The sequence below is a fragment of the Gordonia rhizosphera NBRC 16068 genome (assembly GCF_000298195.1).
GTDB lineage: Bacteria > Actinomycetota > Actinomycetes > Mycobacteriales > Mycobacteriaceae > Gordonia > Gordonia rhizosphera.
In genome coordinates this window covers 1-57671 of record NZ_BAHC01000191.1, presented here as the reverse complement: position 1 = coordinate 57671, position 57671 = coordinate 1, and the positions used below count along the sequence as shown (strand labels likewise).

The following is a 57671-nucleotide window of genomic DNA, read 5'->3' as shown; positions in this document are numbered from 1 at the left end:
CCCGAACCGCGCGACCATCGACGCCGGTAACGTCCGGTCCGCCGGCACGGCCGCGGCGCCGATGAGCGGGGTGGTCGTGGTGACGCACCGACCCGCGCGCAGACCACTCGCGGCGATCGCGGCGTCGACGGCGTCCTCCGCCATCCGCCGGTACGTGGTGAGCTTCCCGCCGATCACCCCGACCAGCGTGCCGTCGGAGACGTGCACCCGGTGTCGCCGGGACACGTCGGCGAGGTCGGCGGTGCCCGCGCCCCGGCCCCCGCTCCGGCCGACGTGTCGTCCGGAGTCGATGAGCGGGCGCAGCCCGGCGAAGCTCCCGATGACGTCGGCACGCGTCACCGGCTGTTCGAGGGCCCGGTTGATCGCCCCGATCAGGAAGTCGATCTCGGCGTCGTCGGGTTCCGGGACGTCGGGGATCGGGCCCGGGGCATCCACATCCGTCAGACCCACATAGACCCGGTCGAGCTGTTCGGGCAGGGCAAACACGAACCGCGACACCGACCCCGCGACCGGCACCGTCAGCGCACCGGTCGGGTGGCCGAACGTGGCCGCGTCGAAGACCAGGTGGGTGCCGCGGCTCGGCCGCACCCGAAGACTCGGATCGAGGTCGCCGGCCCACACGCCGGTCGCATTGACGACGGCACGCGCGGTCACATCGAAACTCTCACCGGTGCGGGTGTCGGTCAGTCGCGCACCGGTTCCGGTGACCTGCTCGGCGCGGGTATAGGTGGCGATCGTCGCGCCGAATGCGGCGGCAGTGCGGGCGACTGCGACGACGAGCCGCGCATCGTCGACGAGTTGCCCATCGGTGCCGACGATGCTGCCGCGCAGACCGGTCCGCCGGACCGCCGGACACAGCTCGAGCGTGTCGTCGACGCCCAACCGGACCGGTGGAGCCAGCACCGTCGACGAGGTGCCGGCGGTGCGTCGCAGCAGGTCACCCGCCCGCAGGCCGGCCCGCACCATCGTCGACGACACGCGGGCCCCGTGGTCGGGGATCACCTGCGGTACGGGCCGGATCAGGTGCGGCGCGATGACGGTCATCAGGTGATGGCGTTCCACCGCGCTCTCGCGGGCGATCGCGAGATGCCCGCCGACGAGGTAGCGCAGCCCGCCGTGCACGAGTTTGCTGCTCCATCGCGACGTGCCGAACGCCAGATCGTGGGCTTCAACGAGCGCCACCCGCAGACCTCGGGTGGCGGCGTCGAGCGCCACGCCGGCCCCGGTGATCCCGCCCCCGACGACGAGCACGTCGATCGGATCGTCGGGGTCGGCGAGTCGCGTCAGTGCGTCGCGCCGGCTGCGGGCGTCGAGGGCGACCATCAGGATGCCGGCGGCAGGGTGTCGGGTGGTCGCAGGTACGACGTGAGCGCCTGATGCAGTTCGATGCTCCACTCGTCGCCGAGGATCGATTCGACGAGTGCACGTGACTGCACGGCCGCCTGAGCGATGAGCAGCACCATCGACGCCATCTTCTTCGGATCGCCGTCGCGGACCTCGCCACGGTCCTGACCGCGGGCCACGATGTCGGTGAGAATGTCCAGGACGCCGAGCTGGCTGGTCCCGAGCCGGTCGAACACGTACGGCATCATGAACTCGCGCTGCTCCCGCCAGAGGGCGGCGACGAGTTCGTCATCGCGCAGCGCCGCGGCCACCCGTACCACCTGATCCATCGCCGCATCCAGATCCGCGGTCCGCAGCGGCGTGGTCTCGGTGACCGCGGCGACGATGCCCAACACCTCGCGCGTCAGCAGGGTACGAATGATCTGCGCCATGTCCGGGAAGCGCCGGTAGACGGTGGGCCGGCTGACGCCGGCCTCACGCGCGACCTCGGCGAGGGTCACCTTGCGGCCGCCGTTGCGCAGCAGGCACCGACGAGCCGCGTCGAGCACCTGGTCACCCACATCTTCTTTACAGATTGGCATGGTGTGTAACACTGTAGACCATGCATTCCGATCCGCAGCGCTGCCATCGGGGTTGCCACGTCACCGTGCTGGCAAACCCGCACTCACGGCACGGTGCGGGTCTCGCGATCGCGCACCGCGCGGTCGACGAGTTCGCCGCACAGGGCTGCGACGTCGAACTGATCATCGGTCAGGACGCCGCCGAGGCGAGTGATCTGGCCGGGAAAGCCGCCCGCGGTGACACCGATGCGCTCGTCGTCGTCGGGGGTGACGGGACGCTGCGCCTCGCGCTCGAAGCGTCGTTCGGCACCGGCAAACCGCTCGGCATCATCCCCGCGGGCACCGGCAACGACGTGGCCCGCAACCTCGGTATCCCCCTCGACGATGTGCCGGCTGCGGTCGCGGTGATCGTCGCCGGTCACACCCGCACGATCGATCTGGGCCGCGTGACCTTCCCTGATGGGAGATCGGCGCTGTTCTCCACGGTCGCGGCGACCGGCTTCGACGCGTCGGTGACCGCGCGCGCGAACGAGATGTCGTGGCCCAACGGGCAGGCCCGCTACACGCTCGCCGCCGCGGCCGAGCTGATCGGACTGAAATCCCGGCACTACGAGGTCCGGGTCGACGACGAAAAGGTCGACGGCGACCTCGTGTTCGCCGCCATCGGGAACACCAAATCCTACGGCGGTGGCATGCAGATCACGCCGGGGGCGTCGATGACCGACGGTCTCATCGATCTGACGATGGCCGCCCGCGCGCCGCATTTCGCCCGGATGACCGTGGCGATGGTCTTCCCCAAGGTCTTCTCGGGACGCCATGTCACTCACCCGACCGTGAGCACGATGCGGGGACGCGAAATCGAGCTGTACAGCGATCCGACCGCCCTGGTGTCCATCGACGGCGACCTGGTCGGTGAGCTGCCCGCGGTGTTCGAAGCGGTGCCGCACGCGGCGAAGGTCTTCGCGCCGGTCTCCCCGCCGCGCTGACGCATGAGGCGGATCAATCCTCGGCGGTCTCGATGGACATCACGTGGACCCCTGGCGCTGCTCGACGACCGCGGCCACCGCCGCCCTTCCGATGTCCTCGACAGTCAACTCGACCCAGGGCCCGAAACCCTGAGCGCTGGCAAGGGTGGTACGTCGGTGGCGCTGGTATGACTGCTCATGCACGCCAGAAGAGCTTTCGAGTTGACCTAGATGCCGCGTCCATCCATCGATCGCCACCGACCAGAGACGACGGTGTTCGGCGGCGACGCCGAGACCCCCGCGTTACGGGCAGTTCGGTTGTGAAGGAAGCCCGGTGAAGCGGTCGGCGAGCCATTGCACCGCCTGACCGGAGAAGATGCCCCCGGCCAGGTGGCCGACAATGCCTGCCTGGGGCAGCAACGGCGGGGTGTCGATGTTGGCGTAGGTCACGTTCGCGCCCTTGGCGCACCAACCGGCGGCAAGCTCACGAGTGGCACGCGCCGGCACCACATCGTCATTGGTGTTCTGCATGATCAGCACCGGGTCGGCCGGCGCTACTCTCCCCAGGACGAAGCCGTCCAACACCCTGCTCGTGACGGGATCGGCTTGCAGAGTGTCCATGATGGATTGCCCGGTGATAGTGAAGTCCCTGGTGTTGCGAAACCCCCAGTGCAGCACAACCCCGGAAAGGCACTGGTCGGCGGTGGCGTGCAGGAAGTCGACGCCGGCCGGGTTGAGCATGCCGGTGATCCGGGGCGCGAGCTCGGGATGGCTGGCCAGGAGTCCGTTGAGGAAAAACCCGGTCAGCCCGGCCAGCGACTTGCCGTCGACGTTCTGCAACGCAACCGCAGGGTTGCCGACGGGCGCCCCGGCCACAGTGCCCTGGACGGCGAGGTCGGGTGCGTAGCCGGCGGCAAGTTCGGCGGCCGCCGCGGCGGCGCCGCCGCCCTGGGAGTATCCCCAGATCCCGATCGGTGCGTGCGGGGCGGTGACACCGAGGCGGATCGCGGCGCGAGCCGCGTCGAGCACCGCGTGTGCTTCAGGCACAGGCTGCAGGAATGTGTGTCCGTCCGGGGTACCCAGCCCCTGATAGTCGGTGACGACGACTGCGTAGCCCCGTGCGAGTACAGCGGCCAGGCTCAGTGCCTCTGCTTCCGTCACCGGTGTCGATGAACCGTCGAGGCTGACCCCCGAGGTCAACAATATCGAGGGCGCGCACGCGTCGCCCGCACCGTGAGTGCCGATGGCATAGCTGACCAGCGGCCGCGATCCCGGCCCGGACCACGGCGAGGTCGGCGTCAACACGATGCCGCTCGTGGCGATCGGAACATCGCGGGTGTCGGCGCTCTGATACAAGATCCTGGTCGCCGACACCGGCAGTGGCGTGCCCAATCCCGCCAGCAACCTCACCTGCTCCGACCGGATCAGGTCACCGTTGGCCCTGGTCGGCAGCGGGTTCGGCGCGACATAGAACGATCCCCCGGTCGCGACAGGCTCAGCGGTGGCCGGACCGAGACTGGCGAATACCACCGCCGCGGACACCAGTATGACCGCTGCGATCATCACATTTCGATACATCTGATCGCCTCTCACCAACCCCGACCAGACGCTGCTTGTGGGGATCGTACATCGCTCACCACCCGATCCGATCCGCTATCAACTTCGCGGGCATCTGCGGGGATACGCCGCCAACAGCTCCCGAATCCGCGGCTCGACCTCGTCCACGGCCGAGCCCCGCCGGTACCGCGGCTAACCGTCGAGGTGCAAACTGCACTACTACTACTACTACTACTCAGCCGCGCTGAGCCCACCATTCGCGCAGGGCCTCCTCGGCCTCCTCCGGCGACAACGGCCCGCGGTCCAGGCGCAGCTCTTTCAAATACCGCCACGCCTCCCCGACCACCGGCCCGGCCGGGATGCCCAGCAGCGCCATGATGGCGTTGCCGTCGAGGTCGGGCCGCACCCGGTTGAGGTCCTCGGCGGCCTGCAGCTCGGTGATGCGCTGTTCGAGGTGGTCGTAGTTCTCCTGCAGCCGCCGGGCCCGCCGCCGGTTGCGGGTGGTGCAGTCGGCGCGGACGAGTTTATGGAGCCGATCGAGCAACGGACCGGCGTCGGTCACGTAGCGCCGGACCGCCGAATCCGTCCACTGTCCGTCGCCGTAGCCGTGGAATCGCAGGTGCAGGAACACCAGCTGCGACACGTCGTCGACAACCGCCTTGGGATATTTCAGTGCGCGCATCCGCTTGCGAACCAGCTTCGCGCCGACCACTTCGTGATGGTGAAAACTGACGCCGCCGCCGGTTTCGTGGCGGCGGGTCGCGGGTTTACCGATGTCATGCAGCAGCGCGGCCCACCGCAGCACCAGATCCGGGTCGGACTCCTCGAGGTCCATCGCCTGCTGCAGCACCGTCAACGAATGCTGGTAGACGTCCTTGTGCTGATGGTGTTCGTCGATGGTGAGCTTCATCCCGGGCACCTCGGGAATGACCCGCTCGGCCAACCCGGACTCCACCATGAGTTCGACGGCCTCGACCGGATACTCGCCGAGCACTGTCTTGTCCAGCTCGACACGGATCCGCTCGGCGGTGATGCGGTCGATCTGCCCGGACATCTCACTGATCGCGTCGAACACGCGGGGCGCGACCCGAAATCCGAGCTGGGAGACGAATCGCACCGCCCGCAGCATGCGCAGCGGATCGTCGTGGAACGACTCCTGCGGCGTGGCCGGCGTGTCGATGACACCCGCGAGCAACGCGGTGATCCCATCGAGGGGGTCGCAGAACTCCGCGGGACCGTCGCGACCGATCCGCACCGCCATCGCGTTGATGGTGAAGTCGCGTCGGACCAGGTCGTCATCCAGTGAGTGGCCGTAAACGACCTCCGGGTTGCGTCCGACGCGGTCATAGGAGTCGGAGCGGAACGTGGTGATCTCCACGATGTGCTCACCCTTGCGGGCGCTGATCGTGCCGAAGTCGATACCCGTGTCCCACAGCGCGTCGGCCCAGTCGGCCAGCAGCGCCGCCACCTGTTCGGGGCGCGCGTCGGTGGTGAAGTCCAGATCGCCGGACAGCCGGCCGAGGACCGCGTCCCGCACCGACCCGCCGACCAGGTACAACTCGTGGCCGGCGTCGTCGAACGACTCCCCGAGGGGGACGAGGACATCGGACAGATCGCGCAGTGCCTTGGCCGCCGATGCCATCAGGCGCGTGCGGCGGTCGGGGTCGGTCACGGCATGTGAGCCTACCGCTGTCGTCGGTCACGACGACAATTCCTCCACCGATCGAAGCCCGAGACGGCGTCGCCGCACGATACCTATGCACATCCCCACGGCCCATCAAGGCAAACGGCAGGTGACCAACGGCTAGCATCGAGAGCGTGTCCGCCGATCCGTCCACCGACCCCACTGACGTCTCTCCCGACGTCGCGGCCGGTGGACGTGGCCCGTCGGAGGTGACGCGCGCCTCGCCGGAGCCCGCCGAGAAGCACCGGATCACGCCCGCCGATCTCGCCCGCAACGGCGCACACCGCGCCGCCCCGAGCGCTCCGACGCCGGAGGAATCCGCCGCGCCCACGCGACGCGGCCGCCGGGGTCGACGCCGCCGTGGGCGGATGCCGCCGAACCCTGCACAGTCGGGCGCCTCGGCCGCGCGGCTCGGTTCCGACAGCGATCCGCCCCCGCCACCCGAACGTCGGGATGTCCCGAAACCCGGGCCCCGCCCGATACGCATGGATCCCGAGCACGTCGCCATCGTCGAGGATGAGCCGCAGCCGACGCACACCCGGGTCTCGGCACCCAAGCCCTCCGATCTCGTCTCCGTGACCGCGAAGATCACCAAGACCGGCCTGACCCAGACGGTGAGCACCGAGAGCGCGGCGACGACCAAGGCCAAGAAGGGCCGTCGTGGGGCCAACCGCCCCGAACGGCCGCAGGAGCGTCTGCGTACGGTCCGGGAGACGTCGGCCGGTGGGTTGGTCATCTCCGATCTCGACCTGCCTGTCGAGGAACTCGTCGCCGCCCTCATCGGGCGGATGGATCGACGTGGCCGAATGATGTGGTCGCTGCCCAAGGGCCACATCGAGACCGGCGAGACCGCCGAGCAGACCGCGATCCGTGAGGTCGCCGAGGAAACCGGCATCCACGGCACCGTGGTGGCGCCGCTCGGCAAGATCGACTACTGGTTCGTCAGCGAGGGCCGCCGCATTCACAAGACCGTGCACCACTATCTGCTGCGTAGCGTCGGTGGCGAGCTGTCGGATGAGGACTACGAGGTCAGCGAGGTCGCCTGGGTGCCGCTGCAGGAGCTTCCCCGCAAGCTCACGTACTCTGACGAGCGGCGACTGGCCCGGATGGCCCGCGGCGTCATCGCCGATCTCGCCGCCGACCCGAACCGCCTGGCCCGATCCGAGGCCGAGAGCATTCGCACCGAACCGAACGCCTATGAGAGAGCCGCAGCCGCCCGCAACCAGCGCCGCAACGAACCGCCCGCACCCGCGCGGTCCCGTCGGCGTCGGCGCCGTCCGCGGCGCTCCTCGGGCGGCGATGCGTGACGGTCGGGCGGACCGACCCCAGACGTGCGTGAAAAAATCCGCCCGGACCTACGCCGCGTTGCTGGCCACCCTGCTGATCTGCCTGCTCACCGCGAGCCCTGCGGCAGCGGCTCCCGACGCCGTGGGTACCGCGGACGGATCGGTCCCCGACCGATTCCTCAGCATGACCATCGAGTCGCTGACCCCGTCGGTGGTCACCAGCGGCGGCGCCGGGGAAGTGACGGTGACCGGCGAGGTCCACAACGTCGGTGACCGGATGCTGCACGATCTCACCATCCGACTCGAGCGCGGCGACGCGGTCACCGACGCCGACGAACTGCGCAGCAGCCTGGCGGTTCTGCCCGAGCCGGTCAGCGTCGCGACCCCGTTCCGGGAGTTCGCCGCCGACCTCTCCCCCGGACAATCGGCGCCGTTCCGTGTCACCGCCCCGCTGTCGGGGACCGGTGGCCTCGGCATCCAGCGCACCGGCGTGTACCCCATGCAGGTCAACATCAACGGCCTGCCCGACTACGGCAATCTCGCCAAACTCGCGGAGTCGCGCACCCTGCTCCCGGTGTTGTCGCTGCCGCCCGACCGGGTCCGGGCCGGCGACTACGTGAACCCGAGCGCCGATGACGGCGCGGCCGGCAACACCCGGCTCGGTCCGGACGGGTCGGTCTCGGCCAACCTGTCCAGTCCCGCGGCCCTCACGTTGCTGTGGCCGCTGGCCGCACCACCGCAGCTCGCGGCCGGGGTCCTCGGCGGCAATACCGAGCCCATCCGGCTCGTCGGCGACGACCTCGCCCAATCCCTGGCCGCGGGGGGACGGCTGCACACACTGCTCGCGGCCGCCCGGTCCGTCGTCGGCGACACCACCGCCGACGATGCGTTGCCGTCGACCACCCCACCCGCGACAAGCGGCACCGGAGGATCGCCGGCGCCACCATCCGGCCCGGATTCAGCTGCCACCTCGACGGCGGAAGGCGATTCCGCTGCGTCGTCGTCACCGGCCCGCCAGCCGTCCCGCCTACAGCAGAGCATGTGCCTGGCCATCGACCCCGACCTGCTGGTGACGGTGCGCGCGATGTCCCTGGGGTACGAAGTGGCCTCGAACCCGTTCGATCCGACATCCGCGACCACCCCGGGTACCGGCCAGTCCGCCGCGCTGCAGTGGCTGACCGAGCTGCGTGAACTGGCCGCTCAGCTGTGCGTTGTCGCGCTGCCCTTCGCCCAGGCGGATCTGACGTCGCTGGCCCGTATCGACAATGTCGGCCTCACCACCGCCGCACTCGCCGCACCGGCCGACATCGTGGACGCGATCCTCGGTGTGCACAGCATCCGCGACATCGCCGTGCCGGCACTGGGCGCCGTCGACGACACCGGCGCCGGCGTCCTCACTGATGCAGCCGTCGGCACCGCGGTCACCTCGACGAACAGCGTCGCCGCCACCCGCACCGTCGCCGGCGGCGACTACCGCATCGGGACTGTCGGGGTGCAGACCACCGAGATGCCGATCACCGCCGCGCTGGCGGCGCTGGGCGAGGCGCCGACGACGCCCCCGCTGACACCGCCCGACCAGCAGGTCACCCTCGACGACGAGTCCGCACTGGCCCGCCGCCAGGCGGCGGTCGCCTCCCTCGCGTACCCGGCGATCGCCGCACCCGCACCGGCTGCGGCAGGCTCCTCGCCCGCACCACTGCCCACCGCGGGGCGCAGCGCCTTCATCGTCCCGCCCACCTATTGGGCGCCGTCCACCGACGACACGAACGCGCTGTTCAACACCGCCACCCTGCTGCTCGAATCGGGAGTCGCCGACCCCGCCCCCCTCGGTGACCTGGTGACACGCCTGCGCACCGCCGCCGAACCCGCGCGTCTCGTGGCACCGCCCGACGTGGCACCGCTACCGCAGCTCGCGCAGTCGGTCAGCGATCCGGTCGCCACCACGATCGGCCAGCAGGCCGACCTGTCCTATCAGCTGCAGGCCTCGCTCGTGCAGGCCGCCGACGTGGCCGCCACACCCGAGCGCTACATCGCGCCGCTGCGAGAGGATCTGCTCCGGGCCATCCGGACCCCGGACGAATCGTCGGCGGCCGTGCGCGCCGACCTCACCCAGCAGCGGGCCGACCGGATCGCGACCGTCGGATCGACCCTGCAACGCATGACCGACGCCGTCACCCTGCTCGACCCGGGTGGGCGTTACACGCTCGCCTCCGAACGCAGCCCGCTGCTACTCGTCGTCCGCAACGACCTGTCCCTTCCGATCCGGGTGCGGGTGTACGCGACCGCCCCCAACGATCTCGACGTCGGCGACATCGGGGTCTTCGAGATCCCGGCCCGCGGTACGAGGCAGATCCAGCTGCCCACCCGCGCCGGCACCTCCGAGGCGATGACCGTGACCCTCGGGTTGACCAGTTCCAGCGGCGTCCCCCTCGGTTCGCCGGTCCGGCTGTCGGTGCACTCGAATGCCTACGGCAAGTCGTTGTTCTGGATCACGATCGCGGCGGCGGTGGTACTGGTGCTGCTCACCGCGCGCCGTCTCTGGCATCGTTTCCGTGGTCAGCCCGACCCCGCCGACGTGGACAGGCCCGATCCGGACGAACACGACCGGCTGCTGGCCGGGGCCACCTACCAGCAACGCCGCCGTACCCTGCATCAGGAGATGCACGGCGAACACCACGACACCGCGCCACCGGCGCCCGACCACCCGCCGCGCCCGGCCACCGACGGCGGCGACCGAGACAGGACATGAGCAGTAAGGGACCACGCGAACCGCACCGCGCAGCGCCGCGCCGGATTTCGCCGGCCGAGGTACGCGAGCAGCAACGCGGCGACACCCTGACCGACGCCGGCGAGGCCGAGGGGTCGCCGACCGGTCTCGCCCGCGACTCCGACCGCAGCATCCTGCGCACCAGTGGTTCGATCGCGGTGGCGACCCTGACCAGCCGAATCACCGGGTTCATCCGCACCGTGTTGGTGCTGGCGATGCTCGGACCGGCGATCGCGTCGGCGTTCCAGGCCGCCTACGTGCTGCCGAACATGATCGCCGAGGTCGTCCTCGGCGCCGTGCTGACCGCGATCGTGATCCCGGTGCTGGTCCGCGCCGAGGCCGAGGACGACGACGGCGGGCGCGCGTTCATCAACCGCATCTTCACCCTGACGGTGGCGATGCTGGGCACCGCGACGATCATCGCCCTCATCGCGGCGCCGCTGCTCACCTTCCTCAACGTCGGCAACGGTGACGTCAACCGCGACCTGACCACGGCACTGGCCTATCTGCTGCTCCCCGAGATCCTCTTCTACGGGTTGTCGGCCCTGTTCATGGCGATCCTGAACATGAAGGGGTTCTTCAAACCCGGCGCCTGGGCGCCGGTGCTCAACAACATCGTGCAGATCGCGACGCTGTTGCTCTACGCCGCGATGCCGGGCGAGATCAGCCTCAATCCGGTCCGGATGACCGACCCGCAGCTGCTGGTGCTCGGCATCGGCACCACGCTGGGTGTCGTCGTGCAGGCGATGATCCTGGTCCCCTGGCTCAAGCGATCGGGCGTGCACCTGCGCCTGCAGTGGGGTATCGACGCCCGGCTGCGCCGCTTCGGCAATATGGCGCTCGCGATCGTGACCTACGTCGTGATCTTGCAGATCGGTCTGGTGATCACCTACCGCATCGCCGCGTCGGTGAGCGCCGCCGGTATCAGCGTCTACGCCACCCACTGGCAGCTGCTGCAGTTGCCCTACGGCGTGCTCGGCGTCACGATCCTGACCGCGATCATGCCCCGGCTGTCGCGCAACGCGGCCGCCGACGACGACAAGGCGGTCATCGACGACCTGTCGCTCGCGACGCGCCTGACGATGGTCGCGTTGGTCCCGACGGTCGCCTACATGACCTTCTTCGGTCCGGCGATCGGCGTCGCCGTGTTCGACTTCGGCAAGTTCGACGCCCACACCGCCTCACAGCTCGGTTCGGTGCTGGCGTGGGGCGCGTTCACCCTGATCCCCTACGCGATGACACTGGTCCAGCTGCGCGTGTTCTACGCACGGCAGGACGCGTGGACGCCCACGGTGATGGTGCTCGGCATCACCGTGGTCAAGGTGGCGTCGTCCTATCTCGGCCCGGTCCTGTTCTCCGATCCGGCGCTGGTGGTCCGCTGGCTCGCGCTGTCCAACGGGCTCGGCTATCTCGTCGGGGCCGTCGTCGGGCATTACCTGCTGCGTTCCCGGCTGCACAACGCGAAGCTGGTCGACGTCACCCGGACCACTGTGGTGACCATCGCCGTCTCGGTCGGCGTCGCGGCTGCGGTGTGGATCGTCTCCGAGTTGTCCGGATTGCACAATCTGCAAACCGGATTCGGCAAGATCGGGTCGCTGATCTACCTTCTCCTGACCGCCATGGTTGTGCTCTGCGTCACTTACGCCGGCCTGGCCGCGGCGAAGGTACCCGACGTGGTTTCGATCGCGATGACGCTGCGCCGCATGCTCGGTCGGTTCATCCCCGCCCTGGCCCCGCCCGCCGACACGGTCACAGATTCGGCACCGTCGATCACGGTTCCGTTTCCGCGGATCCCGACCGACGAATCGCTCCCGTATTCTGGTCAAGTACAAGTGCTCCGGCGGTTCGACCGGGGCACGGCCACATGGCAGTCGTACTCGATTCATACCGGGGGAGCCGCACCTACCTACGACGGTGGGCTGCGGGCTCAGCCACCCGGCGACATGCGATATCGCAGGAGAGGAGCTCGGCGCGTGAGTGAGAGTGACATGGGCCCCACTCAGGACACCGAGGTCATCCCCGACCGCACGATGAGCGACGGCGGCTCGGTCTCCGTCGACTCCCGCAAGGAGCCGCCTCGCGGCCCGCAGAGCGGCGGTAGTCACCCCGACGTGCCCCGCAGCACCCCGGCCGCACCCACACCCGCGCCGCGGTCACGCGGTCCGCGGCTGGTGCCCGGCGCAGCGGTGGCCGGCGGCCGGTACCGGTTGCTCGACCATCACGGCGGCACTCGGGGCCTGCAGTTCTGGCGGGCCCTCGACACCAACCTCGACCGCGAGGTCGCGCTGACCTTCGTCGACGCCGACCAGCTCGCCCCGCCGCTGCAGCGCGGTGAGTCGGTCAAGGCCTCCGACGAGGGCCCGCAGGCGGTCCTGTCCCGCACTCTGCGGCTGGGTCAGGTGTCGTCGTCGGGTATCGCGCGTGTCCTCGACGTGGTGCGTGGTTCGTCGGGCGGCATCGTGGTCTCCGAGTGGGTGCCCGGCTCGTCGCTGGCCGACGTCGCGCGCAGCGAACCCTCCCCCATCGGCGCGGCCCGCGCGGTCCGCGCACTCGCCGCAGCCGCTGAGATCACCCACCGGTCGGGCGGTGCGCTCTCGATCGACCATCCCGACCGGATCCGCATCAGTGCCGACGGCAACGCCGTGCTCGCCTTCCCCGGCACTCTCGCCGGCGACGACAAGTCCTCCGACGTGCGCGGCCTGGGAGCGGTGCTCTACGCGCTGCTGCTGGCCCGCTGGCCGCTCGACGGTGCGACCGGCTCGACGCTGGTCACCACCGACGACACCACCGAACCCGTCGGCGGTCTGCCGATCGCGGACCCCGGCGACGATGAGCAGCCGATCGAACCGCGCCTCGCCAAACCCGACATCCCGTTCGAGATCTCGGCCGTCGCCGCCCGCGCCCTCGACGGGCACCGCGGCATCCGCACCGCCGGGACCGTGCAGCACGTGCTCGACCAGGCCACCGTCATCGATCTCAACACCGACATGCTGCCGGTGGTGAAGACCGATGAGCCGCCGATCGCGATGGGATCGGCCGAAGAGCGGGCCAGGACCGGTCGGCGCAACCTGGCACTGCTGGTGGGTGCCGGACTGTTCACGCTGTTCGTCGTGTTCGCCGTCATCGTGTGGGCCACCAACCTGTTCGGTTCCAGCGGCGAGACCGGCAACATCGACTCGATCATCACCACCACCTCGGCTCCCCCGTCTGCGGCCCCGGGCCCCGCCCCTGCAGCCTCCGGGCCGATCGCGCTGACGGGCGTCACCCTCGTCGACTTCTCGGGCCAGCCGCCCGACAGCGCCGCGAACCTGTCCAACGTCATCAGCGGGGCCAACCCCGCCTGGAGCACGGACGTCTACCGCGGGTCCGCGCAGTTCGGTGGACTCAAGGACGGCCTCGGACTGATGTTCGACCTCGGTGGCGAGATGTCGGTGAAGACCGTGTCCGTCACGTCGCCCACCCCCGGCTTCGCCGTGTCGATCCGCACCTCTCCGACCGCGACACCGTCGTCGCTCGACCAGACTGTCGAGGTTGCCAACGGCACCGTGCAGCGGTCCACGACCATCGCCATCGATGACCCCGAGACCACCGGTTATCTCATGGTCTGGATCACGTCACTGCCGCAGACCGCCAACGGTTATCAGGCCCAGATCGGGCAGATCACCATGACCAGCTGACGCACCCGTCGACCGACCGGTGCACGCCGACCCTCCCCCGCCCCGCTGGTCGAGTGGCGTACCAACGGGAGCTTCCTCGCCTGCCGGGTACTAGCCGAGTGGCGTATCGGCCGGACCGAGCTTGTCCAGATCCAGACCACGTGGCCGGCGCCACTGCACCCACTCGTCGGACTGCGGTCCGGCAGGCGCCCACCCCGGCGGACCGAACACGTAACCCAACCGCGCGCGCAGACCCCTCGCCGCCCGGACGTCGCGCGCGATGTTGACGTACTCGTATGTCTGAAGTCGCCAGATGTTGTATGTATCAACAGGTTTGGTGAGTCCGTAGGTGGGCCGACGGGTCTCGGCCGCGAAGGTGCCGAACAGGCGGTCCCAGACGATGAAGGTCCCTCCGTAGTTGCGGTCCAGATAGTCGGCATCGCTGCCATGATGCACCCGATGATGGGACGGTGTGTTGAACACGAATTCGATTGGTGCCCAAAGCCTTTCGATGTGCTCGGTGTGAATCCAGAACTGGTAGATCAGGTTCAGTGAGTAGACGGCGAACACCAGGGCAGGCGGCACGCCGAGCAGGGGGAGCGGCAGCCACATCACGATTCCCGCACTGTTGTTCCACTTCTGGCGCAGCGCCGTGGTGAAATTGAAATACTCGCTGGAGTGGTGTGCCTGATGGGTGGCCCAGACCAGCCGCACCCGGTGCGCGATCCGGTGCTCCCAGTAGAAGAGGAAATCGAGGGCGACGAACGCGATCACCCAGGTGTACCAGGCGCCGGGGGACAGGTGCCAGGGTGCCAGGTACGCGAAGATCGCCGAATAGCCAAGCAGTGCAAGCAGTTTCCACCCGGCGCTGGTCATGATGGAGACCAGGCCCATCAGGACGCTCGTGCGGGAATCGCGAGCGTTGTACGCGCCGGGCGTCGTCGGCAGGGAGCGGTCGCGCTCCGATGGGCGGTCGCTCTCGACATGTTCGAGTCGCCACGCGGCGATCCACTCCAGCGCCACCATCGTGACGAAGAACGGGATGGCGAGCACGGTGGGTTCGCGCATCGCCTCGGGAAGGAAGTCGAACATGACCGGTCTCCTGTGACTCGTTCCCACCATCTGACACGAAAGAGAGTCAGATGCTGTTTCTGACACGGTAGCGTGTCAGATACAGTGTGTAAAGCATCCGTCCGCTCCCGACCAGCGAGGACCTCCTCCGATGACGACTACCGACGGCCGCCGTTACGCGGGAGCCGCCGCCGACGAGCGCCGCGATCGGCGTCGTGCCGAGTTCGTCACCGCCGGGCTCGAACTCTTCGGCTCCGAAGGATTCGCCAACGTGTCGATCAAACGGCTCTGCGACCACTCCGGGCTGACGCAGCGCTACTTCTACGAGTCGTTCGACGATCGGTCGGCGCTGCTCGCCGCCGTCTATGACGACTGTGTCGAGTTCGCCCGAACCGCGACGCTGCGCGCGGCCGCCGAGTTTGTCGCACCGGACGGGGGAGAGGGCGTACGGACGACCGATGTCCCGGAAGCCGCACGCGCCTCACTGGGCGCGTTCATCCACACGCTGGCCGCCAACCCGCACCGGGCACGCGTCATGCTCGTGGAGATGGTCGGGGTCAATGCCGACCTGGAACGGCAACGGTTGGCCGCGATCCATGGGTGGGCCGATCTGATCCTCACCGTTGTCCTGGGCGAGCAGGAGCCTCGACGTGGACAGCGCCTCGCGGCGATCGGGTTGGTCGGCGCCGTGACCCAGTTGCTGGTCGACTGGTACACCAGTACGTCCGGACACTTCGCGGCCGAGGACGAGTCGACCGCGGCCGACCTCTTCGAACTCGACGACATCCTCGACACCTGTGTCGAGCTGTTCGTCGCCGCGCACGGACCGTTGCTGACCTGACGCCGCCGTCCGGACGGATTCATCTGTCCGAACGACATCGCTTCTGTCCACAGCCTTTCCGACGCCGGGCAACCCTGTGCACAACCTGCGAATCCCTCCGTCGCGGGCCGCCGAGGTCTACTAGCCTTTTTCGCATGACCGGGGGCAACGTCGACACTCGCAGCGACGAGGACCTGCTGCGCGCCCACGTGCAGGGCGACCCGGATGCCTTCGCCGCGCTCATCACACGCCACCACACCTATCTGTGGTCACTGGCCTGTCGGACCAGCGGAAACCCCGACGACGCCGCCGACGCGCTGCAGGATGCGCTGCTCAACGCGCATCGGATGGCCGGACAGTTCCGGTCGGACGCGAAGGTCACCAGTTGGCTGCACCGGATCGTCGTGAACGCGTGTCTCGACCGGATCCGCCGCAACCGCTCCCGGATGACCGTCGCGATCCCCGAGTACGACGTACTCCCGCTGGCCGACGGCCACGACCAGATGGCGGCCGTGGATCTGTCGGTGTCCATCGGACGGGCCCTCGATGAGTTGCCGCCCGACCAGCGTGCGGCGGTGATCGCGGTGGATGTCGAAGGGCTGTCGGTGAGCGAGGCGGCGCAACGACTCGGCATACCGACCGGGACCGTGAAGAGTCGATGTTCGCGCGGGCGGCTGCGGCTCGCCCAGATCCTCGGACACCTCCGTGTCGCGTGACAATCATTCAGGTGAATTGATCTACGCCACGGTGGAACCGGATCCGCACCCACCACGTCCTACCCATGAACAGCCCAGAGCAGAGACGATGACGAGAGCGGCAGCAAACGGAAGATCAGAGCGAATCCGATGATCAGAGAAGGTAGTGGGAGAGTGAAGCGATGACCCCGCCGGGCGCAGACGACGACACCCGAAGCGCGGCGTCCCGCTACCCAATGCCCCCTTTCGATGTGGACCTGCTGGCCGACCTGCATGCCGGCGTCCTGCCCGTCGATGTCGCCGACCATGTCCGAGCGCGCCTCGACGAGGATCCCGACGCCCGTGCGGTCCTCGAGGCCCTCGACCGCACGACCGCCGACCTGGGGGCCCTGGACGTACCGCTCCTCCCGGTACCGCCCGCGGTCACGTCCCGGACCCGCTCGACGCTCGATCAGATCAGCGCCGAGGTCACGTCCACCGGACAGGGACGGGTCACCGGCCTCATGTCGAGGTCGCGTCGCCGCGTGCGCTGGCTGGCCGCGGGGGGAGTGGGCGCCGCGGCGGCCATCATCGGGGTCGTCGGCGTCTCCGTGGCGCTGCTGCAACCGCCCGCCGAGCAGGGGCCCATGATCGCGCAACCCGCCACGTCGTCGCCCGACTTCGTGACCAGTGCCGATCACGTCAAACTGTTGTCGGTCCTCGGAAACACCGAGCCGGCCCCGTTCGCCTCCGAGGCCGCACTGCGCCAGTGCACCGCCGCCAACGGGGTTCCCGCGGTCACGGTCATTCTCGGGTCGGGACCGATCATCCTGCACGGCGAGAACGTGGTGGTGATCCTGCTGTCCACCGGCGTGGCCGGCCGCTTCGACGCGCTGGTCGTGGGCCGTGACTGCACCACCGGCACCCCATCGCTAATCGCCCGGACCGTGATCGGCGGATGAACAGCAGGTGACCTCGCTGCTCGCCTGATGTGGCGCAGTTCGCACCTGCGCACCGGTGGGGAACATCTGCCCTTACCCTGATGTTGAGACAGCCGAGACACAGATGGCGGGGCCTCGAGATCGCCCGCGCCGCCGAGCACGGAGGACCGATGACCCAGCCAGACAGCCAGCAGATCCACGACCTGATCATCATCGGATCGGGCCCCGCCGGCTACACCGCGGCCATCTACGCGGCACGGGCCGAGCTCGCACCGATCGTGTTCGAAGGAACCCAGTTCGGTGGCGCGCTGATGACGACCACCGAGGTCGAGAACTTCCCCGGCTTCCAGGGCGGCATCCAGGGTCCCGCGCTGATGGACGAGATGCGCGAGCAGGCCATCCGGTTCGGGGCGGACCTGCGCATGGAGGACGTGGACACCGTCCGCCTCACCGGTCCGGTCAAGGAGGTCGAGGTCGGTGGCGAGGTGTACCGCTCCCGCGCCGTCATTCTCGCCATGGGGGCCGCGGCCCGCTACCTCGGTGTGGAAAACGAGCAGACCCTCCTCGGACGTGGCGTGTCCGCTTGCGCGACATGCGACGGGTTCTTCTTCAAGGACCAGGACATCGCGGTCGTCGGCGGCGGGGACTCGGCCATGGAGGAGGCCACCTTCCTCACCAAGTTCGCGCGCAGCGTGACCCTTGTGCATCGTCGTGAGGAGTTCCGTGCGTCGAAGATCATGCTCGAACGCGCACGTGCCAATGACAAGATCCGGTTCGTAACGAATGCCGCAGTAAGCGGTGTCCTGGGGGACGGCTCGGTGAGCGGGCTGCAGTTGACCGACACCACCTCCGGCGAGGTCAGCACCATCGACGTGACCGGCATGTTCGTCGCCATCGGCCACGACCCGCGCAGCGCGCTGGTGCACGGTCAGGTCGATCTCGATCCCGAGGGCTACGTGCAGGTCGACGGCCGCACCACCTACACCTCGCTGCCCGGGGTGTTCGCCGCCGGCGACCTGGTCGACCACACCTACCGCCAGGCCATCACCGCGGCGGGCAGCGGATGCGCCGCCGCGATCGACGCCGAGCGCTGGCTGGCCGAGCAGGGCGACACCGACATCACGCCCGGACTCGAGGGCGAGTTCGCCATCGTCGACGCACCCGCCTGATCTACCGCTCGCATCCTTCCGACCAGTACTTCTCGACCCACCACACGTCCACAAGGAGGACACCTATGGGAGCCAACACCGTCGCCGTGACCGACAAGACCTTCAAGGACCGGGTCCTTGGATCGGACAAGCCGGTCCTGGTCGACTTCTGGGCCACCTGGTGCGGTCCGTGCCGCATGGTGGCTCCGGTTCTCGAGGAGATCGCCCGCGACCACGCCGACAAGTTGACCGTCGCGAAGCTCGATGTCGACGAGAACCCGGCGGTCGCGCGTGACTTCCAGATCATGTCGATCCCGACCATGATCCTGTTCGAGGGCGGCAAGCCGACCAAGACGATCGTCGGCGCCAAGGGAAAGGCGGCGCTGCTGCGCGAGCTGAGCACCGTCGTCGGAACCTCCGCCTGACCCTTCCGACCCGCGACCCTTCTGTCCTGCGACGATATCGGCGGCGGCAGGCCACCGGACACGTCGCGGAACGCTTGATGGCGCCTCCCGGGGCGCCATCATTTGGTCGTGCCGTCACGACCTGAGAGAATGCTCGGTGTTTGCGGCGGTGCGTGGTGAGCACCGAACGTGCGACGCTGACACGTGCCCACCACCACCACCGGACGCCTGCACGAGGAGTTTGCTGATGCCGTTGTTCCGACTCGGGGATCGTGGTTCGGCTGTCGCCGAGATCAGGAACATGCTCGTCGGGCTGGGTCTGCTGGACTCTCGTCCCGCAGGCGCGGCTCTGCCCGATCCCACCTCGCGATGGGTACCACCCGAAGCCGTTTTCGACGACGCCTGCGACCGCGCGGTCCGCGCCTTCCAGCAGGAACGCGGGCTCATCGTCGACGGTGTCGTCGGTCCGGCCACCTACCGGGCACTCCGTGAGGCGTCCTACCAGCTCGGCACCCGTATCCTGCTGTACCGGCTGTCGGCGCCGATGGTCGGCGACGATGTGGCCAAGCTCCAGGCCCGGCTGCAGAACCTCGGCTATTACACCGGTCTGGTCGACGGCACCTTCGGGGAGACCACACACAATGCGGTGTGCCTCTACCAGAGCGAGTACGGCCTGTCCGCCGACGGAATCTGCGGCCCGTCGACGCTCCGTTCGCTCGACCGGCTGGGCACCCGCGTCACCGGGGGATCACCGCATGCCATCCGCGAGGAGGAGCACGTGCGCCGCTCCGGACCGCAATTGTCGGGCAAGCGCATCCTCATCGATCCCGGTTCGGGTGGACTGCATGAGTTCTCCACCGGCGCCACCGCCGACCTCGAGTCGGCCGTGCTGTGGGATCTCGCGTCTCGACTCGAGGGCCGGATGGCCGCCGCCGGCATGGAGACATTCCTGTCACACGACGGACACGGTCGCCCCAGCGACGAGGACCGCGCCCGAGTCGCGAATCTCGTGGATGCCGATCTGACGATCGCGTTGCGCTGCGCGCACTACCCGAATCGGAGTGCACACGGTGTTGCGTCCTTCTACTTCGGCACCTCACACGGATCCTTCTCGACCATCGGACGCAATCTCACCGGCTTCATCCAGCGTGAGATCGTTGCGCGCACAGACCTGACCGACTGCCGTACCCACGAGCGAACCTGGGACATCCTGCGTCTCACCCGTATGCCGGTGGCACTCATCGATGTCGGCTACATCACCAATCCCGGAGACAGGGAGCTCCTCAACGATCCGCAGGCACGTGACGTCATCGCGGAGGCGATTCTCGTCGCGGTCAAACGGCTGTACCTGCTCGGCGAGAACGATCGTCCGACCGGAACCTATACATTTGCGGATCTTCTTGCCGCAGAGCGTCTTTCCGGCTAGGGCTGGGGAGCACACCCGTCAGACACCGCCGGTGATCGCACCGCGTGTGTCCGGGATCGCGAGACCTCGTGTCGCGCGCCCCCGGTCGAGTCCCTCAGTCTTAGGTCGAACGCCGTCCCACCGGAACCCCGGCCGCGCGTTCGCGTCCGGCGAGATCGAGCGCAGCCATCACCACGAGTTGTTCGAGCGCGTGCTCGACTTCGTGCTTCCAGCCGAGACCCTCGTCGAGTTCCAGACGGAAGCGCGGGAATCGGGCATGCGATGCCACCAGGTCGAAACCCGAATCCTTCAAGAAGTGTGCGTCCATGATGCATTCGGTACACAGACCCACCTGAGGGCTGTCGTGTACGGCGCGGGTGATCTCGATGATGGCGTCGTCCGACCAGGCGGCCAGATCACTTGAAATCGATTCCAGCGCACCGAGTTCCGTCACGCCGGCGTGCGGGGAGGGGGAGTGCGACGACTGGTCCCCGCCGGAACCCATTGTCTCGGCGGGTGTTCGAACGATCCCGAAGGCCTCGATCGCACGGACGCCACGACGAACGAGATCGGTCACCACACTGTCGAGCAGGATCGGGGCGGCCTCGTCGAAGCCGGGTTCGGTGTGGATCGTGGTCAAGAGCACCGCGTCGGCGCTCACCGGCGAAGTGGGGAAGAGGCGGGCACGCGGCACCCGACCGGGCGGTGCGTAGAAGGCGGTACCGACGATGTGTCCGGTCTGTCCGTCCACCGCGACCTGCCCGCAGGTGCCCCACTCGAGAAGCAGGGCCGAGATCCAGGCCTCTTTGTCGAACTCACTTTCGAACACGTCGAACTCACCGAAAATCGCTGCCTCGGTGGTGCGCGCTGCGGGGGAGGGATCCACTTCCCAGAAGACACAGCGCCGAGTGTGCGCAGGCAACGACTCGAAAGAATCGAGATTGAGTCGGGTCACCGCGATGGTCATGCGCACATCTCCGCCACCACGCGGGTCTCGAGTACGAAAGTGTTGTGCGACAAGATGTTTCGAACTTTCACTGTCGTCCTCGCTGCTCTATTGTCACTGTGACGTATCGTCCGGGTACCCTCGGGTGCGCAGGTGACGCGGTCAGGTACTCCCCAGGGAGTCGATGACGCCGACGATGCGTTCAAGGTCGTCCACCGAACCGAACTCGACGACGATCTTGCCTTTTCTCTTACCCAAACTGACTGTAACCCTCGTGTCCAGACGATCGGAGAGTCGCTCCGCGACATCCTGCAGCCCGGGCATGTGGATCGGTTTGCGCCGCGCGGGGGAGGAGGGCGAGTACGGATCGTCGTCGCCACGGTTTGCAAGGGTCACCGCCTCCTCGGTCGCACGCACCGACATCCCCTCCGCGACGATCCGCACCGCGAGCGCCTCCTGGGCGTCGCTACCGGTCTCGAGGGAGAGAATCGCCCGCGCGTGCCCGGCCGACAGCACCCCTGCCGCGACCCGGCGCTGGACAGGGATCGGGAGCTTCAGCAGCCGGATCATGTTGGTGATCAGCGGCCGGGACCGTCCGAGTCGGTTGGCGAGTTCCTCGTGGGTGACCCCGAACTCGTCGAGCAGCTGCTGGTAGGCGGCCGCCTCTTCGAGCGGGTTGAGCTGAGCCCGGTGGATGTTCTCCAGCAGCGCGTTGCGCAGCATGTCGGCGTCGGCCGTCTCCCGGACGATCGCCGGGATCGTGTCGAGCCCGACCTCCTGGCTGGCCCGCCACCGTCGTTCACCCATCACCAACTGATAGGTGGCACCGTCGTCCGTCGGTGCCGGCAGACGCCGGACGACGATCGGTTGCATCAAACCGAACTCGCGAATGGAATGCACCAGTTCGGCGAGCGCCTCCTCGTCGAAGACGGTGCGCGGCTGCTGCGGGTTCGGTTGGATCTGCGCCGGCGGAATCTCTCGGTAGACCGCACCGATGTCGTCGACGGTCCCGACACCGGCGGTGCCGTTCACCGTGGCGCCGTTGTGTGGGGTCGCACCGTTGGCGTCGGTGGTGGCTGTGGCGGATCGACCCGTGTCGGCACCCAATCCACCGGCGGCGCCGTTCCCGCGACCGATGACGACGTCGGCGGCCGCGGCACCGAGACGGGGACCGGAGGGGGTCCCGTTGTCGTCGGGGGGACCGGTGGGGATGAGCGCGGCGAGGCCACGTCCCAGACCACCTCGACGCTGTGCGGTATCTCGCTGACTCACTGCCGTCCTCTCCCTCGGAACACCGCCGAATCCGGCGCCTGCCCAACCACCACGTCTTCGGATCCTAATCGCATCGCACGCCGGCACTCCTTGCCGCGGCCGTGGCTGTGGATACCTCGCACTGTTACTGTCACTTCCCGGTCACTGCCGTAGTTCACTCACTGCCGAGATCTCACTGCTGCACTGCGCGCATCGCCAGCTCCCGGGCAGCATCGAGATAACTCATGGCTCCACGTGAACCCGGGTCGTATTCGATGATCGTCATGCCGTATCCCGGCGCCTCGGACACCTTCACGCTGCGGGGGATGATCGTGGTCAGCACCTTGTCGCCAAAATGGCGGCGTACTTCCTCCGCGACCTGGTCGGCCAATTTGGTCCGTCCGTCGTACATGGTCAAGACCACCGTGGACACATGGAGTCCAGGATTGAGGTGGGCCTGCACCAGCTCGATGTTGCGCAGAAGCTGTCCGACCCCCTCAAGTGCGTAGTACTCACACTGGATCGGGATAAGGACTTCCTTGGCAGCCACCATCGCGTTGACGGTCAGCAGACCTAGCGACGGGGGGCAGTCGATCAGCACGTAGTCGATCCCCAAATCCTTGAGGGTCTGTTCGTCGAGTGCGTTGCGAAGACGATTCTCACGGGCCACCAGCGACACCAGCTCGATCTCGGCGCCCGCGAGATCCAGAGTCGCGGGGACGCAGAGAAGGCGGTCGTTGGCCGGGCTGTTCTGGATCGCGTCAGCGAGCCTGACCTCACCGAGCAATAGCTCGTAGACCGAAGCGATGCCCGGCACACGATGGTCGATCCCCAGTGCGGTACTGGCGTTGCCCTGTGGATCGAGATCGATGACGAGGACTCCCAGTCCGTGCAGTGCGAGACCTGCGGCGAGATTGACCGCCGTGGTCGTCTTGCCGACCCCACCCTTCTGGTTGGCGACCGTCAGCACCCGCGTCGACTGTGGGCGGGGGAGTTCACCGGCCCCACCCGGTGTCAACACCTGGCTCGCACGCGCCGCAGCCGCCGCAATCGGTGTGTCATGGAATTCAGGGCTCGGGTTCGACGGGGTACTCCCGACGGTGGTTTCACGTGAAACACTCGTGTCCTGATTGACCACGCTTGCACTCCTTCGCCCGACCTCGAAACCTTCGGTGATCTGAGCCGAAGACGCTGCGGAATCGGTGGCCGGTGTGCCCGCCACCTGATCTACGGCACTCCGTCTATTCTGCGCTTTCCGCGGACTCCACACCAATCTCGTCACCCCTTCTCTTTCGCGCGTCGCGACCGTCGCTCTCGCCGCGCCCGCGAGGCGCCGGCGCCCGCGCGTTTGGTTCCGACGATCACCGTCGTCGGCGTATCCAAAACTGCACCGCCGCATTCCTCCACGTGCAGTTGCCCGATGCCGGACCGTTCAACCGCGACACGGTCTCGGTCGATCTCGTCCACCGCGGTCGATCCCTTGATGGCGACAAGACGACCACCCGCGTCGATGAGGGGTGCAGACCACTTGGCGAGGCGCTCCAGTGGTGCGACCGCCCGGGACGTCACCACGTCCGCGCCACCAACCGCCTCGCGGACAACCTTCTCCTCGGCCCGCCCCCGCACAACCCTGACGTCGATGCCGAGTTCCTCGACAGCGCGCCGCAGGAACTCACTCCGACGGAGCAGTGGCTCGACCAGGGTCACACGAAGATCCGGCCGAGCGATCGCGACCGGGATACCGGGTAAACCGGCGCCACTCCCGATATCGACGACGGCTGCTCCTGGCTCAATCAACTCGCCGATCACCGCACAATTCAGGATGTGCCGCTCCCAGAGCCGCGGCACCTCCCGTGGCCCGATCAGACCGTGCTCGACTCCGTCGCCGGCGAGCAACGAGTAGTAGGCCTCCGCACGGTCGAGTCGATCGCCGAACAGCGCTGTCGCTGCCGGGGGAGGGGAGACCGACTCTGCGGGTCCCGGATGTTTCACGTGAAACGGCCTCTCAGTCGTCTGGGTTGAGCATCACTACTACTTCGACTCGTCTACCGAATGCACCTGGTTTGAAGCTCTACGTCGTTGTGGCTTTCGTGCCGAGGCGAAGATGGTTCGTCGAGTTTCAAGTGTCCCGCATCGCGAATAGCTTTTTCGTCCCGACGCACCGGCGGTGCCACCCTCATCGTCGGCACGCTTTATCGTCACCGTGGCCGGTCCAGCGCTCGCTCATTCCTCAGTACCTCGCAAGGGGCCACTCGCTCCAACCCACCCCTGAGCCCAACGCACACGCAAGAACTAGCTGCGTACGGGCCTCAGATCGCATCGATGGCTCAATGTTTCACGTGAAACTACCTCACCGGGGAAGCTCCCTCCGGTTTGTTTCACGTGAAACCCCCACCCTCATCGCCAGACCCTCATCACCCGACAACCAAAACAACACCGGTGTAAGTACCAAAACAACATCGATGTAATTCGGTCCGGCAGAAACAACGAAGTCCCAGCCGGGGCTGGGACTCCGTCGATCTACTCTCGTCAGTTTTACCGCTCCTCGAGCGGTCGCGCGATACCCGGGGGTCAGCTGGTGCGCAGCACCACCACACGCCGCTTGGGTTCCATACCCTCGCTCTCGCTCACCACGCCGTCCACCGCGGCGACTGCGTCGTGCACGATCTTGCGCTCGAACGGCGTCATCGGGTCCAGCTCCTCACGCACCCCCGACGCCCGAACACGCTCGGCCACCTCGGTACCGAGCCGGGCGAGTCGGTCCCGCCGATCCGCGCGCCAGCGAGCGATATCCAACATCAGGCGACTACGGTCACCGGTTGCCTGCTGGACGGCCAGCCGCGTCAGCTCCTGCAACGCGTCGAGAACCTCGCCCTTGCGGCCGACCAACTTGGTGAGGTCATCGCCACCGTCGATGCTCACGACCGCCCGGTCTCCGTCGACATCGAGATCGATGTCGCCGTCGAAGTCGAGCACGTCGAGCAACTGCTCCAAGTAGTCGCCGGCGATCTCGCCCTCTTCAACCAGACGATCTTCCTCGTCCATGTCGTCCGCATCGGAGTCATCGTCTTCGGAGTCGTCGGCATCCAGTTCGTCGGCATCCGAGTCATCCGCATCCGAGTGGTCCGCCTCGTCCGACGCACCGGCATCCGCGTCGTCATCGTCGCGCTCTCCGGCGGCCTGGTCCGTCGACTCCACATCGGTTTCGACCTCGCTCGTGGCGCTCGCGCCCACGCCCGCATCCTCCGGGGAACCGCCCTCGGCCGCGTCGCGGATCTCCTGCTCGTCCTGCGCCGTGGTCTCTGCCGTCATCTCACATTCCACCTAACTCTGCTTTTCATCAAACGTCTCTGGTCGCCCTTCCTTCGGGCGAGGGGAGGGGTGTGGGGCCTCAGTGGCGTCCGCCAGGACGCCCACCCTTCTTCCGCCGTGTTGCGCCCCCACGTTTCTTGCCCGCGACATGCCCGGTTCCCGACTTCTGTCCGGCGGCCGATGCGCCCGCCCCACCCGAACCGCTCGCCGGCGAACCCGAACCCGTGGATCCCGAGCCTTTCGCGCCCGCATCCGACGCACCACCGGAACCCGACGATGCGTCATCGCTCGACACCCCGGACACCGCATCGCCGGCATCGGACGCCGCGAGATCACCACCGGTCTCGCTCGCCTTGGATTCCCCACGATCGGGACGCAGCCACTTCTGCACGCTCTTGAAGGGGGACGAGGACGTCTTCACGACCGCCGCAGACGTCACCTCGCCATCCACAACATCGCCATCCACAACATCGCCATCGGTCGGCCCGGCGCGACCGCCCTTACGCCCGGTTTCCGGTCGCGCTCCGGGTTTCGGTGCGTTGGCCCTCTGTTTCTCCTGCTTCGCCAACTTGGCGGCGTCTTCCTCAGCAGCGATCCGACCGAACACGATGTGCTGCTGTCCGTAGGTCCAGAGGTTGTTGCTGACCCAGTAGAGCAGGATCGCCACCGGGAAGAACGGACCGGTGACCAGAATGCCCAACGGGAAGATGTAGAGCGCGAGCATGTTCATCATCCGGGTCTGCGGGTTCTCGAGCGCCGCTTCCGGCTGACGAGCAACCGACGCGCGCGAGTTCATATGCGTGGCGATCGATGCGATGATCATGATCGGAACCACCACGATCGCGATCTGCGTGCGCGTGAAGTCGATCGGTTGACCCGGCTGGACGAACGCTTCCCACTGCTGCACCGGCTGGGTGATGAACGCCGACAGCGGCACACCGAAGAATCGTGCGTCCAGGAAGTTCTGCACCTGATCGGCGCTGAAGAAGTAGTTCGGCGTGCTGCGGGTGGCCTCGACCGTCATGCTGCCGTGGCTGAGCGGACCCAACGAACCCGTTCGGTTGAACGAGCGCAACACGTGGAACAGACCGATGAACACCGGGATCTGCAGCAGCATCGGCAGGCAGCCGAGCAACGGATTGAAGCCGTGCTCGCGTTGCAGCTTCTGCATCTCCTCGGTCATCTTCACGCGATCCTTGGCGTACTTCTTGCGGATCGCCTGCAATTGAGGGTTGATCTCCTGCATCTTCTTCGTCGTGCGGATCTGCTTGACGAAGGGCTTGTAGAGGATCGCACGCAGCGTGAAGACCAGGAACACCACCGACAGAGCCCATACAACGCCGTCCCAGCCGGGGCTGTCCCACGGTATGAGCAGGTTGAATATCCAATTCCAGACCCACATGATTCCGGAGACCGGATAGTAGATGAAGTTCAGCACGGGTCAGTTACCCCTAACCTCTGTCGATGTCGACACCGTCGATGTGTCCACCGCCGATGATTCGTCTGAGCGGGTGAAGAGCTCCCGGAACCCCCGATCGGGAACCGGGTCATAACCGGGTTTGTGCCACGGCCCGCATTTCAGCAGCCGGACGACCGACAGCCAGCCCCCGTAGAGGAAACCGTGTCGTGTCAGGGCCTCGACGGCATATGCGGAGCATGTCGGCTCGAACCGGCAAGTAGGGAGGCGCAGGGGTGAGATCCAGGTGCGGTAGAGCTCGATCAGGAACACCACGCTGCGGCGGGGGAGGAGATGGAGCCAGGTCACCAGGCGTGCCCGTACACCGGCGGGAGCGGGGCCGGCGGGCGGGGATTCCTGGGTCACCGAATCCTGAGCTTGCGAATCCTGAGCTACCGGATCCTCGTCGTGTGCTGCGGTCATGGCGCGACCTGGAGTTCGGAGATCCCGGCGGTCCCCGGAGCACCGTGGAGATCGCGGTGTGGCAGGCTCCGCCGGAAACGTCTGTGCGTCAGCGCCTCGGCCAGCTGATCGGCCAATTCGACGCTGGACGCCGACGACGCCTCGCGCCGGGCACGGATCACCACCAGCACCTCGGTCGACGGGAACTGGGCCAGGCACTGCCGAAACGCCGCGCGCAGACGACGGGCCACCGCATGACGGGTGACGGCGTTGCCCACAGATTTGCTCACGATCAGCCCGAGCCAGGGCCCCCCGAAGCCGGCGACCTCGATGCGACGGGTGTCGGTCGCGACGGGATCGACGCTCAGGGCGAGAAGATGAATCACGAGATCACGGGTGTTCACCCTCACGCCCGACTTGAGCGTGCGGGTGAAGTCGGATCGACGAGAGATCCGATGTGACGAAGCCACCATCGATACCAGCGCCCGGCGGCGCCCATGCACCGCCGGGAGTTCGCTGACGACTCAGGCGGTGAGCTTTGCGCGGCCCTTGCTACGACGACCGTTGACGATGGCCCGGCCGGCGCGCGTGCGCATCCGCAACCGGAAACCGTGCACGCGCGCACGACGACGGTTGTTGGGCTGGAAGGTCCGCTTTCCCTTGGCCATGGGTTAACTCCTTGTGCTCTCATCGTGGCGCCACGCCGACTGCACGCGTGAACCACGCTTCTTGGTGGTCTGCTGATCCCGGTGCGGTGCCGAACTCACGTCGGTTGAGATGACCTGGCATCACCGCGAAAATCCGCAACCTGGATGACCAGTCGAGACTACTGAGTACGACGGCTCAAATCAAACGCGGTCCCGTCCGCGACCGAGTGCTCCACTGTGACCTGTGCCCTGCCTGCGCGGAGGCTCTCGGGCCCGTCACACGATCGCGACCGTCGATCTGTCGAATCGCCCGATTCACTTTGTCGGCCACGGTGCGCTCTGTTAACTTCGGCGGGGGGTCAACGAAGAAACGATCCGGTGGGCCCTCCCGGCCACCGTCGGCACTGAAGATTCGCGGATCTGTCCACAGCTGTGGACAACTATGTGGACAACTCGTGGTGATCGCGGCATCGTGACATCCTCGTTGTCCGAGGCGGCGGTTTTCCCGGGAGGAGGCACGGTGATGAGTGATCGAGATTCGTTCGGCGAGGTCTGGCAGAACGTCGTCGCCGAGCTGAACGACGACACCGCCGGCCACGACCAAGAACCACTGACCCGGCAGCAGAAGGCCTGGCTCTCGCTGGTCCAGCCGTTGACCCTGGCGGAGGGTTTCGCCCTCCTGACCGTGCCGACCCCCCTTGTCCAGGAACAGATCGAGCGCAATCTGCGCGACACGATCCGATCGGTGCTCAGTCGTCATCTCGGTCAACCCGTTGATCTGGGTGTGCGGATCGCGACCCCCACCATCGAGGAACCGACTCCCGACCCTGCAGTACGCCCGTACGACCACTCCGCCGGTCCCGCGGTCACGATGACAACGCCCGGCGGGCCAACGGGCCCGGCGACGATAGCCCCCACGCCCCAGACCTTCGACGGCCGGCCACGGGTCGGCCCGTCGGCGGCATCCACCGACTGGCCCAGCTACTTCGCCGAACGTCCGACCGCCGGTCAGGCACCCTCGAGCGCCAACCTGAGCCCGAAGTACACCTTCGACACCTTCGTGATCGGGGCCTCCAACCGGTTCGCCCACGCCTCTGCCGTCGCGGTGGCCGAGGCCCCGGCCCGCGCCTACAACCCGTTGTTCATCTGGGGCGAGTCGGGACTGGGCAAGACCCATCTGCTGCATGCCGCCGGTCACTACGCCCAACGGCTGTTCCCGGGCATGCGGGTGAAGTACGTGTCCACCGAGGAGTTCACCAACGACTTCATCAACTCCCTGCGTGATGACCGCCGGGTCGCGTTCAAACGCCGCTACCGCGACGTCGATGTCCTACTCGTCGACGACATCCAATTCCTGATCGGCAAGGAAGGTATTCAGGAAGAGTTCTTCCACACCTTCAACACGCTGCACAATGCCAGCAAGCAGATCGTCATCTCGTCTGACCGTCCTCCCAAACAACTCGCCACGCTCGAGGATCGGCTCCGGACTCGTTTCGAGTGGGGGCTGATCACCGACGTCCAGCCGCCCGATCTGGAGACCCGCATCGCGATCCTGCGCAAGAAGGCGCAGATGGACAACATCGCGGTGCCCGACGATGTCCTCGAACTCATCGCGTCGAAGATCGAACGCAACATCCGCGAGCTCGAAGGCGCCCTCATCCGGGTCACCGCGTTCGCCTCGCTGAACAACGCCGAACTCGACAAGTCCCTCGCCGAGGTGGTCCTGCAGGCCCTGCTGCCCAACGAGGGCACCCTCGAGGTGAGCGCGGCCAGCATCCTGGCCATTACCGCCGACTACTTCGACATCTCCGTCGAAGAGCTGCGCGGACCCGGCAAGACCCGGTCGATCGCCCAGGCGCGGCAGATCTCCATGTACCTGTGCCGGGAACTCACCGACCTCTCCCTGCCCAAGATCGGCGAAACCTTCGACCGCGACCACACCACGGTCATGTACGCCGAACGCAAGATCCGCAAGGAGATGGCCGAACGGCGCAAGGTCTACGACCACGTCCAGGAACTCACCGCGCGCATCAAACAGCGCGCCGTCTGACGTCCTCCGGTTCAGCCGACCAGGCCACCGCGCCGGCCGAACTCTCGACTCCGACCGCAGGGTTTTGTCATCCGAATTCCGCCGGATCCTTCCGATCCGGACCTCGCCATGTCCGAAATCCCATCAATCCCGACTGTGGACAATGCTTGGGATAACGACGAGTAACTTGTGCACCGGACGTGGACAGCAGTCGAACGATCCGTCAACTCCACAGAACCGTCAACGATCGCCGAGGTGTCATCCACGACACGTACACAGTCTGGTGACCGGCTTGACCTGCACACACGTGCGTTCATCCACAGATTCACAGGCCCTATTACTGTCATGAATTTCTCTCCTGAGGATCCTTCAGAAAAGAAGGGGATGTGCACAGAACCCGCGAGCGTGCGAACTCGCCGCAGACATCCGGCCGAGCAGTTGCCCCCAAGGGCCTCGGGTCTGGCACCCTCGTTCTACAGTGGGAATCCCAATCCACGAACCGGGCGGGATCCGTGTGATCTCGACAGCTTCGTCGGGGAGACGGGCGAGATGAGCAGAACAGAGAAGGGCAACCACCCAGCATGAAGTTCCGTGTGGCGCGTGACGAGTTCGCAGATTCCGTTGCCTGGGTGGCCCGCAGCCTGCCTGCCCGTCCGCCGGTCCCGGTCCTGGGATGTGTCGTGCTCACCGTCACCGACGGTGACGGACTCGAGGTCTCCGGTTTCGACTACGAGGTGTCCGCACAGGAGGTCATCTCCGCCGAGGTCGCCGAACCCGGCAAGGTGCTGGTCTCGGGCCGGCTGCTCGCCGACATCACCCGTGCCCTGCCCAACAAGCCGGTCGACGTGAGCCTCGACGGGTCGCGGGTTGCCATCACCTGCGGCAGCGCCAAGTTCTCTCTGCCGACGATGCCGGTCGAGGATTATCCGGAACTCCCCAAACCACCAGCGGTCACCGGCACGATCCCTGCCCAGGTTTTCGCCGAGGCGATCTCCCAGGTCGCCGTCGCCGCCGGCCGCGACGACACGCTGCCGATGCTCACCGGCGTCCGCGTCGAGATAGACGGCAATCGTGTGGTGCTCGCCGCCACCGACCGTTTCCGGCTCGCGGTGCGTGAACTCGAGTGGGCACCGACGGCGCCGGACACCTCCGGAGCGGTCCTCGTACCCGCCAAGACGCTCTCGGAGAGCGCCAGGACCGCCGGCGCCGAGGGCAGTGGGGACGTGTCGCTGGCCTTCGGCGGCGGTACCGTACTCGGCGGTGAGGGCATTCTGGGCATTCTCGGGGCCCACAAGCAGACCACCACGCGTTTGCTCGACGCAGAGTTCCCGAAGTTCCGGCAGCTCTTGCCGGCCAGCCATACCGCGGTCGCGACCATCGAGAGCGCCCCGCTGATCGAGGCGATCAAGCGTGTCGCGCTGGTCGCCGAGCGCGGCGCCCAGGTCCGGATGGAGTTCAACGAGGGCACCCTGCTGCTCACCGCGGGCGGGGACGAGGCCGGCAAGGCCGAGGAAGAACTGCCCGTGCAGTTCGTCGGCGAGCCGTTGACCATCGCCTTCAACCCGGGCTATCTCCAGGACGGCCTGTCGGCAATCGGCGTACCGACCGTCGATTTCGGGTTCACCACACCCAGTCGGCCCGCCGTGCTGCGCCCGTCCACCGGTGAGGAACCCGTCGCCGACGAGTCGGGAGCCTTCGTCGCACCCGACAGCGTGTTCACCTATCTGCTCATGCCGGTGCGTCTGCCCGGCTGATCGATACCGCGCCCGGGCGCGCACGATCCCGGGGAGCCAACCGATACGAAACCGGAGGAACCTCGATGCAACTCGGACTGGTCGGACTTGGCAAGATGGGCGCGAACATGCGCACCCGCATCCAGCAGGCCGGACACGAGGTGGTCGGCTACGACCCGCGTCCGGAGGTCTCCGATGTGGCGTCGCTGCCGGACCTGGTTGCCGCGCTCGACGCTCCGCGGGCGGTGTGGGTGATGGTGCCGTCGGGGGAACCGACGCGGACCACCGTGGCCCAATTGGCCGAACACCTCGAACCCGGTGACCTGGTCGTCGACGGTGGCAATTCCAAGTACACCGACGATCAACCGCATGCGGAGTTGTTGGGGCGCAACAAAATCGGGTACATCGATTGCGGGGTTTCCGGCGGTGTCTGGGGTCTGGAGAACGGCTACGGCCTGATGGTGGGCGGATCCGACGACGATGTCACCCGGATGATGCCGATCTTCGATGCGCTGCGCCCCCCGGGTGAGCGTGCCGACGGATTCGTCCATGCCGGCCCGGTCGGCGCCGGCCATTACGCCAAGATGGTGCACAACGGGGTCGAGTACGGACTGATGCACGCCTACGGTGAGGGTTACGAATTGCTCTGTGCCGAACCATTGATCGACGATGTGGAGGGCACCCTGCGGGCCTGGACCCAGGGTACGGTGGTGCGGTCGTGGCTACTCGAACTGCTCGTGCGTGCCCTGCAGGAGGATCCGGGATTTTCCGAGATCTCCGACTACACCACCGATTCCGGTGAGGGACGCTGGACCGTGGAAGAGGCGATCCGCCATTCGGTTCCCGCCAACGTGATCTCGGCCGCGCTCTTTGCCCGGTTCGCATCGCGCCAGGACCAGGGCTCGCCGGCGCTGAAAGCGGTGTCCGCGTTGCGAAATCAGTTCGGCGGTCATGCCGTGACCGACACCCGGGGGCGTTCGGTGGGCGAGACCGGCGCGCCCCCGACCTCCTGACGTGTTCGTCCGCGAACTGCATCTCCGGGACTTCCGGTCCTGGCGCGAGATCGATCTCGAGTTGCGTCCAGAACCCACGATCTTTGTGGGGCGCAACGGATTCGGCAAGACCAACCTGCTCGAGGCGGTGTTCTATCTCGCCCAGTTGCGGTCACACCGGGTGAGCACCGACGCGCCACTTGTTCGCACCGGCGCCGGCACGGCCATGGTCACCGGAACCGTCGAGAACCAGAGCCGTGAACTCACGGTGCAGTTGCAGATCAACGCCGAAGGAGCCAACAAGGCGAGCGTCAACGGCAGCCCGGCCCGGCGCGCCCGCGACATCCTCGGCATTCTGCGCGCGGTGATGTTCGCACCCGAGGATCTGACCCTGATCCGCGGTGACCCCGCCGACCGCCGACGGTTCGTCGACGAGCTCGTTGCGCAGCGGGGACCCCGGTTCGCCGCTGCGCGTTCGGATTACGACCGTGTGCTGCGGCAGCGTTCGGCGCTGCTGAAGACCGCCGGAGCGGCGATGCGACGCGGCGGATCCGAGGCCGACTCGGTGATCAGCACCCTCGACGTCTGGGACGGTCAGCTCGCCGACCTCGGTGGCCAGGTGACCGCCGCGCGAATCGACGTGCTGCGTGAACTCGGCCCGCACGTCACCGGGTGTTACGCGTCGATCGCGCCGCACTCGCGTCCGGCCACGCTGGATTACCGTGCGGCCGCCGGCGACGAGGTGCTGCCTGCCGACGGCACGCCGGCATCGGTCGAGGACATCGCCGCGATCCTGCTCGCCCGTCTCGTCGAACTGCGCACCAAGGAGATCGAACGCGGCGTGAGCCTGGTGGGACCGCACCGCGACGACGTGGACGTACGGCTCGGTCCGGAGATCGCCAAGGGGTTCGCGAGCCACGGCGAATCGTGGTCGCTCGCGCTCGCGCTGCGGCTGGGGTCGGTCGAGCTGATCCGGACCGAGGGCGTCGAGCCGGTGATCATGCTCGACGACGTGTTCGCCGAGCTCGACGCGCACCGGCGTGCCCAGTTGGCCGCATTCACCGAATCCGCCGAACAGTTGCTGATCACCGCGGCGGTACCCGACGACATCCCCGCGACGATCGGCGGCCGGCGGGTGGGTGTCGGTGTCCTGGAGGAGAATGGGCACCGGCAGTCGATCGTGACCGACATCACGGTGGGGGAGGACGCGACATGACCGGCGAACAGACCGGTGAACAGGCCGGGGAGCAGACCGCGGATCGTCATGGCGGGGAACCGACGCACTCGGCGGGATACGAGGTCGCGAGGCGTGCGCTCGAGGAGGCTCGGGCGGCCGCCCGCGCCGCAGGCAAGTCGGTGGGGCAGGGCCGCTCCTCCCCGGCCAAGACCGTCCGTCGCACCGGCGGAGGCCGTCGGCGCTGGTCCGGGTCGGGCCCGGATTCGCGGGATCCCCAACCGCTGGGGCGCCTCGCGGGTCGCCTGGCCGCCGAGCGGGGCTGGCAGGAGCAGATCGGTCAGGGCACCGTCTTCGGCCTGTGGGATTCCATCGTCGGTGCCGACATCGCCGCGCACGCGAATCCGACGTCGTTGACCGACAAGGTCTTACACGTGCAGGCGGAGTCCACCGCGTGGGCGACCCAGCTGCGCTACATGCAGGCGACCATCCTCGCGAAGATCGCCGCGGCGGTCGGTGACGGGGTGGTGACGAGCCTGCGGATCACCGGGCCCAAGGCCCCGTCGTGGCGCAAGGGCCCGCGGCACATCCAGGGCCGCGGCCCGCGCGACACCTACGGCTGACCGCCTCGGGCGCCCGTGCCGCGGCGGTCCGGTGTCCGAGGACAGTCAGCTGTCCTGTAGAGCGTGCAATTGCGACCGATGCACTATCGGACCGGCATCGATCGGAAAAAGTCGATCTGCGCGCACGTTAGCGGCCCCGGATGCCCGTTTCTGCTCGGGTTAGGCAGTACAATGAACGGAGTTGTTCCCGACAGGGGTGGACACCAGCCGGCCGCCGGCCTGCGCTGCATACCGATCTGATCCGCGTCCTCACGCGGATCGGGTCGACGTGTGTCCACCTCCTGCGGTTTTACCGAGACAGAACAGGAGCGGACGCACCTCGTGGCCGACACCAATGACACCAGCGGGTCCGACAACTCAGCGGGACGCAAGCCCCGCAAGGCCAAGAAGCCAGGCGAGTACAGTGCCGAGTCGATCAGTATCCTCGAAGGCCTCGAAGCCGTCCGCAAGCGTCCCGGTATGTACATCGGTTCCACCGGCGAGCGGGGTCTGCACCACCTGATCTGGGAGGTCGTCGACAACTCCGTCGACGAGGCGATGGCCGGCCACGCCAGCCGGGTGGATGTCACGCTGCGCGAGGACGGTGGCGTCGAGGTCGTCGACGACGGCCGCGGCATCCCCACCGACATGCACGCCACCGGTGTCCCGACCGTCGAGGTCGTCATGACCCAGTTGCACGCGGGCGGCAAGTTCGACTCCGATGCCTACGCGGTGTCGGGTGGTCTGCACGGTGTGGGTATCTCGGTGGTCAACGCGCTGTCGACGAAGGTCGAGCTGGAGATCAACTACGGCGGCTTCCACTGGGAGCAGAGCTACGACCACGCCAAGCCCAGCCCGCTCCAGCAGGGCGCGGCGACACGCAAGACCGGTACGACCGTCCGGTTCTGGCCGGATCCCGACATCTTCGAGACCACCACCTTCAGCGCCGAGACGGTCGCACGTCGTCTGCAGGAGATGGCCTTCCTGAACAAGGGCCTCACCATCACGCTCACCGACAATCGGCGCAGCGAGGAGTCGGTGGCCGCCGAGGCCGAGATGGGCGGCAACGGTGAGGAGACCGCCGAGGTCATCAAGTCCGAGGAGGAGAAGGCGCAGCGCGCGGCCCGGGTCCGCACCCGCACCTATCACTATCCCGACGGGCTCGTCGACTACATCAAACACCTCAACCGGACCAAGAACTCGATCCACACCTCGGTGATCGCGTTCAACGCCAAGGGCACCGGCCACGAGGTCGAGATCGCGATGCAGTGGAACGCCGGCTACTCCGAGTCGGTGCACACCTTCGCCAACACCATCAACACCCATGAGGGCGGTACCCACGAGGAGGGCTTCCGCGCCGCGCTGACGAGCACCGTCAACAAGTACGCCCTCGACAAGAAGCTCCTCAAGGAGAAGGACGGCAAACTCACCGGCGACGATATCCGCGAGGGACTCGCCGCGGTCATCTCGGTGAAGGTGTCCGACCCGCAGTTCGAGGGCCAGACCAAGACCAAACTCGGCAACACCGAGGTCAAGGGTTTCGTGCAGAAGATGTCCAATGAGCATCTCGGGCACTGGTTCGAGGCCAACCCGGCCGAGGCGAAGACCATCGTCAAGAAGGCCGTCGACTCCGCGCAGGCCCGCATGGCCGCGCGCAAGGCGCGAGAGTTGGTGCGCCGCAAGACCGCAACCGACATCGGCGGACTGCCGGGCAAGCTGGCCGACTGCCGTAGCAACGATCCGACCAAGTGTGAGGTCTACATCGTCGAGGGTGACTCGGCCGGCGGCAGCGCGAAATCCGGCCGTGACTCGATGTACCAGGCGATCCTGCCGATCCGCGGCAAGATCATCAACGTCGAGAAGGCCCGCATCGACCGCGTACTGAAAAACGCCGAGGTGCAGTCGATCATCACCGCATTCGGCACCGGCATCCACGACGAGTTCGACATCGCCAAACTGCGCTATCACAAGATCGTGCTGATGGCCGACGCCGATGTCGACGGCCAGCACATCGCGACACTGCTGCTGACCCTGCTGTTCCGGTTCATGCGTCCACTCATCGAACACGGTCACGTCTACCTGGCCCAGCCGCCGCTCTACAAACTCAAGTGGCAGAAGTCCGATCCGGAGTTCGCCTACTCCGACCGCGAGCGCGATGGCCTGCTCGAGGCCGGTCGCGCCGCGGGCCGCAAGATCAACACCGACGACGGCATCCAGCGTTACAAGGGTCTTGGCGAGATGAACGCCAAGGAACTGTGGGAGACGACCATGGATCCGGCCGTCCGCGTGCTGCGCCAGGTGACCCTCGACGATGCCGCGGCCGCCGACGAACTCTTCTCCATCCTGATGGGGGAGGACGTCGCCGCCCGCCGCAGCTTCATCGCTCGCAACGCCAAAGATGTTCGCTTCCTGGATGTCTGAGTCAGTGTTCGCAGGTCGAGTAGCGCCCATTCCCGCTGGTCGAGTAGCTCCCGGAGCGCTAGCGCAGGGAGCGTATCCGCCGGGTCGAGTAGCTCGTGGAGCGCAGCGATCACGAGTGTATCGAGACCGAGACCGAGACCACCGAACCACACGCTTAGCCACTTCAGTATCACCAGAAAAGGTCACGCATGACTGACACCACGCTGCCCCCGGCCGGGGGAGAGGGCGACCGCATCGAACCGGTCGATCTCGGCCAGGAGATGCAGAACAGCTACATCGATTACGCGATGAGCGTGATCGTGGGTCGTGCGCTGCCCGAGGTGCGTGACGGCCTCAAGCCGGTGCACCGCCGACTGCTGTACGCGTCCTACGACGCCGGGTTCCGCCCGGATCGCAGCTATGTGAAATCCGCGAAACCCGTTGCGGAGACGATGGGTAACTACCATCCGCACGGCGACAGCGCGATCTACGACGCACTGGTGCGGATGGCGCAGCCGTGGTCGATGCGTTATCCGCTGGTCGACGGTCAGGGCAACTTCGGCTCGCGGGGCAACGACGGCCCGGCCGCCATGCGCTACACCGAGGCGCGCCTGACGCCTCTGGCCATGGAGATGCTGCGTGACATCGACGAGGACACGGTCGATTTCACGCCGAACTACGACGGCAAGACCAACGAGCCGACGGTGCTGCCGGCCCGGATCCCGAACCTGCTGATCAACGGGTCCGGAGGTATCGCCGTCGGAATGGCCACCAACATCCCGCCGCACAACCTCAATGAGGTTGCCGACGCGGTGTTCTGGGCCCTCGAACATCCCGACGCCGACGACGAGGCGCTGCTCAACGCGTGTATGGAGGCCATCAAGGGACCCGATTTCCCCACCGCCGCACTCATTGTCGGCAGCCAGGGCATCCGCGACGCCTACACCACCGGTCGCGGCAGCATCCGGATGCGCAGCGTGGTGGACATCGAGGAGAACAAGGGCACCACCATCCTCGTCGTCACCGAACTGCCGTATCAGGTCAACCCCGACAACCTGATCCAATCGATCGCCGAACAGGTGAACGAAGGAAAACTCAAGGGCATCAGCCGGATCGAGGACCAGTCCTCCGACCGCGCCGGAATGCGCATCGTCATCACCCTGCGCCGCGACGCGGTGGCGAAGGTGGTGCTCAACAACCTCTACAAGCACAGTCAGCTGCAGACGAGCTTCGGCGCGAACATGCTGTCCATCGTCGACGGCGTGCCGCGTACCCTGCGCCTGGACCAGATGATCCGCTACTACGTGGCGCATCAAATCGACGTCATCGTGCGCCGCACCCGCTACCGGTTGCGCAAGGCCGAGGAACGCGCCCACATCCTGCGTGGTCTGGTCAAGGCGCTCGACGCCCTCGACGAGGTCATCGCACTGATCCGTGCCTCGGCGAACACCGACGAGGCCCGCCGCGGCCTGATCGATCTGCTCGACATCGACGAGATCCAGGCCGACGCCATCCTGGCCATGCAGCTGCGGCGCCTGTCGGCGTTGGAGCGTCAGAAGATCATCGACGAGTTGGCCGAGATCGAGCGGGAGATCGCCGATCTCAAGGACATCCTGGAAAAGCCCGAGCGGCAGCGCGCCATCGTGCGCGACGAGCTCAAGGTCGTCGTGGACAAGTACGGCGACGAGCGACGCACCAAGATCATCGCGGCCGACGGCGACGTCAGCGACGAGGATCTGATCGCCCGCGAGGACGTGGTGGTCACGATCACCGAGACCGGCTACGCCAAGCGCACCAAGACCGATCTGTATCGCAGCCAGCGTCGCGGCGGCAAGGGTGTGCAGGGTGCCGGGCTCAAACAGGACGATATCGTCGCGCACTTCTTCGTGTGCTCCACACATGACTGGATCCTGTTCTTCACCACCAAGGGTCGGGTGTACCGGGCCAAGGCCTACGAGCTGCCCGAGGCCAACCGCACCGCCCGCGGCCAGCACGTGGCGAATCTGCTCGCGTTCCAGCCCGAGGAGCGGATCGCGCAGGTCATCCAGCTGCAGACCTACCAGGACGCGCCGTATCTCGTGCTCGCCACCCGCAACGGCCTGGTCAAGAAGTCGCGTCTGGAGGATTTCGACTCCAACCGGTCCGGCGGTATCGCCGCGATCAACCTGCGCGGCGAGGACGAGCTCGTCGGTGCCCAACTGTGCAGCGCCGACGACGACCTGCTGCTGGTGTCGAAGGTCGGACAGTCGATCCGTTTCCATGCCGACGACGAGGCGTTGCGCCCGATGGGCCGGCAGACGTCGGGTGTGCAGGGTATGCGCTTCAACGGTGAGGACGAGTTGTTGTCGCTCAACGTCGTGCGTGAGGGCACCTATCTGCTCGTCGCGACGTCGGGCGGCTACGCCAAGCGCACCGGGATGGACGACTACCCGGTGCAGGGTCGTGGCGGCAAGGGTGTGCTGACGATTCAGTACGACCGCCGCCGCGGCGAGCTCATCGGCGCCCTCATCGTCGACGACGACTCCGAGCTGTACGCGATCACCTCTGGCGGCGGAGTGATCCGGACGGCCGCCAAGCAGGTGCGCAAGGCCGGTCGCCAGACCAAGGGTGTGCGTCTGATGAATCTCGACGAGGGCTCGACGCTGCTCGCGATTGCGCGCAATGCGGACGAGCCGGACGAAGAACCGACCGGATCCGCGCGTCCCGGCAAGTAGCGCCGGGGACGGGCGGCCGGTAGCCGTTAGTGTGGGTCCTACGACCACCGAATGAGGGATTGCCAGTGAGCTCACCGAACACGCCGGAGAACAAGAAGCCGACCAACGGGGACGCAGGGCCCAACGGCGTCTCCGGTCCGGGTGCGTCCGGGCCGGGGAAGGGCAGTCTCGTCCCGCCGTGGCAGCGCGGTACCGCCGACACCAAACAGATGCCCGCGCGCGGCGACACCAACGGCCACGAGACCGGCGCGGAATCCCGTCCCGGGCCACCGCCGCGGGGCATCGTCAGCGCGACGGGTACCGCGGCGGCGAGCATGAGTGGTCAGCAGGCCCCGGTCACCAAGCTCGACAACCCGCCGGCATCGTCGTCGGGTTCGGGGGAGCGGTTCGTGGAGTCCCCGACACGCACCATCGACCGCTCTGACGTGCAGGCCGAGAAGCTGCCGAACCTCGATGCCATCCACCATGTGCACGAGGCTCCGCCGTCGTCGCCCGCCACACGGTCGGCACCCGCAGAGGTCGGCGCCACCCGGCCGCTCCGCGCGTCGGTGCAGCTGCGCCGGTTCGACCCGTGGGCGACTTTCAAGATCGCCGCGGTGCTGTCGGTGGCGGGATTTCTGATCTGGATGATCGCGGTGGCGGTGCTGTACCTGGTCCTCGACGGCATGGGCGTGTGGGATCAGGTGAACAGCTCCTTCGGCACCCTGATCAACGCCGACGGCTCGAGCAGCGAAGCCGACATCATCGGTGCCGGCACCGTCTTCGGCTGGGCAGGGCTGCTGGGCGCGATCAACGCGATCCTGCTGACCGCGCTGGCCACCATCGGCGCCTACATCTACAACGTGTGTGCGGATCTGGTCGGTGGGGCCGAGGTCACCCTCGCCGACCTGGACTGAACAAATTCGAGGGCGGGCCCCTCTCGGAACGGGTGGTCGGAAAAGCTTCTGACCACCCGTTTTGGTTGTTTGGCGTCGAGTCGGGTAGTGTCTCACTTCGGTTCACGGGCCTATAGCTCAGGCGGTTAGAGCGCTTCGCTGATAACGAAGAGGTCGGAGGTTCAAGTCCTCCTAGGCCCACTGCGAGAGGTGGTACGCCACCCGATTCGCACCCGTCGACCGCAGGTCAGCCACTGATCGGGCCGGCACGGGGCCTTAGCTCAGTTGGTAGAGCGCCGCCTTTGCAAGGCGGATGTCAGGAGTTCGAATCTCCTAGGCTCCACCACCGGCATGTTTGGCCAAGTCATCGTCCCTAGTTTGGATAAGTCGCAGGCTAGCGCAGAAATCCCCGCGCAGCGCCTTGCTAATGAGATTGATTGGCGATAGTACTGCCGAATTCGAGATCCGATCGGCTGACAAGACCCGCTGACGCACGGATCAACTCAGAATTGCGATCTCCGCGCAGCAGTGAACCCCGAGAAGTTGCTGTGGAGAAGGATGTGCGTCTGAAAGATGGCCCGAGCGCGGATCAACTGCCTGGTGGTGGTCAGTCACCCTCTGTGACTCTTGCGCGCTTCGCCGAGGTCTTGGGTGCCGGTGATTCCAGCGGGGCTGTCTTCGCGATCGGGTACTCGGGCGGAATGGCGAGGCCGCGAGTGCGGAAGTGGTTGGTGATGCACTCGTAGTTGTACGCAAAGATCGTGAAGCCGAGCAGGAAGGCGTTTTTCACCAGACCGAAGGCCCGTGTATCCGCGGTCCACTCGGAACTTGGTACGTAGGGCGCTGTTCGCTGCTTCGACAGCGTTCCGGCGGTGATAGTCCTTGTTCCAGTCGGTGGTGCCGTAGATGTTGCGTTGGCGGATGTTGGGAAGGTAGTCGTCGTGCAGGGTGACCGACAGGGAGCATCCGCACTTCTCGTCGTTGCATTCGGTGACGGGTCGGGTCAGTCTCTCCTGCATTGAGACTTGATTGTTGGGGCCAGCAGATCTTGGACGGCGCATCGGTTCTGACTGGGCCGCGGAATCGTTGCTTGCCGTCGGTCTTCTTTCCCATTGATCGGAACGCGTAGGGCTTGCGGTCGTCGTAGAGCGTCATCAGTGCGGTGCGGGCCTCGGATGTCATGCCCACGGTGAACGTGAGGAGATCCCGCAGGTGCTTGGGTATCGCGTCAGTGAATAGGTTCCGTCGATGATGATGGTGCCGGGCTCGGGGCCTGGGCGTTGGCGCCGTTGCTTCTCGGTGAGGTCGAAGACGGGTGCGATGCCGAGCGTGCGCAGTGGGCTTGTCCAGAATTCTGTCTTGGCGTTGTTGTAGGCGCGGTCGGCGGTGACGTCGGTGATGATCTGGCCGGTGGCGCGGAGGCTTTCGATGAGCCCGATGGCCGCTCGGGCGTGGTGACTGCCGGCGGGTGTGAGGTTGGCGGCCGCGATGAATCCGGGGAGTTCGTCGTTGCCGCGCCACGGCCGCGAGTTGACGGCGAGAGTGAGGTCGTACCCTACGAACGCTCCGGCAGGCTTGTTGTTGTGGCCGACCGGTGTCCATCGCGCGCATCGGGTCGGGGTCGGCGGTTCGTTGTAGCCGGTTGTCCGAGCGGAGTACCGGCCAGGTGCCGTTCTTGCGGCCCGCTTTGGGATCCGCGTCTGGTTCGCTGTCGGTTTCGTGGCTGGTGGGTGCTTGGTCGCTGGTGCGATTCCAGAAGGCGCGGATCCTGGCGAGTGACTCGTAGTCGGTGGAGTCGACGGCTAGGGACATGGCCGGCAGCTGCGGCACCGTGTGCTGGAAGACGCCGTTCATGAGCTCGACGACGTCGACTTTGTCGGCTTCGACGAGGTCCTCCACGCGTGCGGCAAAGCCAGTCGTCTGGTCGTAGGAGAGAGCTGTGAGGCCGAGTCGGCGGAGCTGATCGGCTGTGAGGCCGAGGAAGGTCTCGAAGATCTTGGTGAACAGCATCGGCCGCTTTTCGAGCGCATTGATGAGGGCCAGGGTGAAGAACTGGAAGGGAGTGAACTCCCGGGGGCCACCTTTGTTGTCCTCCACCATGACCGTGTGGAGGAGGTGGCGTGCGGGCGCGCGCAGTGCGCCGTCGAAAGCAACCCTGAAAGTCTCTGCGCTGCAGCTAGGTCCATCACCACGTCCCTTGGTTCGGTGGCGCGGGATGCTCTTCACACTGGCCATGAGTCAGAAGTCGTAGAGGCGTGCGTCCGAGGTGATGTCCGCGGACGCGGCAAGGTCAGTCAGTTGCGGGAGCAGCGGCTCGGTGAACTTCAGCGTTCTGCAGCCCTAGGCGGCCATCACGGCGGGTAGCGGAGCTGATGAAGCCAGCGCGTCGAGCGCCCAGGTGAGGCGCAATCGCGACATCGTCAGCGGGCGCAGGCTGGTGGGGAGGTCGCAGTGCCCGATCAGCTGGGAAATCGTCTCGACCCGGGGGACCGGTTTGTCACGAATGAGGAAAGCACCTTTCGGCAAGGAAGCAATTAGCGTTTCGAGGAGACGCGCGTAGCGTGTGCGAACGGGGACCACGCGAGCCGGCAATTCAATCGCGACTCTCCCTGACGCTGCGTTGATGACGCTGTCGGTGGTGAGAAAGGCGACCTCGTCGGGTGTAAACCCGGCCCAGAGACCCAGGCCGAGGAGTGATTGGAGTACCCGGCGTCGAAAAGGGCTGGATTGAGAGTCAACGCATTTGACCAGCCATCGGCACTGTTCGTCGGTGTAGGGTGGCCGGCTCTTGGAGGTTGGATAGACCGGTGCAGGTGAGTCCCAGCGAGCTTTCCGAGTGACGCGCCGTCCGACTGTCCGCAACACCGATCGACGCGTTCCGCGACTGACGGGCGAGAGATGTCTGCATGCCGTAGCCACATAGTGCTCGACAACCTCGGGTAAGAAGAGCCGCTCGCGCTCACGGGAGCGCTGCTGATCGACCGCCCATGCGAGGAAATGGGTGACTGCCAGCATGTGATGGTCGGCGGACGTTCCCGTCGCCGGCTGAGAGTCGCGGACGATCTGACGCACTTCGTCTTCGATGACGCGCCACGTCGTCTCCGGTATTTGTCGAGGCACGTAGCCGTCGATCGCGACGTCGATTGGCGGATTCCTCTCGGCCTGGTCACCACCGGGACGGAGCGTGTCGAGATCGACACGCATATGTCGCGAGCGTGCGCGTGCGGAAAGACAGCAGGTAGCATCAAGGGGACTCAATGCAGGGGTTAGATGAAGCAGCGGCGCCAACTGCTGTGAGATGTCAGGCGCTGATCGTGCAGGTCGGCGCCGACACGCGACACGGACTGTCCATTTGCCTGGGCCAGCCGATAAAGGCGGGCACCAAGTGGAGTCGGCAGGCGCAGCTCCACACGCGTTACGTCGCCGGGCTTGTTGATACGCGGCGAACCGAAGTGTGCGGCCGGAACATCGGCGTCCTTCATAAGTGCCTCCTACCGGGTAGTTCCGGGGACTTCCGAGATCAATGCCACTACACCCGGAGGCACTGGTCAGGGACGCTTTTCGGCCTCGTCGTGGCTGCATAGCGCGCGTAGTGCGCACACCACGCGGTGCGCGCACAGCGCGCGGTATGCGCATTGAGGGCGACCGAAAGTTCAGGTAGAGGCTGTGCAGCTACCCGCGGGTTGGCTCTCATGGAGCGTTTACGAGCAAACCAAGGATGGCGATTTACGTCGTCAGGGCGCGCATCAGACGCCAAAGATTGCCTTTGCCGTCGCGTGTCGCGCCAAGGTTGTCGGCGGACTGTCCGAGCGGTGCGCTATACAGTTCTGTTCGGGTTCACCACGACTGTTTGGGAGTACGCGAGAGTGATCACGGGAGAACAGAAGAGCAAGGTAGACGCCGTCTGGGACGCATTCTGGTCCGGCGGCATCTCCAACCCGCTGGAGGTGATGGAGCAGATCACCTACCTGCTGTTCATCCGCCGCCTCGACGACGAACAACAACTCGCCCTCAACCGCGCCAACCTCACCAAGAAGTCGATTACGGGCAACCCATTCCCGGTCGAGCGGACCGAACTGTGCTGGTCAGAGTTCAAGAACTACGCCCCCGACGACATGTTCCGCACCGTCGACGAGGACGTGTTCCCGTTCATCCGCACCATGCGCGACGAGGACTCCACCTACGCCCACTTCATGAAGGACGCCCGCCTATCAATCCCCAACCCGGGAATGCTCACCAAGGTCGTCGACCTCCTGGACAAGATCGAGATGCGTGACCTCGACACGAAGGGCGACATCTACGAGTACATGCTTGCCAAGATCGCCAGCTCCGGACAAAACGGCCAGTTCCGCACACCCCGCCACATCATCAAACTGATGGTCGAAATGATGGCCCCCGAACCCGGTGACACCATCGTCGATCCCGCGTCCGGCACCTGCGGATTCCTCGTCGCGGCCACCGAATACATGCGCGAACACCACGCCGCCGACATCAACTCCGGCACAGGCGCTAAGCACTTCCACCACGACATGTTCCATGGATTCGACTTCGACAACACCATGCTGCGCATCGGTTCGATGAACATGCTGCTGCACGGCGTCGAACAGCCGGACATCCGCTACCGGGACTCCCTCGCCGAAGCCAACACCGGCGATGCCGGCGCGTATTCACTCGTGCTGGCCAATCCGCCTTTCGCTGGTAGCCTCGACTACGAGAACACCGCCAAAGACCTGCAGCAGATCGTCAAGACCAAGAAGACCGAACTTCTGTTCCTCGCCCTGTTCCTGCGGCTGCTGAAGCCCGGCGGCCGCGCCGCCGTCATCGTGCCCGACGGCGTGCTATTTGGCTCATCCAAGGCCCACACGACCCTACGCAAAACGCTCGTCGACGACCACAAGCTCGACGCCGTTGTGAAGCTGCCTTCTGGAGTCTTCAAGCCCTACGCAGGGGTGTCGACCGCGATCCTGTTCTTTACGAAGACAAACTCGGGCGGTACCGATCACGTCTGGTTCTACGACGTCCAGGCCGACGGCTTCTCGCTCGACGACAAGCGGACCGCGTTACTCGATGGCGACAAACTCGGGCCACTGGCCCAACTCGCGGACGAACAGCATTCCTTGAACAACCTGCCCGATGTCCTCGCACGCTGGGCCGAACACGACGGCAAGGAACTCAAGCGCGAGCGCACCGATCAGTCGTTCTGCGTTCCGCGAAGAGCAATCGAAGAGCAAGGCTACGACCTCAGCCTCAACCGGTACAAAGAAATCGTTCACCACGAAGTTGAACACCGCGCACCCGAAGAGATCCTCGACGAACTCGACAAGCTCGAACTCGACATCCAATCCGGCCTCGCGGAGCTGCGACAGATGCTGGCTGGCGGTGCCGAATGATTCCGCTCGGTGACCTTCTCTATGAGTTCAAAGACCGACCAAAACCCGGCGAATCCGAACCTGAAGTTCTCACCCTGACCGAGCGTAATGGATTTGTGGCGCAACGTGATCGGTTCAGCAAGCGCCTCGCAGTAGAGAACACCAGCAAGTACAAGCTGATCGGGATGTTCGACATCGCCTTCAATCCATACTTGCTGTGGGCGGGAGCAATTGCTCAGAACCGACACTGGCACAAGGCGATTATCTCCCCGTTGTACCCGACCTTCCGCACACGAGAAGCAGTCGATCCAAACTACCTGATCAGATTGCTGCTCACCGAAGACATGATTGCCCGCTACGACACGATCGCCTATGGCTCAGTGCCACGAAAACGCAGAACTAGCGTCGATGACTTCTTGGCGCTCCAGGTCCCTGATCTCCCTCCCCTCCTCGAACAACGCCGCATCGCAGCCATCCTCGACCACGCCGACACGCTTCGCACAAAGCGACGCGAAACCACTGTCGGGTTGAACGAGCTGTCAGAGGCGATCTTCGTTGAGATGTTCGACCGCGACATAGAATCCGGTGATTACATCTTGCTTGGAGAGGCACTGTCGAGTATCGACTCGGGCCGAAGTCCGAAGTGTCAAAGCCGACAAGCATCTGATGGTGAGTACGGGGTTCTGAAGCTGAGCGCGGTGACAACCGGTACGTATCTCCCTGGCGAAAACAAGGCGCTACCGCTCCACGAGTCGGCTGATGCATCTAATGAAGTCCGCGTAGGCGACATACTCTTCACCCGAAAGAACACGCGCGACCTTGTAGCAGCTAGTGCTTACGTGCAGTCGACACCAGCGCGAATGCTGTTACCAGACTTGATATTCCGACTGAACCTTCGCGATCACGTAGGACTCGATGCGCGGTATGTTCAGCGAGCCCTCATGTACCCTCTCATTCGTGCCAAGATCCAGAGGCTTGCCGTGGGCTCAGCCGGGTCGATGCCGAATGTATCGAAGGCCAAACTCGCAACCGTTGCAATTCCGCGGCCCTCGATGGACAAGCAGCGTGAGTTTAGGCGGCGGATAGAGAAGGTCGAGGACCAAAGAGCCCAGCAGCTTGACAGCGAAAAGGCTTTGGACACCCTCTTCACTTCACTCCAATCCCGCGCATTCCGGAGTGCACTGTGACAGCTGATGATCGAGTATCGAACCTTCCTGTCTGGCAGGGATTCTTGCGCCCGATCCTTGACACCATTTCGGATCGCAAGACTCGATCGCGTCGGGAACTTGTGGCAGATGTCCTCGTGTACATGCAACTCACAGAGGAGCAGCTGGGCGAGCAGGTAGCGACAGGCGGGAACCGGGCCGAGGGGCGTTGTGGTTGGGCCCTTTCGGATTTGGTGCGTGCGGAGCTCGTCGACCGTCCCCGTCGAGCGACATACCAGATCACTGATGCTGGCATCGCTTTCCTCGCTGAGCACACCGGGGATATCAGCGATGCTCACCTGAAGCTGATCCCGGCCTACCAGGCGTACACGCCATCAACGCCGATAGATCAGCCCAAGACGCCCGTCATTCACGAGTCGGCCATCGAACCACTTGAGCAGATCAACGAGGGCGTCGCGCGCCTTCACGACGAGGTCAAGACCGACTTGATTAAGCGCATCCGTGAGCAGATGCCCGACTTTCTCGAGAGCGCAGTTCTCGAGTTGCTCGTCGCAATGGGGTACGGAGGGACGGAGCAGAAGGCTACGCGGCTCGGCGGGACAGGGGATGGGGGAGTTGATGGCGTAATCGATCAGGACGCCCTCGGCCTGGACCAGATCTACGTCCAAGCAAAGCGATATGGGCAGGGCAATACCGTTGGGCGGCCAGACATCCAGGCATTCGTAGGAGCGCTGCATGGCATGGGTGCCTCCCGCGGGATCTTCATCACCACGAGCTCGTTCTCACCCGGTGCCCGCGAGTACGCCAACAGCGTGAGCACCCGCATCATTCTGATCGATGGTGAGCGGCTGGCCGGCTTGATGATCAAGTACGGCATTGGGGTTCAGACGCGAGATGTATTCACCGTCGTCGAGGTTGACGAGGACTTCTTCGACTGAACGGTGGCGATTGCAATTTCGCTGCTTGCCGTCCGGGCTGGCTCTCACTCCGGACCGCGGTGACGCCGGTGAGCACCAGCGCCAGGTTCGTCGGTTCTCAGCCCTGGACACCGAGGATCGCGTTCACCAAGACGGGGTTGTGAGAGTCCCTGTTCCTGCCGGGCCTGCTTTGGCGCATCAGGTGAAGTGCTGCTGTCGCGGCTGCGCGAGTCACAGCGGTGTCGTCGAGGAGGTCGCGGAGGGATTGGAGATCTGGTGTCCACAGCATCAAATTGAAGGGTCCGGCCGCTTGATACGGCGATTCGGTGACGGATACGCCGGGGTGCTGGCGCATGAATCGCACCAGTGCATCATCCGCCATGTCGGGACCGAGAAGTTCGACACCGTTGACGTGCAGCATCGCCCGCAGGTGCCCGTTCTTGTCGATCATGATCCGCAAGGCCTCGGTCCAACCGATGCTGAGGTTTGAGAGCGCCCGGTGAGGGGGGATCACAGCGGGAGAGCTGAGGACCCAATGCACATGTTCGGTGTGTAGTGGGAGCGGAAGGCAGCGCTGCATATAGGTCCACAGCAGCGAGCGTACTGTTGTGGCGCCAGCCCCAGCGCGTTTGAGCCAGAGCTCATATGCTTCCTCGCCAGCAGCGATTCGAGCCGAGTTCGGTGTGAGTGCGCGACCTGTCACATCCTCTCGCCTATTTGTCCCGATCGGGTCTGATAGCCACTCAGCCATGGACGTCCCGTTTTGGTCGAAGATCTCGTCGAGCGGCCGTTGCTCCCCGCTGAGGTATGTCATCTCTGCTTTGTTGCGTGCGGGAAGCCCAGCAGCTTGGATGCTGTGGATTAGGGTTCTTTCCTGGTCGAGAAGGTGCCGGAGCGGATTCGCGAGGCTGTTTGCTGCGGGGTCGGGACGGAGCCGAATGCGTTTGATGTCTTTGCGGAGAGTGCGGTGTCCCTTGAGGCGTTCCGCAATAGAGATCGATTGTCCGAGATAGCAGTCACCGTTCTTGAACTCAAGCAGGTAGTAGCCGACATTGCCGGCGCCCAGGTCGTTGAGGGTCTGCTGTACGACTTTGGGTATAGCGGGTGCAACTGCTGGTCCAAAGTCGTGATGCTGGGCCCATTCATGGACTGCGTGGAGCCGTTGCTTCACGTCGTCCTTGGTGTTAGTCGACGGGACCGGTCGGGAGGGGAGAACAGAGGCCTTCATCGCATTGCCCGCGGTATGTCGCTCGACAGGGGCGTCGATCCCGGGACGCAGTGTCCACCCGGGGGCGCTGGACAACGCGTACGTCATGACGTCATTGATGCTCACGAGGTTGCGGTCGCCGTGCGAGGAAACTGCGACGGTGTCTTCTGTCGCAAACCTCCACTGCACTCGGCCGTCGTTGGCTGACTGCCCCCCGTAGGCAACGTCGATGTACGAAATGTCAGCCGGCAGCTGCAAAGCCCGGAGCGCGATTGCCGCGCGGTCGCGGTCGATGTCAGGTGTCACTGCATGAATGCGCATCTGCGGGGTTCCGCAGCCGTCTGCGCCGGTATCGTCGTGGCGCGCGACGACATGCCAGCCGCTTGTCACCAGAGTCGTAAACAACTCAGCCAGCTCGACGTGTGCATCGAGAGTCGCCATGAACTGCTCGCTGAAAGCCTGCTCGTCGTTTGAATCCAGATCTCGGACCTCCTCGGGAATCAATAGAGACCAGAGAGCGACCTTCGAGGAACTGGCGGCGATATCGGCTTCGGGAGTGCGATCTATCCACTGACCGTCTTCGTACGTCATCACGAGATTGCCGTCTTTGACCTCGTCAGAGCTAGCAGTCAATCGCAAGCCCGTTTCGCACGGCTGGAGTCCGATCGCGAAGTCGGTGGACAACAAGGGAAACGCCGGCAGCTCGACGATCTGGTCGGCGACGAACGCAGTTCTGTTTGTGGCGATTGACATCGGACCCCATTCCCGTATTGAGCCAGCGAACTGATTGTGCCCGGCATGCCCGACAGCGTCGCAGCGAAATCGCGCTTTGTCGCCTTGTCAGGCGACCGATGTAGTCTGTCTGGCTCACCTCAACCACGGCTGAGGTATGTCAAGATCGGACAGGTTGGAAGGAGGCATGGTGGCCGGCAACTTCGACTTCTTGCAGGGCGAGTGGCCCCAGGTGCATGCGTCGGCGAAGAACGCCGAACGAGATGCGCTGTTCGATAGCCGTTCCACCTGCTTCTATGCCCGTCGGACGGTCGAGGCGGCCGTCAAGTGGCTCTACACGGTCAATGGCTTGGACAAGCCGTACAAGGATGATCTGTCGGCCCGCATCCACGGCCCGGCGTTCCAGGCGCTCGTGCCGGGTCCGGTGCAGACGAAACTGGATCTGATTCGGCGGGCGGGCAACCACGCAGTCCACGACGACCGCCCGATCGGGCAGGAATCCGGCATCCGCCTGCTCGAAGAACTGTTCCACGTCCTGTCGTGGCTGGCCCGCACCTACGCCACCCAGCCCGAATCGAAGCCGAAACCAGGGCAGAAGCTCGACCGCGCCGCACTCCCGAAGCCGGGCGGCGGAGTTGCGGTCGCCAAGACGATGGCACAGCTGCAGAAACTCGGTGCCGAGCTCGAGGCCAAGGACGCCCAACTCGAACAGGCCGCCAATGTGCGCGCGGATCTCACCGAGCAGCTGCTGGCGCGAGACGAACAACTCAAGGCGGCCGACGCCGCCCATGCCAGCCTTGAGGAGCTTGTCGCCCAGCTGCGCGCCCAGGTCGCCGCCGCACAAGCTGCTGCAGCCAAGCATGCCGATACCCACGACTACGACGAAGCCCGCACCCGCACCGACATCATCGACCTGCTGCTGCGCGAAGCCGGATGGGTTGTCGACGCCCCGCGGGTTCGGGAGTACCCGGTGACCGGGATGCCCGAAGGCAAGAACGGTTTCGTCGACTACGTGCTGTGGGGCACCGACGGACGCCCCCTGGCGGTGGTGGAAGCCAAACGCACCTCCCAGGATGCGACCGTCGGACAACACCAAGTCAAGCTCTACGCCGACTGCCTCCAACAGATGCACGGCCAAAGACCGATCATCTTCTACACCAACGGTTTCGATACCTGGCTGTGGGACGACGAGAACTACCCACCACGGGAAGTCGAAGGCTTCTACACCCGCGACGAGCTCGCCCTGGAGATCCAGCGGCGCACCACCCGCAAGAGACTCGCCGACGTCGACATCAACACCACGATCGTGGAACGCCCCTACCAGACGAGGGCGATCCGCAACGTCACCGAAGGCTTCGAGACCAACCGCCAACGTGCCGCGCTGCTGGTGATGGCCACCGGCTCCGGAAAGACCCGTACCGTCATTGCCTTGTCAGACATGCTCATGCGAGCGAACTGGGCGAAACGCATCCTGTTCCTCGCGGACCGCAAAGCGCTGGTCAAGCAGGCGGTGAACGCCTACAAGACGTTCCTGCCGGATGCATCACCGGTCAACCTGCTCACCGAGAAGAACACCGACGGCCGTGTCTACGTGTCCACTTATCCGACGATGATGGGGCTGATCAACGACCTCGACAACGGCCGGCGACGCTTCGGCCCGGGGCACTTCGATCTCGTCGTCATCGATGAAGCCCACCGGTCGGTGTACCAAAAGTATCGGCGGATCTTCGAGTACTTCGATTCCTACCTCCTCGGGCTGACCGCGACTCCCAAAGACGAGGTCGATTACAACACCTACCAACTGTTCAACCTCGAAACGGGTGTTCCCACAGATGATTACAGCCTCGACGAAGCCATCAAAGACGGCTACCTCGTGCCACCGCGGGCCGTAACGGTGCCATTGGCCTTCCCGCGATCGGGCATCAAGTACGACGATCTGTCCGATGAGGAGAAGAAGCGGTGGGAAGGTGAGGACTGGGGCGAAGACGTCGACCCGGATGAGTACCCCGACGAAGTGTCGTCGGAAGCGGTCAACAAGTGGCTGTTCAACACCGACACCGTCGACAAAGCCCTCGAAGTCCTGATGACCCGCGGGCACCGCGTCGCCGGTGGTGACCGGCTCGGCAAGACGATCATCTTCGCGAAGAACCAGAAACACGCCGACTTCATCGCCCAGCGCTTCGACCGCAACTACCCGCAATACAACGGCCAGTTCGCCGCCGTCATCACCCACGCCGTGTCCCACGGCCAGGACCTCATCGATCAGTTCTCCCAGCCGACATCCGAACCGCACATCGCGATCTCCGTCGACATGCTCGACACCGGCGTCGACATCCCCGACGTCGTCAACCTGGTGTTCTTCAAACCCGTAAGGTCCAAGACCAAGTTCTGGCAAATGGTCGGCCGCGGCACCCGCCTGCGACCTGATCTCTACGGGCCAGGACAAGACAAGACCGACTTCTTCATCTTCGACCTCTGCGGCAACGTCGAGTTCTTCAACGCCCACCCCGCACCCGCCGAAGCACGCCTGCCCGCCTCACTGTCGGAGCGACTGTTCACCGCCCGCACCGACGTCGTCTGGGCACTCGACCGCTCCCACACCAACACCGACCTGCGCGAACAGATCACCGACGTCCTGCACACCCAAGTCGCGGGCATGAACCTCGACAACTTCCTCGTCCGGCCGCGTCGCAAACAAGTCGAGGTCTACCGTGACCGCGGCAAGTGGGTGTCGCTGAACGAACAGAAGGTCCGCGACATCGTCGACAACCTCGCCGACCTCCCCACCACCGTCCGCGACACCGACGAAATGGCCAAACGCTTCGACCTCATAGTCCTGCGCGGACAACTCGCCGTAATCGAAGCCGACGACACCACCCTCGAACGTCAGCACGACAAAGTCCGTGTCATCGCCGGTGGCCTCCTCGAGCAACTCACCATCCCCAAGATCAAAGCCAAGGAAGAACTCCTGCGAGAAGTTGTCTCCGAGGAGTGGTGGGAAGACGTCACCCCTGAGATGCTCGAAGACGCACGCAAGGAGTTGCGCTCCCTCGTTGGGCTTCTCGAGAAGACGAAGCAGCCGATCGTCTACACCGATCTGCAAGACACGTTCACTGGTGATGTCACCGAGGTTGACATGCCATACATGGCGACCGGCACCGACAAGGAACGCTTCAACGCCAAGATGCGCGACTACCTTCGTCGGCAACCAGATAACCTCGCGCTGCAGAAGCTGAGGACCGGGAAGCCATTGACCCAAGCCGACATGGACTCGCTCCAGGAACTCCTCGCCCGAAGTGGTGCTGGTTCACCGGAGGAACTCCAACAAGCGATCGACGACGCCCACGGCCTTGGTCGCTTCATCCGATCGCTCGTCGGGCTGGATCGGCAGTCGGTCAACGAGGCATTTGCCGAGTTCATCAACGACAACAATGCCACCTCCGACCAGATTCACTTCGTGGGTCTCGTAGTTGACTACCTGACTAGAAACGGCGCGATGGACACCTCGCAGCTCTTCGAGCCACCATTCACGGATAGCGCGCCACAAGGACCGACCCAAGTGTTCGAGGCCGAGAAAGTCGTAAGGATTGTGGAGACCATTGAAAGTGTAAGCGCCGCTGCAGATCAGCACAGCGCATAGTTCTTGAGAATTAATGTACGCGTGACTAGGAAGATGAGGGTTGAATGACTAGCGCTCCCCGATATGGCATGGGTGACGCGGTGCCAAAGACAGTTCGCCAGCACGATCTCGAAGCCTATAAGAAGAAGTTCGTCACCGCAACACGCTCTGGAAGAGAGTTGTTGCTGTATCTTGAGCGCTCAACGTGTGGGGTCTGGAGGTGCGAACAGGACCAGGTAGACCGTCGACGCTGGTGGCTGAATATTACTTTGCCGAAGAACGTCGCAGAAATGTTCGATGCGCACCTGGAGATTCTGCTGGTCTATGTCGAGTACGACTCCGTCGAGCCGAGGCTACTCGAACGGGTACAAGAACGCCTCTCCAAGACTGCCCGTATCGACAACGGGATATTCCTCATTGCTAGTTTTGACGCCAGCCTTAATCGACTTCTCCGTCGTCGTCGGGGCGAGTTCGCGGCCATCGATCTTGATTTGAATGAACTGAATCCAGAGTACCCAGATATTCGCCACAAGATGTCTGAGGTTCTCACAACAGTCGACCACTATGACATGACTACCCCTATTCATGACCCTGGTGGATTTTTTGGTCGGAGCGACGAGTTTCAGGAAATAATTTCGGACATCGAGCGCGGGCAATCCGTCGGTGTATTCGGTTTGCGCAAGACGGGTAAGACCTCGCTCCTCAATTACGTAGCTCGGCGAAGAAGGGATGCACGAAAACCAGTTATATGGCTTGATATTAGCGGACTGTCCTCGGCGGACGATTTCCGTCTACGTGTGTTGCAGAGCACCTGGGAACGAGTCTCTGAGCTGATTGACGGTGATGACTTGCCGAAGCTGAGTACTCTCGACAGGACGGGAGACCTCAAGGTCGGAATTGACAGACTCCGCCTTCAATGGCTTCGAGATGTGCAGGTGCTATCACTGGCTGTGGGCGAGCGTCTGGAACTCTTTATCGATGAGGTCGATCAACTCCTGCCAGGAAGATCGATCCTCGCAAGCGAATCGTCTGATCTGCTTGTCGCTTTCACTCAGCTTCGTGGAATGATTCAAGATCCCCACCCGAGTCGCGGCGCATTGCTTGTGTGCGCCGGTGTTGATCCGGCCATTTTTGAAAGACCCATTCTTGGTTCAGGCGCCGACAACCTTGTCTACAAGTTGGTGCGTTTGATGTACCTCTCCCCGCTCTCTCGTGATGACATGGCTGAAATGGTGAGGGATCTGGGGAGGCGGATGGGAGTTCGCGTGAGAAGCCATGAAGTTATCGATTTCTTGTATAGCGAATACGGAGGGCATGCGCTGCTAACACGCAAGGCATGTTCCCTTGCATGCAGATCTCGAAGCCGCGACGTCATCCCATGGCATATGGACGTCGACTCCGTAAGAGATGCGGCTCGGGAGCAGGGCGAAGGGTCGCCCCTCCAGCAGGCCCGGGAGATACTGGAATCGTTTGGTGAATGGTTCCCGGAGGAGGCTTCGCTGCTGGGAGATCTGTGGTCGACAGACCCAGAGGATCGCGAGCTTGCGAGGTTGGAGATCGAGGAGAACCCAAGCGCTGTGGCACACGCTGTCCCGTACGGCTTGCTCAAAGCCGGAACGAGCGAATCGCGAATTCGTGCTGTTGAACGAGCGGTGAGCGGTGCCGACATCTAGCTGGCTTCCAAGCGAGTCCGAGTGGATTGATCATGTGGCCTCCGAGATGCTGGATGGACGGAAGTATCTCGTGCGTGGACTACCGCGATGGGGGCTTTCGACAGTCTGTGAATCGTTGGTAGACATCTTCGGCGACAGTGCACAATTGGTCAGAGGGCGAGACTTTACGGAGAGTAATCAGAGCGAACTTCGAGAACGCGTAGACGAATCCGTTACTGCAGCCGTCGAGAAGCATGGAATCGCTCAATTGGTGTTCGACGATTACGGGCACGCCCTGCGGAGGAGTCAGGGCGGAGCGTTGCACTCGACTTTGTACCGTTTGCTAGTGGATGGGAGATCTGCCCGTGACATCGGCGCGTTCTTTGTCGCGCGCACCGCGGATCCGCTTGATCCTCATTTTTCAGGGAGCCCGTTGCTGAGCCGTGTCGAGTCCAAAGCCCTTCCACGGTTGCATGACGACGATTGTGCCGCAGTTGGGCAATCTTCCATCAGGCTGCGTGCTCTTGCTGGAGATTCGACATGGCTCGCGCGCAGGTTCCTGGGGAAGTCTGCGGACGAAGCCGAACTGGACACGGTGGAACGACTGGCGCACGATGCACGGCGACTCGTAGAGGCCCTCCCGCCGGATACAATCGAGGTCTTGCGAAATGTTAGAAGGGCCAGCGACATAACACCGGCTGGGCGGGAAGCACTGCGGTGCATCGGGAGTGTCATTGGCGACCAGTTCGAGCTCGCCGAGCTAGTGGCGCAGACGCCCCTTCTCGATGAGGTTGAGGCAGTGAGCCCGGGCTGGCCAGCAGTACTCGATGCATCCGTTGGGCAGTTTGCGAAGCTCTTGAACGGAGTATCGAGCGCAATATGGATTGACCGGTATATCTTTTCAGATCCAAGCGATGCTGCCAGATTTCTTGCTCTGCTAGCGAATCACTCCGGATCAAAATTGCGTATACTCACTAGTGATGACTATAATCGGCCGGATCTCGCTAACGAGATACGGACGGCGTTGAGGGACATCGATAATGTGCAGGTCCGGTTCATGCTGGGCTCCGATCGTCGTGCCCTGCACGATAGGCACTTGGTAATTCCGGCAGACAAGACTGGCTACACCTTGCCCACATCTGGGGTAATTGTCGGACGTGATGACCCAGGGTCGGCAGTCTCGACGCGAATGCCCTACCTTTCATTTGACTATTCGAAGTGTTGGCAACGAGCGCGTGTCGTCTACCCGTGATCGGAGCACCGAGATCAGGCGACAGTGGGAGCGTTCAACCTTCTCGCATTGCATTACCTGTGCTAACCTTCTCAGGTCTTGAATGCGCAGATTCGGCTAGTCTAAGGAATCGTCGTCCTCATCGAGTTCGTCCATCGAGTCCAGATCGTCGTCTGTTTCCTCGTCCGCAGGAGCGATGTCCGGTCGTGGCCAGACTTGGAGTGCGAGAGCGGCCAGATGTGCACAGCGTAGATTGATTCGAACCTCGTCCCATCCCGTAGCCCAGGCTTCCGCCGCATTGGTGTGGAGTCCAGGTGGGGCAGACAGAATGGATGCTGTGGTGACGAGCATGGTGCTCTTCGCTTGGAGCGCCGACTTCTTCTTGGGCCAGGCCTGGTTGCGCATTTGAGAGTTCAGGCGGCCGTTGGTCAGTGTGAGATTCCCGACTCTGTTGATGGCTTGCTCGCGCTTCGCGACCAACTCTTCGTCGTTTTCGTCGGGCAAGGGCCAATGCTCTCGCCACTTCTGCGGCATCACATGCTCTATATTGAGACGCTCCCATTGGGCACGGATCGGGCTCACCTCTTCAGTTTTGTCGTCGCGGAGGTGATTCTCGATTCCCGCGAAGAACGCCCGCTGACGGGGTCGAGCGAGAGCGTAAAAGTTGGTTCCCATGAGGGCGGCAACGAACTCTCCATCATCGGGCCAGATGCGTGTCTCGCCAGACGTACGAGCCAATTCCTTCTCGATGGCGTCGCCGGCGAGACCGTCGACTGCAGTCCTAGCGTGGGCCTTCTGTAGTACGGACACGAAGTTCCGGTTGTAATCCTTGGTCGTCAGTCCGCACAGCATTCGACGCGTGACGTAGGAGTACAGGGCGTGAGCGGCCTTCTGGCACTGAGTGTCGGACACGCGGTCGTCGCCGTAGATCCCCAGGATCAGTGGCCATAGGGTGTTGGTCTT

General features: G+C 65.1%; 43 protein-coding genes, 2 tRNA genes and 1 pseudogene (1 of these 46 running past the window's edge). 27 read left to right on the top strand and 19 right to left on the bottom strand.

Going from position 1 to position 57671, the window contains the following annotated elements:
* Nucleotides 1-1323, bottom strand: partial view of a glycerol-3-phosphate dehydrogenase/oxidase gene (locus GORHZ_RS23290; RefSeq protein ID WP_006337479.1) — the 5' portion only. 237 nt of this gene lie to the left of the window's left edge; only the first 1323 of its 1560 coding nucleotides appear in the window; the start codon lies at nucleotides 1321-1323; the stop codon falls past the left edge of the window.
* Nucleotides 1323-1925: a TetR/AcrR family transcriptional regulator gene (locus tag GORHZ_RS23285; protein WP_040533152.1), complete on the bottom strand. Its 603-nt coding sequence runs from the start codon at nucleotides 1923-1925 to the stop codon at nucleotides 1323-1325. The genes GORHZ_RS23290 and GORHZ_RS23285 overlap by 1 nt, the downstream gene beginning before the upstream one ends.
* A gap of 20 nt (nucleotides 1926-1945) precedes the next feature.
* Between GORHZ_RS23285 and GORHZ_RS23280 the strand changes: the two genes are divergently transcribed.
* On the top strand, nucleotides 1946-2890 hold the full coding sequence (locus GORHZ_RS23280) for a diacylglycerol kinase (protein ID WP_006337475.1): 945 nt from the start codon (nucleotides 1946-1948) through the stop codon (nucleotides 2888-2890).
* Nucleotides 2891-3172: 282 nt separating this feature from the next.
* Here GORHZ_RS23280 and GORHZ_RS23275 read toward each other — a convergent pair whose 3' ends face one another.
* The 3 genes and pseudogenes from GORHZ_RS23275 to GORHZ_RS23270 all read right to left on the bottom strand — a co-directional run bounded on the left by GORHZ_RS23275 (nucleotide 3173) and on the right by GORHZ_RS23270 (nucleotide 6098).
* Complete coding sequence (locus GORHZ_RS23275) at nucleotides 3173-4432, bottom strand: lipase family protein (RefSeq protein ID WP_006337474.1); 1260 nt, start codon at nucleotides 4430-4432, stop codon at nucleotides 3173-3175.
* Between the two features lie 73 nt (nucleotides 4433-4505).
* Nucleotides 4506-4618, bottom strand: a pseudogene (locus tag GORHZ_RS31820) (hypothetical protein); the annotation flags it as partial.
* Nucleotides 4619-4661: 43 nt separating this feature from the next.
* Nucleotides 4662-6098 carry a CCA tRNA nucleotidyltransferase gene (locus tag GORHZ_RS23270; RefSeq protein WP_006337473.1) on the bottom strand — a complete coding sequence of 479 codons (1437 nt, stop codon included), beginning with the start codon at nucleotides 6096-6098 and terminating at the stop codon, nucleotides 4662-4664.
* A gap of 146 nt (nucleotides 6099-6244) precedes the next feature.
* Between GORHZ_RS23270 and GORHZ_RS23265 the strand changes: the two genes are divergently transcribed.
* From GORHZ_RS23265 to murJ, 3 genes are read left to right on the top strand one after another with little or no spacing between them, the layout of a single operon-like run.
* Nucleotides 6245-7417, top strand: coding sequence for an NUDIX hydrolase (locus tag GORHZ_RS23265; protein ID WP_006337472.1), 1173 nt, complete (start codon nucleotides 6245-6247; stop codon nucleotides 7415-7417).
* Nucleotides 7410-10145 carry a DUF6049 family protein gene (locus tag GORHZ_RS23260; RefSeq protein WP_373279629.1) on the top strand — a complete coding sequence of 912 codons (2736 nt, stop codon included), beginning with the start codon at nucleotides 7410-7412 and terminating at the stop codon, nucleotides 10143-10145. The genes GORHZ_RS23265 and GORHZ_RS23260 overlap by 8 nt, the downstream gene beginning before the upstream one ends.
* Complete coding sequence (gene murJ / locus GORHZ_RS23255; RefSeq protein WP_006337470.1) at nucleotides 10142-13840, top strand: murein biosynthesis integral membrane protein MurJ; 3699 nt, start codon at nucleotides 10142-10144, stop codon at nucleotides 13838-13840. The genes GORHZ_RS23260 and murJ overlap by 4 nt, the downstream gene beginning before the upstream one ends.
* A gap of 90 nt (nucleotides 13841-13930) precedes the next feature.
* Here the strand turns inward: murJ and GORHZ_RS23250 are convergent, their stop codons facing one another.
* Entirely contained in the window at nucleotides 13931-14911 is a 981-nt protein-coding gene (locus GORHZ_RS23250) for a sterol desaturase family protein (protein WP_006337469.1), read from the bottom strand.
* A gap of 130 nt (nucleotides 14912-15041) precedes the next feature.
* Here GORHZ_RS23250 and GORHZ_RS23245 point away from each other — a divergent pair, with 130 nt between their 5' ends.
* From GORHZ_RS23245 to GORHZ_RS23220, 6 genes are all read left to right on the top strand, one after another.
* On the top strand, nucleotides 15042-15731 hold the full coding sequence (locus tag GORHZ_RS23245; protein WP_006337468.1) for a TetR/AcrR family transcriptional regulator: 690 nt from the start codon (nucleotides 15042-15044) through the stop codon (nucleotides 15729-15731).
* 134 nt (nucleotides 15732-15865) lie between these two features.
* Nucleotides 15866-16426: an RNA polymerase sigma factor SigM gene (sigM, locus tag GORHZ_RS23240; protein ID WP_006337467.1), complete on the top strand. Its 561-nt coding sequence runs from the start codon at nucleotides 15866-15868 to the stop codon at nucleotides 16424-16426.
* A gap of 161 nt (nucleotides 16427-16587) precedes the next feature.
* Nucleotides 16588-17346 carry an anti-sigma factor family protein gene (locus tag GORHZ_RS23235; protein ID WP_006337466.1) on the top strand — a complete coding sequence of 253 codons (759 nt, stop codon included), beginning with the start codon at nucleotides 16588-16590 and terminating at the stop codon, nucleotides 17344-17346.
* 149 nt (nucleotides 17347-17495) lie between these two features.
* Entirely contained in the window at nucleotides 17496-18494 is a 999-nt protein-coding gene (trxB, locus tag GORHZ_RS23230; protein ID WP_006337465.1) for a thioredoxin-disulfide reductase, read from the top strand.
* Nucleotides 18495-18559: 65 nt separating this feature from the next.
* Nucleotides 18560-18898: a thioredoxin gene (trxA, locus tag GORHZ_RS23225; RefSeq protein ID WP_006337464.1), complete on the top strand. Its 339-nt coding sequence runs from the start codon at nucleotides 18560-18562 to the stop codon at nucleotides 18896-18898.
* A 226-nt stretch (nucleotides 18899-19124) separates the two neighbouring features.
* Entirely contained in the window at nucleotides 19125-20303 is a 1179-nt protein-coding gene (locus GORHZ_RS23220; protein WP_006337463.1) for an N-acetylmuramoyl-L-alanine amidase, read from the top strand.
* Nucleotides 20304-20403: 100 nt separating this feature from the next.
* Here the strand turns inward: GORHZ_RS23220 and GORHZ_RS23215 are convergent, their stop codons facing one another.
* The 9 genes from GORHZ_RS23215 to rpmH all read right to left on the bottom strand — a co-directional run bounded on the left by GORHZ_RS23215 (nucleotide 20404) and on the right by rpmH (nucleotide 28317).
* A complete protein-coding gene (locus GORHZ_RS23215) occupies nucleotides 20404-21249 on the bottom strand; it encodes a hypothetical protein (RefSeq protein ID WP_006337462.1) in 846 nt (281 codons plus the stop codon).
* A gap of 141 nt (nucleotides 21250-21390) precedes the next feature.
* Nucleotides 21391-22500, bottom strand: coding sequence for a ParB/RepB/Spo0J family partition protein (locus GORHZ_RS23210; RefSeq protein WP_006337461.1), 1110 nt, complete (start codon nucleotides 22498-22500; stop codon nucleotides 21391-21393).
* A gap of 172 nt (nucleotides 22501-22672) precedes the next feature.
* On the bottom strand, nucleotides 22673-23617 hold the full coding sequence (locus GORHZ_RS23205; protein WP_006337460.1) for a ParA family protein: 945 nt from the start codon (nucleotides 23615-23617) through the stop codon (nucleotides 22673-22675).
* 140 nt (nucleotides 23618-23757) lie between these two features.
* Nucleotides 23758-24471 carry a 16S rRNA (guanine(527)-N(7))-methyltransferase RsmG gene (gene rsmG, locus GORHZ_RS23200; RefSeq protein ID WP_006337459.1) on the bottom strand — a complete coding sequence of 238 codons (714 nt, stop codon included), beginning with the start codon at nucleotides 24469-24471 and terminating at the stop codon, nucleotides 23758-23760.
* A 579-nt stretch (nucleotides 24472-25050) separates the two neighbouring features.
* Nucleotides 25051-25791, bottom strand: a complete 741-nt coding sequence (locus tag GORHZ_RS23195; protein WP_040533147.1) for a Jag family protein — start codon at nucleotides 25789-25791, stop codon at nucleotides 25051-25053.
* A 79-nt stretch (nucleotides 25792-25870) separates the two neighbouring features.
* Nucleotides 25871-27229: a membrane protein insertase YidC gene (gene yidC / locus GORHZ_RS23190; RefSeq protein WP_006337457.1), complete on the bottom strand. Its 1359-nt coding sequence runs from the start codon at nucleotides 27227-27229 to the stop codon at nucleotides 25871-25873.
* Nucleotides 27230-27232: 3 nt separating this feature from the next.
* Nucleotides 27233-27670: a membrane protein insertion efficiency factor YidD gene (gene yidD, locus GORHZ_RS29715; protein WP_006337456.1), complete on the bottom strand. Its 438-nt coding sequence runs from the start codon at nucleotides 27668-27670 to the stop codon at nucleotides 27233-27235.
* Complete coding sequence (rnpA, locus tag GORHZ_RS23180; RefSeq protein WP_006337455.1) at nucleotides 27667-28122, bottom strand: ribonuclease P protein component; 456 nt, start codon at nucleotides 28120-28122, stop codon at nucleotides 27667-27669. Before rnpA ends, yidD begins: the two co-directional genes overlap by 4 nt.
* A gap of 51 nt (nucleotides 28123-28173) precedes the next feature.
* A complete protein-coding gene (gene rpmH / locus GORHZ_RS23175) occupies nucleotides 28174-28317 on the bottom strand; it encodes a 50S ribosomal protein L34 (RefSeq protein WP_006337454.1) in 144 nt (47 codons plus the stop codon).
* A gap of 499 nt (nucleotides 28318-28816) precedes the next feature.
* Between rpmH and dnaA the strand changes: the two genes are divergently transcribed.
* The 11 genes from dnaA to GORHZ_RS30340 all read left to right on the top strand — a co-directional run bounded on the left by dnaA (nucleotide 28817) and on the right by GORHZ_RS30340 (nucleotide 43179).
* Entirely contained in the window at nucleotides 28817-30346 is a 1530-nt protein-coding gene (gene dnaA, locus GORHZ_RS23170; protein ID WP_040533161.1) for a chromosomal replication initiator protein DnaA, read from the top strand.
* 560 nt (nucleotides 30347-30906) lie between these two features.
* Nucleotides 30907-32079, top strand: a complete 1173-nt coding sequence (gene dnaN, locus GORHZ_RS23165) for a DNA polymerase III subunit beta (RefSeq protein WP_006337452.1) — start codon at nucleotides 30907-30909, stop codon at nucleotides 32077-32079.
* Nucleotides 32080-32144: 65 nt separating this feature from the next.
* Nucleotides 32145-33071: a phosphogluconate dehydrogenase (NAD(+)-dependent, decarboxylating) gene (gene gnd, locus GORHZ_RS23160; protein WP_006337451.1), complete on the top strand. Its 927-nt coding sequence runs from the start codon at nucleotides 32145-32147 to the stop codon at nucleotides 33069-33071.
* A gap of 1 nt (nucleotide 33072) precedes the next feature.
* Nucleotides 33073-34266 (top strand): DNA replication/repair protein RecF, encoded by a 1194-nt coding sequence (recF, locus tag GORHZ_RS23155; RefSeq protein ID WP_006337450.1) that lies wholly within the window; start codon nucleotides 33073-33075, stop codon nucleotides 34264-34266.
* Nucleotides 34263-34847, top strand: a complete 585-nt coding sequence (locus tag GORHZ_RS23150; RefSeq protein ID WP_006337449.1) for a DUF721 family protein — start codon at nucleotides 34263-34265, stop codon at nucleotides 34845-34847. Before recF ends, GORHZ_RS23150 begins: the two co-directional genes overlap by 4 nt.
* Nucleotides 34848-35168: 321 nt before the next feature.
* Nucleotides 35169-37247 carry a DNA topoisomerase (ATP-hydrolyzing) subunit B gene (gene gyrB / locus GORHZ_RS23145; RefSeq protein WP_006337448.1) on the top strand — a complete coding sequence of 693 codons (2079 nt, stop codon included), beginning with the start codon at nucleotides 35169-35171 and terminating at the stop codon, nucleotides 37245-37247.
* A 188-nt stretch (nucleotides 37248-37435) separates the two neighbouring features.
* Nucleotides 37436-39940 (top strand): DNA gyrase subunit A, encoded by a 2505-nt coding sequence (gene gyrA / locus GORHZ_RS23140; protein WP_006337447.1) that lies wholly within the window; start codon nucleotides 37436-37438, stop codon nucleotides 39938-39940.
* Nucleotides 39941-40005: 65 nt separating this feature from the next.
* Nucleotides 40006-40836, top strand: a complete 831-nt coding sequence (locus GORHZ_RS23135; protein ID WP_006337446.1) for a DUF3566 domain-containing protein — start codon at nucleotides 40006-40008, stop codon at nucleotides 40834-40836.
* A gap of 106 nt (nucleotides 40837-40942) precedes the next feature.
* Nucleotides 40943-41016: transfer RNA gene (locus tag GORHZ_RS23130), tRNA-Ile, on the top strand.
* 69 nt (nucleotides 41017-41085) lie between these two features.
* A tRNA-Ala gene (locus GORHZ_RS23125) sits at nucleotides 41086-41161 on the top strand.
* A gap of 1487 nt (nucleotides 41162-42648) precedes the next feature.
* Nucleotides 42649-43179: a hypothetical protein gene (locus GORHZ_RS30340; protein ID WP_006337444.1), complete on the top strand. Its 531-nt coding sequence runs from the start codon at nucleotides 42649-42651 to the stop codon at nucleotides 43177-43179.
* On the opposite strand, the gene GORHZ_RS23115 is transcribed toward GORHZ_RS30340, so the two are convergent.
* Both GORHZ_RS23115 and GORHZ_RS30335 read right to left on the bottom strand, forming a co-directional pair.
* A complete protein-coding gene (locus GORHZ_RS23115; protein ID WP_006337443.1) occupies nucleotides 43156-44019 on the bottom strand; it encodes a hypothetical protein in 864 nt (287 codons plus the stop codon). The genes GORHZ_RS30340 and GORHZ_RS23115 overlap by 24 nt on opposite strands.
* Nucleotides 44020-44081: 62 nt before the next feature.
* A complete protein-coding gene (locus GORHZ_RS30335; protein WP_006337442.1) occupies nucleotides 44082-44297 on the bottom strand; it encodes a hypothetical protein in 216 nt (71 codons plus the stop codon).
* Nucleotides 44298-44681: 384 nt separating this feature from the next.
* Between GORHZ_RS30335 and GORHZ_RS23110 the strand changes: the two genes are divergently transcribed.
* The 3 genes from GORHZ_RS23110 to GORHZ_RS23100 are packed head-to-tail and all read left to right on the top strand — an operon-like array spanning nucleotide 44682 to nucleotide 48288.
* Entirely contained in the window at nucleotides 44682-46205 is a 1524-nt protein-coding gene (locus GORHZ_RS23110; RefSeq protein ID WP_006337441.1) for a type I restriction-modification system subunit M, read from the top strand.
* Nucleotides 46202-47371 (top strand): restriction endonuclease subunit S domain-containing protein, encoded by a 1170-nt coding sequence (locus tag GORHZ_RS23105; RefSeq protein WP_006337440.1) that lies wholly within the window; start codon nucleotides 46202-46204, stop codon nucleotides 47369-47371. The genes GORHZ_RS23110 and GORHZ_RS23105 overlap by 4 nt, the downstream gene beginning before the upstream one ends.
* Nucleotides 47368-48288 (top strand): restriction endonuclease, encoded by a 921-nt coding sequence (locus tag GORHZ_RS23100; RefSeq protein WP_040533144.1) that lies wholly within the window; start codon nucleotides 47368-47370, stop codon nucleotides 48286-48288. The genes GORHZ_RS23105 and GORHZ_RS23100 overlap by 4 nt, the downstream gene beginning before the upstream one ends.
* A gap of 97 nt (nucleotides 48289-48385) precedes the next feature.
* Here the strand turns inward: GORHZ_RS23100 and GORHZ_RS23095 are convergent, their stop codons facing one another.
* A complete protein-coding gene (locus GORHZ_RS23095; protein WP_006337438.1) occupies nucleotides 48386-50227 on the bottom strand; it encodes a GIY-YIG nuclease family protein in 1842 nt (613 codons plus the stop codon).
* Between the two features lie 166 nt (nucleotides 50228-50393).
* Between GORHZ_RS23095 and GORHZ_RS23090 the strand changes: the two genes are divergently transcribed.
* The 3 genes from GORHZ_RS23090 to GORHZ_RS31045 all read left to right on the top strand — a co-directional run bounded on the left by GORHZ_RS23090 (nucleotide 50394) and on the right by GORHZ_RS31045 (nucleotide 56729).
* Entirely contained in the window at nucleotides 50394-53846 is a 3453-nt protein-coding gene (locus tag GORHZ_RS23090; protein ID WP_006337437.1) for a DEAD/DEAH box helicase family protein, read from the top strand.
* Nucleotides 53847-53914: 68 nt separating this feature from the next.
* Nucleotides 53915-55498, top strand: coding sequence for an ATP-binding protein (locus tag GORHZ_RS31050; protein WP_157205335.1), 1584 nt, complete (start codon nucleotides 53915-53917; stop codon nucleotides 55496-55498).
* Nucleotides 55499-55532: 34 nt separating this feature from the next.
* Nucleotides 55533-56729, top strand: coding sequence for a phospholipase D-like domain-containing protein (locus tag GORHZ_RS31045; RefSeq protein ID WP_157205334.1), 1197 nt, complete (start codon nucleotides 55533-55535; stop codon nucleotides 56727-56729).
* A 96-nt stretch (nucleotides 56730-56825) separates the two neighbouring features.
* Here the strand turns inward: GORHZ_RS31045 and GORHZ_RS23080 are convergent.
* On the bottom strand, nucleotides 56826-57671 hold an 846-nt coding region (locus GORHZ_RS23080), incomplete at its 5' end, for an HNH endonuclease family protein (protein WP_006337434.1).

What these genes read in the sequence shown, in the direction of transcription:
- GORHZ_RS23285 (WP_040533152.1), bottom strand. Translation starts at nt 1,925, where the DNA reads ATGCCAATCTGTAAAGAAGATGTGGGTGACCAGGTGCTCGACGCGGCT.
- GORHZ_RS23280 (WP_006337475.1), top strand. Translation starts at nt 1,946, where the DNA reads ATGCATTCCGATCCGCAGCGCTGCCATCGGGGTTGCCACGTCACCGTG.
- GORHZ_RS23275 (WP_006337474.1), bottom strand. Translation starts at nt 4,432, where the DNA reads ATGATCGCAGCGGTCATACTGGTGTCCGCGGCGGTGGTATTCGCCAGT.
- GORHZ_RS23260 (WP_373279629.1), top strand. Translation starts at nt 7,410, where the DNA reads ATGCGTGACGGTCGGGCGGACCGACCCCAGACGTGCGTGAAAAAATCC.
- murJ (WP_006337470.1), top strand. Translation starts at nt 10,142, where the DNA reads ATGAGCAGTAAGGGACCACGCGAACCGCACCGCGCAGCGCCGCGCCGG.
- GORHZ_RS23250 (WP_006337469.1), bottom strand. Translation starts at nt 14,911, where the DNA reads ATGTTCGACTTCCTTCCCGAGGCGATGCGCGAACCCACCGTGCTCGCC.
- GORHZ_RS23245 (WP_006337468.1), top strand. Translation starts at nt 15,042, where the DNA reads ATGACGACTACCGACGGCCGCCGTTACGCGGGAGCCGCCGCCGACGAG.
- sigM (WP_006337467.1), top strand. Translation starts at nt 15,866, where the DNA reads ATGACCGGGGGCAACGTCGACACTCGCAGCGACGAGGACCTGCTGCGC.
- GORHZ_RS23235 (WP_006337466.1), top strand. Translation starts at nt 16,588, where the DNA reads ATGACCCCGCCGGGCGCAGACGACGACACCCGAAGCGCGGCGTCCCGC.
- trxB (WP_006337465.1), top strand. Translation starts at nt 17,496, where the DNA reads ATGACCCAGCCAGACAGCCAGCAGATCCACGACCTGATCATCATCGGA.
- trxA (WP_006337464.1), top strand. Translation starts at nt 18,560, where the DNA reads ATGGGAGCCAACACCGTCGCCGTGACCGACAAGACCTTCAAGGACCGG.
- GORHZ_RS23220 (WP_006337463.1), top strand. Translation starts at nt 19,125, where the DNA reads ATGCCGTTGTTCCGACTCGGGGATCGTGGTTCGGCTGTCGCCGAGATC.
- GORHZ_RS23215 (WP_006337462.1), bottom strand. Translation starts at nt 21,249, where the DNA reads ATGACCATCGCGGTGACCCGACTCAATCTCGATTCTTTCGAGTCGTTG.
- GORHZ_RS23195 (WP_040533147.1), bottom strand. Translation starts at nt 25,791, where the DNA reads ATGACGGCAGAGACCACGGCGCAGGACGAGCAGGAGATCCGCGACGCG.
- yidD (WP_006337456.1), bottom strand. Translation starts at nt 27,670, where the DNA reads ATGACCGCAGCACACGACGAGGATCCGGTAGCTCAGGATTCGCAAGCT.
- rnpA (WP_006337455.1), bottom strand. Translation starts at nt 28,122, where the DNA reads ATGGTGGCTTCGTCACATCGGATCTCTCGTCGATCCGACTTCACCCGC.
- rpmH (WP_006337454.1), bottom strand. Translation starts at nt 28,317, where the DNA reads ATGGCCAAGGGAAAGCGGACCTTCCAGCCCAACAACCGTCGTCGTGCG.
- dnaN (WP_006337452.1), top strand. Translation starts at nt 30,907, where the DNA reads ATGAAGTTCCGTGTGGCGCGTGACGAGTTCGCAGATTCCGTTGCCTGG.
- gnd (WP_006337451.1), top strand. Translation starts at nt 32,145, where the DNA reads ATGCAACTCGGACTGGTCGGACTTGGCAAGATGGGCGCGAACATGCGC.
- GORHZ_RS23150 (WP_006337449.1), top strand. Translation starts at nt 34,263, where the DNA reads ATGACCGGCGAACAGACCGGTGAACAGGCCGGGGAGCAGACCGCGGAT.
- gyrA (WP_006337447.1), top strand. Translation starts at nt 37,436, where the DNA reads ATGACTGACACCACGCTGCCCCCGGCCGGGGGAGAGGGCGACCGCATC.
- GORHZ_RS23115 (WP_006337443.1), bottom strand. Translation starts at nt 44,019, where the DNA reads ATGCGTGTCGATCTCGACACGCTCCGTCCCGGTGGTGACCAGGCCGAG.
- GORHZ_RS30335 (WP_006337442.1), bottom strand. Translation starts at nt 44,297, where the DNA reads ATGAAGGACGCCGATGTTCCGGCCGCACACTTCGGTTCGCCGCGTATC.
- GORHZ_RS23105 (WP_006337440.1), top strand. Translation starts at nt 46,202, where the DNA reads ATGATTCCGCTCGGTGACCTTCTCTATGAGTTCAAAGACCGACCAAAA.
- GORHZ_RS23095 (WP_006337438.1), bottom strand. Translation starts at nt 50,227, where the DNA reads ATGTCAATCGCCACAAACAGAACTGCGTTCGTCGCCGACCAGATCGTC.
- GORHZ_RS23090 (WP_006337437.1), top strand. Translation starts at nt 50,394, where the DNA reads ATGGTGGCCGGCAACTTCGACTTCTTGCAGGGCGAGTGGCCCCAGGTG.
- GORHZ_RS31050 (WP_157205335.1), top strand. Translation starts at nt 53,915, where the DNA reads ATGGGTGACGCGGTGCCAAAGACAGTTCGCCAGCACGATCTCGAAGCC.